Annotated in this window: 56 protein-coding genes and 1 pseudogene (2 of these 57 only partly in view); 7 read left to right on the top strand and 50 right to left on the bottom strand. The window is 68.4% G+C overall.

The features are described from left to right. Positions 1-553: the end of a NupC/NupG family nucleoside CNT transporter gene (locus VF584_26155; GenBank protein ID HEX8213680.1), read on the top strand. 1,082 nt of this gene lie to the left of the window's left edge; 553 of the gene's 1,635 nt are visible here — the last part of the coding sequence; its start codon lies beyond the left edge, outside the window; the stop codon is at positions 551-553. A gap of 219 nt (positions 554-772) precedes the next feature. On the opposite strand, the gene VF584_26150 is transcribed toward VF584_26155, so the two are convergent. Continuing rightward, positions 773-3,184, bottom strand: coding sequence for an ABC transporter permease (locus tag VF584_26150; GenBank protein ID HEX8213679.1), 2,412 nt, complete (start codon positions 3,182-3,184; stop codon positions 773-775). Between the two features lie 240 nt (positions 3,185-3,424). Here VF584_26150 and VF584_26145 point away from each other — a divergent pair, with 240 nt between their 5' ends. Both VF584_26145 and add read left to right on the top strand, forming a co-directional pair. Further along, a complete protein-coding gene (locus tag VF584_26145) occupies positions 3,425-4,153 on the top strand; it encodes a rhomboid family intramembrane serine protease (GenBank protein HEX8213678.1) in 729 nt (242 codons plus the stop codon). Between the two features lie 102 nt (positions 4,154-4,255). After that, positions 4,256-5,284 (top strand): adenosine deaminase, encoded by a 1,029-nt coding sequence (add, locus tag VF584_26140; protein HEX8213677.1) that lies wholly within the window; start codon positions 4,256-4,258, stop codon positions 5,282-5,284. Between the two features lie 769 nt (positions 5,285-6,053). Here add and recO read toward each other — a convergent pair. The 6 genes from recO to VF584_26110 all read right to left on the bottom strand — a co-directional run bounded on the left by recO (position 6,054) and on the right by VF584_26110 (position 11,665). After that, entirely contained in the window at positions 6,054-6,818 is a 765-nt protein-coding gene (gene recO, locus VF584_26135) for a DNA repair protein RecO (protein ID HEX8213676.1), read from the bottom strand. A 4-nt stretch (positions 6,819-6,822) separates the two neighbouring features. After that, positions 6,823-7,836 carry a hypothetical protein gene (locus tag VF584_26130; GenBank protein HEX8213675.1) on the bottom strand — a complete coding sequence of 338 codons (1,014 nt, stop codon included), beginning with the start codon at positions 7,834-7,836 and terminating at the stop codon, positions 6,823-6,825. Next, on the bottom strand, positions 7,833-8,366 hold the full coding sequence (locus tag VF584_26125; protein HEX8213674.1) for a bifunctional nuclease family protein: 534 nt from the start codon (positions 8,364-8,366) through the stop codon (positions 7,833-7,835). Before VF584_26125 ends, VF584_26130 begins: the two co-directional genes overlap by 4 nt. Before the next feature lie 115 nt (positions 8,367-8,481). Then, positions 8,482-9,657: a methionine adenosyltransferase gene (gene metK, locus VF584_26120; GenBank protein HEX8213673.1), complete on the bottom strand. Its 1,176-nt coding sequence runs from the start codon at positions 9,655-9,657 to the stop codon at positions 8,482-8,484. Positions 9,658-9,828: 171 nt separating this feature from the next. Further along, entirely contained in the window at positions 9,829-10,137 is a 309-nt protein-coding gene (locus VF584_26115; protein ID HEX8213672.1) for a hypothetical protein, read from the bottom strand. A 568-nt stretch (positions 10,138-10,705) separates the two neighbouring features. Beyond that, positions 10,706-11,665, bottom strand: coding sequence for a hypothetical protein (locus VF584_26110; protein ID HEX8213671.1), 960 nt, complete (start codon positions 11,663-11,665; stop codon positions 10,706-10,708). 313 nt (positions 11,666-11,978) lie between these two features. On the opposite strand from VF584_26110, the gene VF584_26105 reads away from it, so the two are divergent. Next, the gene (locus tag VF584_26105) at positions 11,979-13,400 is read left to right on the top strand and encodes a S41 family peptidase (GenBank protein ID HEX8213670.1); all 1,422 of its coding nucleotides are present in this window, start codon (positions 11,979-11,981) and stop codon (positions 13,398-13,400) included. Positions 13,401-13,606: 206 nt separating this feature from the next. On the opposite strand, the gene VF584_26100 is transcribed toward VF584_26105, so the two are convergent. From VF584_26100 to VF584_25970, 27 genes are all read right to left on the bottom strand, one after another. Beyond that, complete coding sequence (locus tag VF584_26100) at positions 13,607-14,401, bottom strand: hypothetical protein (GenBank protein ID HEX8213669.1); 795 nt, start codon at positions 14,399-14,401, stop codon at positions 13,607-13,609. Further along, positions 14,398-14,637 (bottom strand): hypothetical protein, encoded by a 240-nt coding sequence (locus tag VF584_26095; GenBank protein ID HEX8213668.1) that lies wholly within the window; start codon positions 14,635-14,637, stop codon positions 14,398-14,400. Before VF584_26095 ends, VF584_26100 begins: the two co-directional genes overlap by 4 nt. Positions 14,638-15,083: 446 nt before the next feature. Continuing rightward, on the bottom strand, positions 15,084-15,344 hold the full coding sequence (locus tag VF584_26090; protein ID HEX8213667.1) for a hypothetical protein: 261 nt from the start codon (positions 15,342-15,344) through the stop codon (positions 15,084-15,086). Positions 15,345-16,470: 1,126 nt separating this feature from the next. Next, positions 16,471-17,931: a hypothetical protein gene (locus VF584_26085; protein HEX8213666.1), complete on the bottom strand. Its 1,461-nt coding sequence runs from the start codon at positions 17,929-17,931 to the stop codon at positions 16,471-16,473. Positions 17,932-17,946: 15 nt separating this feature from the next. Further along, positions 17,947-18,546 (bottom strand): hypothetical protein, encoded by a 600-nt coding sequence (locus VF584_26080; GenBank protein HEX8213665.1) that lies wholly within the window; start codon positions 18,544-18,546, stop codon positions 17,947-17,949. An 875-nt stretch (positions 18,547-19,421) separates the two neighbouring features. Continuing rightward, positions 19,422-20,006: a class I SAM-dependent methyltransferase gene (locus VF584_26075; protein ID HEX8213664.1), complete on the bottom strand. Its 585-nt coding sequence runs from the start codon at positions 20,004-20,006 to the stop codon at positions 19,422-19,424. Positions 20,007-20,013: 7 nt separating this feature from the next. Beyond that, entirely contained in the window at positions 20,014-21,795 is a 1,782-nt protein-coding gene (gene ptsP / locus VF584_26070; protein HEX8213663.1) for a phosphoenolpyruvate--protein phosphotransferase, read from the bottom strand. A gap of 4 nt (positions 21,796-21,799) precedes the next feature. Then, positions 21,800-22,069, bottom strand: coding sequence for an HPr family phosphocarrier protein (locus VF584_26065; protein HEX8213662.1), 270 nt, complete (start codon positions 22,067-22,069; stop codon positions 21,800-21,802). 11 nt (positions 22,070-22,080) lie between these two features. Further along, complete coding sequence (locus VF584_26060; protein HEX8213661.1) at positions 22,081-22,818, bottom strand: PTS system mannose/fructose/sorbose family transporter subunit IID; 738 nt, start codon at positions 22,816-22,818, stop codon at positions 22,081-22,083. Beyond that, positions 22,815-23,474 (bottom strand): PTS sugar transporter subunit IIC, encoded by a 660-nt coding sequence (locus tag VF584_26055; GenBank protein HEX8213660.1) that lies wholly within the window; start codon positions 23,472-23,474, stop codon positions 22,815-22,817. The genes VF584_26060 and VF584_26055 overlap by 4 nt, the downstream gene beginning before the upstream one ends. Positions 23,475-23,476: 2 nt before the next feature. Beyond that, the gene (locus tag VF584_26050) at positions 23,477-23,962 is read right to left on the bottom strand and encodes a PTS sugar transporter subunit IIB (GenBank protein ID HEX8213659.1); all 486 of its coding nucleotides are present in this window, start codon (positions 23,960-23,962) and stop codon (positions 23,477-23,479) included. After that, positions 23,937-24,356 (bottom strand): hypothetical protein, encoded by a 420-nt coding sequence (locus VF584_26045; GenBank protein HEX8213658.1) that lies wholly within the window; start codon positions 24,354-24,356, stop codon positions 23,937-23,939. The genes VF584_26050 and VF584_26045 overlap by 26 nt, the downstream gene beginning before the upstream one ends. Then, positions 24,349-25,299: an HPr(Ser) kinase/phosphatase gene (gene hprK / locus VF584_26040; protein HEX8213657.1), complete on the bottom strand. Its 951-nt coding sequence runs from the start codon at positions 25,297-25,299 to the stop codon at positions 24,349-24,351. Before hprK ends, VF584_26045 begins: the two co-directional genes overlap by 8 nt. Positions 25,300-25,718: 419 nt before the next feature. Continuing rightward, the gene (locus tag VF584_26035; GenBank protein ID HEX8213656.1) at positions 25,719-26,816 is read right to left on the bottom strand and encodes a glycosyltransferase family 4 protein; all 1,098 of its coding nucleotides are present in this window, start codon (positions 26,814-26,816) and stop codon (positions 25,719-25,721) included. After that, positions 26,813-27,250 carry a transcription antitermination factor NusB gene (nusB, locus tag VF584_26030; GenBank protein ID HEX8213655.1) on the bottom strand — a complete coding sequence of 146 codons (438 nt, stop codon included), beginning with the start codon at positions 27,248-27,250 and terminating at the stop codon, positions 26,813-26,815. Before nusB ends, VF584_26035 begins: the two co-directional genes overlap by 4 nt. Continuing rightward, positions 27,243-27,725, bottom strand: a complete 483-nt coding sequence (ribH, locus tag VF584_26025; GenBank protein HEX8213654.1) for a 6,7-dimethyl-8-ribityllumazine synthase — start codon at positions 27,723-27,725, stop codon at positions 27,243-27,245. The genes nusB and ribH overlap by 8 nt, the downstream gene beginning before the upstream one ends. Continuing rightward, positions 27,722-29,023 (bottom strand): bifunctional 3,4-dihydroxy-2-butanone-4-phosphate synthase/GTP cyclohydrolase II, encoded by a 1,302-nt coding sequence (locus tag VF584_26020; protein ID HEX8213653.1) that lies wholly within the window; start codon positions 29,021-29,023, stop codon positions 27,722-27,724. The genes ribH and VF584_26020 overlap by 4 nt, the downstream gene beginning before the upstream one ends. An 83-nt stretch (positions 29,024-29,106) precedes the next feature. Continuing rightward, positions 29,107-29,769 (bottom strand): riboflavin synthase, encoded by a 663-nt coding sequence (locus VF584_26015; GenBank protein HEX8213652.1) that lies wholly within the window; start codon positions 29,767-29,769, stop codon positions 29,107-29,109. A 10-nt stretch (positions 29,770-29,779) separates the two neighbouring features. Then, positions 29,780-30,859 carry a bifunctional diaminohydroxyphosphoribosylaminopyrimidine deaminase/5-amino-6-(5-phosphoribosylamino)uracil reductase RibD gene (gene ribD, locus VF584_26010; protein ID HEX8213651.1) on the bottom strand — a complete coding sequence of 360 codons (1,080 nt, stop codon included), beginning with the start codon at positions 30,857-30,859 and terminating at the stop codon, positions 29,780-29,782. Between the two features lie 4 nt (positions 30,860-30,863). Beyond that, positions 30,864-31,922, bottom strand: a complete 1,059-nt coding sequence (locus tag VF584_26005) for a hypothetical protein (GenBank protein ID HEX8213650.1) — start codon at positions 31,920-31,922, stop codon at positions 30,864-30,866. 10 nt (positions 31,923-31,932) lie between these two features. Further along, positions 31,933-32,973: a phosphoribosylformylglycinamidine cyclo-ligase gene (purM, locus tag VF584_26000; protein ID HEX8213649.1), complete on the bottom strand. Its 1,041-nt coding sequence runs from the start codon at positions 32,971-32,973 to the stop codon at positions 31,933-31,935. Continuing rightward, the gene (locus tag VF584_25995; protein HEX8213648.1) at positions 32,966-33,892 is read right to left on the bottom strand and encodes a PfkB family carbohydrate kinase; all 927 of its coding nucleotides are present in this window, start codon (positions 33,890-33,892) and stop codon (positions 32,966-32,968) included. The genes purM and VF584_25995 overlap by 8 nt, the downstream gene beginning before the upstream one ends. Positions 33,893-34,037: 145 nt before the next feature. Then, positions 34,038-34,352 carry a zinc ribbon domain-containing protein gene (locus tag VF584_25990; protein ID HEX8213647.1) on the bottom strand — a complete coding sequence of 105 codons (315 nt, stop codon included), beginning with the start codon at positions 34,350-34,352 and terminating at the stop codon, positions 34,038-34,040. A gap of 117 nt (positions 34,353-34,469) precedes the next feature. Further along, entirely contained in the window at positions 34,470-35,138 is a 669-nt protein-coding gene (locus VF584_25985) for a DUF3226 domain-containing protein (GenBank protein HEX8213646.1), read from the bottom strand. Continuing rightward, entirely contained in the window at positions 35,138-36,232 is a 1,095-nt protein-coding gene (locus VF584_25980) for an AAA family ATPase (GenBank protein HEX8213645.1), read from the bottom strand. Before VF584_25980 ends, VF584_25985 begins: the two co-directional genes overlap by 1 nt. Before the next feature lie 11 nt (positions 36,233-36,243). After that, positions 36,244-37,929 (bottom strand): methylmalonyl-CoA mutase family protein, encoded by a 1,686-nt coding sequence (locus VF584_25975; protein HEX8213644.1) that lies wholly within the window; start codon positions 37,927-37,929, stop codon positions 36,244-36,246. 112 nt (positions 37,930-38,041) lie between these two features. Further along, positions 38,042-38,251 (bottom strand): hypothetical protein, encoded by a 210-nt coding sequence (locus VF584_25970; GenBank protein HEX8213643.1) that lies wholly within the window; start codon positions 38,249-38,251, stop codon positions 38,042-38,044. Positions 38,252-38,590: 339 nt separating this feature from the next. On the opposite strand from VF584_25970, the gene VF584_25965 reads away from it, so the two are divergent. Next, positions 38,591-39,550, top strand: a complete 960-nt coding sequence (locus VF584_25965) for a hypothetical protein (protein ID HEX8213642.1) — start codon at positions 38,591-38,593, stop codon at positions 39,548-39,550. Positions 39,551-39,569: 19 nt separating this feature from the next. On the opposite strand, the gene VF584_25960 is transcribed toward VF584_25965, so the two are convergent. The 11 genes and pseudogenes from VF584_25960 to VF584_25910 all read right to left on the bottom strand — a co-directional run bounded on the left by VF584_25960 (position 39,570) and on the right by VF584_25910 (position 50,751). Next, on the bottom strand, positions 39,570-40,406 hold the full coding sequence (locus tag VF584_25960; GenBank protein ID HEX8213641.1) for a prephenate dehydrogenase/arogenate dehydrogenase family protein: 837 nt from the start codon (positions 40,404-40,406) through the stop codon (positions 39,570-39,572). Beyond that, positions 40,403-40,690 (bottom strand): chorismate mutase, encoded by a 288-nt coding sequence (locus VF584_25955; GenBank protein ID HEX8213640.1) that lies wholly within the window; start codon positions 40,688-40,690, stop codon positions 40,403-40,405. The genes VF584_25960 and VF584_25955 overlap by 4 nt, the downstream gene beginning before the upstream one ends. Further along, the gene (gene aroF / locus VF584_25950; protein ID HEX8213639.1) at positions 40,687-41,733 is read right to left on the bottom strand and encodes a 3-deoxy-7-phosphoheptulonate synthase; all 1,047 of its coding nucleotides are present in this window, start codon (positions 41,731-41,733) and stop codon (positions 40,687-40,689) included. Before aroF ends, VF584_25955 begins: the two co-directional genes overlap by 4 nt. Before the next feature lie 548 nt (positions 41,734-42,281). Continuing rightward, complete coding sequence (locus VF584_25945; GenBank protein ID HEX8213638.1) at positions 42,282-44,777, bottom strand: zinc-dependent metalloprotease; 2,496 nt, start codon at positions 44,775-44,777, stop codon at positions 42,282-42,284. Positions 44,778-44,832: 55 nt separating this feature from the next. After that, positions 44,833-45,555 (bottom strand): DUF4184 family protein, encoded by a 723-nt coding sequence (locus VF584_25940; GenBank protein HEX8213637.1) that lies wholly within the window; start codon positions 45,553-45,555, stop codon positions 44,833-44,835. A gap of 120 nt (positions 45,556-45,675) precedes the next feature. Then, positions 45,676-46,173, bottom strand: a complete 498-nt coding sequence (locus VF584_25935; protein ID HEX8213636.1) for an acetyl-CoA carboxylase biotin carboxyl carrier protein subunit — start codon at positions 46,171-46,173, stop codon at positions 45,676-45,678. A 1-nt stretch (position 46,174) separates the two neighbouring features. Then, a complete protein-coding gene (locus VF584_25930) occupies positions 46,175-47,521 on the bottom strand; it encodes a class I SAM-dependent RNA methyltransferase (protein ID HEX8213635.1) in 1,347 nt (448 codons plus the stop codon). Then, positions 47,488-48,993, bottom strand: a complete 1,506-nt coding sequence (gene accC / locus VF584_25925) for an acetyl-CoA carboxylase biotin carboxylase subunit (protein HEX8213634.1) — start codon at positions 48,991-48,993, stop codon at positions 47,488-47,490. The genes VF584_25930 and accC overlap by 34 nt, the downstream gene beginning before the upstream one ends. 108 nt (positions 48,994-49,101) lie before the next feature. Beyond that, positions 49,102-49,461 (bottom strand): annotated as a pseudogene (locus tag VF584_25920) (RDD family protein). A gap of 96 nt (positions 49,462-49,557) precedes the next feature. Next, on the bottom strand, positions 49,558-50,211 hold the full coding sequence (locus tag VF584_25915; protein HEX8213633.1) for an RDD family protein: 654 nt from the start codon (positions 50,209-50,211) through the stop codon (positions 49,558-49,560). Between the two features lie 6 nt (positions 50,212-50,217). Beyond that, positions 50,218-50,751, bottom strand: a complete 534-nt coding sequence (locus VF584_25910; protein HEX8213632.1) for a DinB family protein — start codon at positions 50,749-50,751, stop codon at positions 50,218-50,220. A 145-nt stretch (positions 50,752-50,896) separates the two neighbouring features. Here VF584_25910 and VF584_25905 point away from each other — a divergent pair, with 145 nt between their 5' ends. Further along, a complete protein-coding gene (locus tag VF584_25905; GenBank protein HEX8213631.1) occupies positions 50,897-51,079 on the top strand; it encodes a hypothetical protein in 183 nt (60 codons plus the stop codon). A 29-nt stretch (positions 51,080-51,108) separates the two neighbouring features. Further along, entirely contained in the window at positions 51,109-52,365 is a 1,257-nt protein-coding gene (locus VF584_25900; GenBank protein ID HEX8213630.1) for a serine hydrolase, read from the top strand. Positions 52,366-53,058: 693 nt separating this feature from the next. Here the strand turns inward: VF584_25900 and VF584_25895 are convergent. The 5 genes from VF584_25895 to VF584_25875 all read right to left on the bottom strand — a co-directional run. After that, positions 53,059-53,982: an AAA family ATPase gene (locus VF584_25895; protein ID HEX8213629.1), complete on the bottom strand. Its 924-nt coding sequence runs from the start codon at positions 53,980-53,982 to the stop codon at positions 53,059-53,061. A gap of 439 nt (positions 53,983-54,421) precedes the next feature. Continuing rightward, on the bottom strand, positions 54,422-54,673 hold the full coding sequence (locus VF584_25890) for a hypothetical protein (GenBank protein ID HEX8213628.1): 252 nt from the start codon (positions 54,671-54,673) through the stop codon (positions 54,422-54,424). Positions 54,674-54,879: 206 nt separating this feature from the next. Then, entirely contained in the window at positions 54,880-55,209 is a 330-nt protein-coding gene (locus tag VF584_25885) for a hypothetical protein (GenBank protein ID HEX8213627.1), read from the bottom strand. Between the two features lie 767 nt (positions 55,210-55,976). Continuing rightward, positions 55,977-56,681 (bottom strand): hypothetical protein, encoded by a 705-nt coding sequence (locus VF584_25880; GenBank protein ID HEX8213626.1) that lies wholly within the window; start codon positions 56,679-56,681, stop codon positions 55,977-55,979. Further along, positions 56,681-57,532: the 3' portion of an acyl-CoA carboxylase subunit beta gene (locus VF584_25875; protein HEX8213625.1), read on the bottom strand. The gene runs 693 nt beyond the window's last position; 852 of the gene's 1,545 nt are visible here — the last part of the coding sequence; the start codon falls outside the window, past its right edge; its stop codon occupies positions 56,681-56,683. Before VF584_25875 ends, VF584_25880 begins: the two co-directional genes overlap by 1 nt.

The following is a 57,532-nucleotide window of genomic DNA, read 5'->3' as shown; positions in this document are numbered from 1 at the left end:
CGGCAAGCTGGGGATCGAGCTGGAAAAAATCGACGCCAACCCGATCGACGCCGCGGCGCGCGGCGCCAGCGAGGGGCTCTCGCTCGCGCTGAACGTGGGCGCCATGCTCCTGGCCTTCATCGCGCTGCTGGCCCTGATCAACGGGCTGCTGGCCTGGTTCGTCGGGCTCTTTGGCGTGCAGGGCTTCAGCATCCAGATGGTGCTGGGGTGGCTGGGCGCACCGATGGCATGGCTGATGGGGGTGCCGTGGCAGGACGCGCCGGCCATCGGCACGCTGATCGGCGAGAAGACGGCGCTCAACGAGTTCGTGGCGTACCTGCACCTGGGCTCCATGCTGCAGGAGGGCGCGAATCTCGACCCGCGCTCGGTGGTGATCGCCACCTACGCGCTGTGCGGCTTCGCCAACTTCAGCAGCATCGCCATCCAGATCGGCGGCATCGGCGGGATGGCGCCGGAGCGCCGCGGCGACCTGAGCCGGCTGGGCCTCCGCGCCATGATCGCGGGGACGCTGGCGAACTTCATGACTGCCTGCGTGGTGGGCATTCTGCTCTGACCGCGGAACGGCTGATCTCACACAGAGCCACAGAGTCAACTGAAAGAACAACGAAGGGTTCTCTGTGACCTTTTCCGTTCCCCTCTGCGTCTCTGTGTGATGCTTTTCTGTTGTTGTTCTCCTCTCCTGCGTTTCTGCGCCTCTGCGTGAGACCTTTCAGATGACGGGTACCACAAAGAGCGACGGGGGCACGGCAATCCCGTGCCTCCGTCTCTCTTTTCAGCCGCCCGCCCGCAGCGTGACGACCGGGTCCACGCGCGAGGCCCGGCGCGCGGGGAGGTACGAGGCCAGCAGCGCGACGGCGGTGAGGCCGAGCGCGACCGCGGCGTAGGTCAGCGGGTCCATGGGTCCGACGCCGAACAGGTGCGCGGAGATCACCCGGGTCAGCATCAGCGCGCCGGCGATGCCGATGCCGATGCCCGCCAGCGTCATGGTGAGCCCCTGGCGCAGGAAGAGCCGCCGGACGTCGCCGGCGCTGGCCCCCAGCGCGATGCGGGTGCCCACCTCGCGCGTCCGCTGCGCGGCGATGTAGGCGATCACGGCGTAGATGCCGACCACCCCCAGCACGAGCGCGACCGCGGCGGCGATCCCCAGCATCACCATCATGAACGACGTTCGCGCCATGGAGCCCGCGCGGATCTGCTCCAGCGTCTCCACCCGGGCGATGGGGAGCGACGGGTCGACGGCGCGGACCGCCTGCCGGAGCTCCTGCACGAGGGCGGGCGTTCCCGCACGGGGCGAGCGAACCACGAACACCATCTCGCTGCTCCCGTAGCTGGGATGCATCAGCGGCCAGTACACGATGGAGGTCACCGGCCGGTCGACCCCGTCGTCGCGCTCGTCCCCCACCACCCCGACGACCTCCTGCCAGGGCGACGCGGGGTCGTTGCGCACCCGCTTGCCGATCGCGCGCGCGGCGTCGCCCCAGTACGCCCGCGCCAGGTTGGCCGAGATCACCACGGCCTGCCGGCCCTGGTGGATGTCGTCCCAGGAGATGGGCCGGCCCGCCACGACGGGATTCCCCATCGTCTCGTGGTAGCCCGGACCCACGGCCTTGAAGCGGCGCAGCGGCGGAAGCTCCCCCGCGGGCGTCGTGACGCCCTCCACGTAGAGCGGGTTCGTGTTGTCCTCCCCGTCCATCGTCACCGAGGAGGCGAAGCCCACCGACCTGACGCCGGGGATCGCGGCCGCACGCTCCGAGATCTGCCGAAAGGTGCGGGCGACTGCCCCGGTGTCTCCGCTCACCAGCGGGAGCGGCACCTGGAAGCTCTGCACCTCGCGCGGAGCGGCGAAGCCGGGCTGCACCTGCCGCATGGCGACAAAGGTGCGGATCATCAGGCCGGACGCGATCAGCAGCATCATGGTCAGCGCCACCTCGGCCACCACCAGCCGGCTGCGCAGGCGGTTGCGGCCGGGCCCGTCGCTGGCGGCGCGGCCTCCCTCCCTCAGCCGGCTCGCGTCGTCCGTCCCGAGCCGGGCGACGGGAACGAGCCCGCAGCAGATCCCCGCCGCCAGCGAGACGGCGAGGGCGAAGAGCAGGACGACGGGGTCGATTCCGATCTCTTCCACCCGCGGCAGCTCGGCCGGCGCGATCCGGCGCAGCAGACGGGTGCCCGCGTGCGCCAGGAACAGCCCCGCCAGCCCACCTCCCAGCCCGATCACCAGGCTCTCCGACAGCAGCTGGCGCGCGACGCGCCCGCGGCCCGCGCCCAATGCGGCCCTCACCGCGAGCTCCTGCTGCCGGCCCTCCGCCCGCACCAGGAACAGGTTGGCGACGTTGGCGCAGGCGATGAGGAACACGACCGCGACGCTCCCGAGCAGGATCCACAGCGGCCGGTCCACGCCGCCGACTACATCGCGGACGAGCGGGCGCACGTCCGGCCGCAGGCCAAAGGGACGGTACTGGGCCGGGAGGAGCGGGATCATGCGCGCGACGTCGGCATTCGCCTGCTCCACCGTGACACCGGGCCTCAGCCGCGCGACCGCGGCGAAGTCGAAGGCGGACTCGTCGGCCGGATCTAGCCGCATCGGCAGCACGACGGCCGGTTGCCTGCGCAGGAAGCGGAAGCTCTCGGGCAGGACGCCGATCACCTCGGCGACGCTGCTATCGACCCGGATGGTACGCCCGACGGCCGCGGGATCGCCGCCGAGGGCCCGCCGCCAATAGCCGTGGGTGAGCACCACACGGAGCGGGCTGCCGGGCGCATCGTCCTCGCGGGTGAAGACGCGGCCCAGCGCCGGCTTCACGCCCAGCAGCGGAAGCGTCCCCGCGGTGACGGCGAGCGCCTCGACCCGCTCGGGCTCGGCGCCGCCGGTGATGGAGACCTCGTTCGCTTCCCACGCCCCCAGCGCCTCGAAGGTGCGGTTGTGATCGCGGTAGGTGAAGAACGTGCCCGGTCCCTGCCCGTATCCCTGGTGATGAACGCCCACCAGGCGCTCGGGCTCGGAGAAAGGGAGCGGCTTCAGGAGCACGCCGTTCACCACGCTGAAGATGGCAGTCGTGGCGCCCACGCCGAGGCCGAGCGTGAGGATCGACACGGTCGCGAAGCCGGGCCGCCGTAAATGCTGGCGCAGGCCGTAGAGCACGTCACGGATCAGGTCGGCGACCCAGGTACGAGCATTCAGAAACATGGAGAGTCCCGCGGGAGGGAGTTGGAGTGAGGCTGGCCCTCTCCAGGGCAACGCCCGCGCCGCCGCGACCGCTTCCCAAGACGATGCACCCCAACCGCTTGCGCGGCGAGGGCCCGCCCCCGGTGTCCACCTGCGGGATGCGGCGGTCCCAAAACCGGACAGCGATCGCGGCGCGCGGTGTGCCGGACGCTGGCGCCGCGCTTGCACCGGCCCGCCCCCGCACCCCAACCGGAGCCGCGCGTGATCCCCATCAGTGACGAAAACCCCACCGAGCTGCGCCCCATCGTCACCGTCGGGCTGATCCTGCTGAACGCGTTCGCGTGGTTCCAGCTTCAGGGCGCGGGGATGTCGCAGGCGCTGCAGGCGTCGGTGCTCCACTTCGGCACCATCCCGTGCGAGATCACGGCCCGGTGCGCGCCGGACGGGCTGACCACGGGGACGATCCTCACCGCCATGTTCATGCACGGGAGCTGGGAGCACATCCTGGGGAACATGCTCTTTCTGTGGGTCTTCGGGAACAACATCGAGGACTCCATGGGGTACCTGCGCTTCCTCGTCTTCTACCTGCTGTGCGGAGCGGTGGCGGCGGGGGCGCACATCTACTTCAACGTGGGGAGCGAGCTGCCTGCGGTGGGCGCCAGCGGCGCCATCAGCGGGGTGATGGGGGCGTACATCGTTCTCTACCCCCACGCGCGGGTGCGGACGTGGCTGCCGCCGATCTTCTTCTTCAACCTCCGCGCGATGTTCTTTCTGATGTACTGGTTCGCGCTGCAGCTCTTCATGGCGTACGTGGAGATGGGCGCGCAGGCGGGGGAGGAGGGCGGCGTGGCGGTGTGGGCGCACGTGGGTGGGTTCGTGGCGGGGGTGGTGCTCGTAAAGGTCTTCGAGAACCACACCCTCACGCGCGCCCGGCGCAACAAGGTGGTGCTGACCCGCGCGGAGGTGGCGCAGGCACGGCCCTGGATGTAGAATGTCGGTCGGGGCGCGGCAGACTGTTCGCGGGTGGTGCACGGCAACGTGGGCCACCCGTTCGCGCATCCGCCCCCCGCAACCCGCAGCCCGGCGAGGACCATGGAAGTCACCCGAGACCTGCTGCACCGCCTCCCCAAGGCGGAGCTGCACGTGCACCTGGACGGATCGCTGCGCCCCGAGACGATGCTGGAGCTCGCGGCGGAGTACAACAAGAAGATGCCCGCGCACGACGCGGACGCCCTGCGCGACTACATGCACGTGCAGGACGCGCGCAACCTGGTGGAGTACCTGGAGCGCTTCGCCATCACCCTTTCGGTGATGCAGACCGGCGACGCCCTGGAGCGCATCGCCTACGAGCTGGCCGAGGACCTGGCGGAGGAGAACGTGCGCTACGCGGAGATCCGCTACTCGCCGATCCTCAACACGCAGGAGGGCCTTCCGCTCACCGAGGCGGTGGAGGCGCCGCTGCGCGGGCTCAAGCGGGCGGAGCAGGACTTCGGCATCCGCACCGAGATCATCATCTGCGGCATCCGCAACATGGAGCCGGAGACTTCGCGCGACCTGGCGGACCTGACGGTGGCGTACAAGGATCGCGGCGTGGTGGCGTTCGACCTTGCGGGGGCGGAGTACAACTACCCGGCCAAGAAGCACAAGGACGCCTTCTACACCGTCATCAACAAGAACATGGCGGCCACCATCCACGCCGGCGAGGCGTACGGCCCGGAGAGCATCCACCAGGCGCTGCACTATTGCAACGCGCACCGCATCGGCCACGGCACGCGCCTCTTCGAGGACCCGGACCTGATGCGCTACGTGAACGACTTCCGCGTCCCCATCGAGATCTGCCTGACCTCCAACGTGCAGACGCGCGCGGTCGCCTCCTTTGAGACGCACCCGCTGCGGCAGTACTACGACGCCGGCATCGTCCTCAGCCTGAACACCGACAACCGGCTGATGAGCGCCACCACGGTGACCGAGGAATTCTGGCGCGCCCACCAGTACCTCGGCTTCACCTGGGACGAGCTGGTGGAGATCGCGCTGATGGGCTTCGACAGCTCCTTCATGCACCGCCAGGAGAAGCTGGCGATGATCGAGCAGGTGCGGGGGGAGATCGCGGGGCTGGCGTAGGAAGGCCCCCTCCCCCGCTCGTGAACTCGCGGCCCCTCCCCCAATAACTACCTGGGGGAGGGGAGTTTGCGTGCATCCGCGCGAGGAGCACAGATCTCGTAGGGGCGCGGACATCGCGGACCCTCACCCCCGCTCGTCACCTCGCAAAAACAACCTGGGGGAGGGGCGCACCCGTAGATCTCTGCGGGGTGCGTGGATCCTGGAGGGGCGCGATTTATCGCGCCCGTGCCCGCCACCACTCGGTGGCCCGCCACACCGAACCCGGTAGGGGCCGCCCCACGTGGCTACCCGTGCCCAAACGTGCTCCGCGGCCCGCCCAACGCACCACGTGGGGGCGGACCTGCGTGTACCTGCGTGTCTGCCCTCCCCTGCCCCGCCTCGACGTCAGCTTGCAAATGCTAGATGACGCCTGCTACCGCCCCGCACCGTTCTTCGGTGGCGGGGGCGTTGCGCCTCCGCCTTGATCCTTTTGGTTCTTCGCGTTGTCCTGCCCCTCCGGATGTTCGGGGTTCATGCCTCGAGCCCGCTGGTCCCCCGGAACTTGCTTCGCAACCCCTTTCTTCGGCATCCGCCCCTCCTCATTTCTGGTGGCGTGGCACTGGTCATCGATGCAGTGCAGCAAGAAAGTGGCCGTTTCGGCACTGACGATACCTGGTCTCGGATTAAAAGCAGAGGCGCAGAGAACCTCTCTCTCTGCGCCTCCGCGTCTCCGCCGTTCCCCTTTCTTTTCTTCTTTCCGTACCCTCTGTGTCTCTGTGTGAGGCGCTGTTCAGGCCGGCTCTTCCGCGGGAGGCGCGTGCTCAAGAAAGAGTTCGAGGGAGCGGAAGGGGCGATCGTGGGCGAGCTGGGCTTCGAGGAAGGCGCGGAGGAGGGCGCGGTGGGCGCCGGGGCGCGCGAGGGCGGCGGGGGGGACGTGGCCGCGCGACATGCGGGCGACGTCGGCGCGGGTGGCGGGGTCCAGGATGCGGCCCACGGGGCGGCAGCGGGTGCACGCCACGCCTCCCGCGCCCGCGTCGAAGCGCACCGGCTCGTCGTGCGGAACGGGGCGGCCACACACCACGCACGCGTCGGTCTGCGGCTCGAACCCGAGGAGGGAGACAAGCGTCCAGGCGCCGGTGAGGACGATGCGCTCCGCCTCCGCCGGGGTGCTCGCGGCGGCGGCGATGTCGTCCCAGGAGGTGGCGAGGGCGGAGTAGACGTCGGGGTGCGGGTCCTCGGTGCCGGCGCGGAGGACCAGCTCGGCGAGGAGCGACGCGCCGGCGAAGGCGCTCAGCGAGCGGCCCAGCGCCTGGCGGGAGCGCACCAGGTCCCATCCGCCCAGCGTGTGCAGGTCGCGGCCGGGGCGCAGGTAGAAGCTGGCGGTGCCTTCGGTGAAGGGCTCCAGCAGACCGCCGAAGCGGCTCTTGGGGCGCAGCGCGCCCTTGGCGATCACCGAGCGCAGGCCGAAGTCGCCGGTGTAAAGTCGCAGGACCTTGCTCGTCTCGCTGTAGGGGAAGGTCTGGAGCACCAGCGCCCCCGTGCTGACGAGCGCCACCGCGTCACGCCTCGCGCCCGCGGCGCACCGCCAGCCACGCGCCCAGGGCCAGCACCGCGGCCGTCACCGCGAGGGCCGCCCAGCGCGGGTCCACGGGGGCCGGCGCGGGCCCCCGCCAATCCAGGCCCACCGCGCTCCCCGCCCGCAACGCGGCCCCGGAGAACTGGAGGAACTGCTCGCCATCGGCGGTGAAGGGCTTGGGCGCGGCGAGCCCCGCCACCAGGACCTCGGGGGCGGGCTGCTTGACGTACAGGTTCAGCGAGTCGGTGGCATGCTCCACCGGGATGCTCGCCTCGCGCGGGCTGGGGGCGAGGCGGTAGCGGAAGATGACGTCGCGCTCCCCCGGCACCAGCGGCGCGTTGATCCACACGCGGTCGCCCACGCGAACCACGTCGCCGGGGAGCTGCTGGCCGCCCGCGCCGGGCGACGCTTCGCCGGGCGCGCCGTCGCCGGCCTCGAAGGCGGTGCTGCCCCTGGGGATGGCGATGCCAAAGAGGGGGCGCGTGGCATCGGGAACCAGGGTGCGGCGGGCGCGGTTCTGCACCCGCACCAGCTCCGCCACCTCCCATCCGCCCTCGCTCCCGGAGATCAGCACCACGTCGCGCCGCGTGACGCGCACCGAGTCGGCGGCGGCGCGCGAGCTGGTGGTGTCGTACACCTGGATCTCGTAGTTGCGGTCCCCCGCCGCGCCGTGCACCACCGGCCCGAAGTAGCGCACCCCGTCCGCGATCGCCGTGGCGAAAAAGACGGTGAAGCCCGCCGAATCCTGCACCGGCGGCAACGGGATCGAGAACGCGCCGCCGGGCCCGGAAGTCACCTTCGCCACGGGACCGCGGGTGTTGCGGGTGACGCGGTGCAGCTCCACCACGAGCCCCGCCTCCGGGGTGCCCGCGCGGGTCACGCGCCCGGCGATCACCTGCGCGTCGGCGGGCAGAGCGCAGATGAAAAGCGCCAAAACGACAGCGAGGCGGCCGGCCTTGCGGCGCGCCGCCCCACGGATGCGGTCGGAGAGGATCACGGGTTGAAGCGTCCCAGGTCTTCGGGATTGAGCTTGCGCAGGTACTCCTTGAGCTCGTCCGGCGGCAGCTTCGGCACGGGCGGCGCCATCGGGTCCGGATCGTCCCCGTCCTCCGGCGGGACGCCCTCGACCACCGTGATGGTGGGCGACCCATCGAGCAGCTCATCCCCCGCGAACAGCTCCGCGCCCGTCCGCAGTGCAATGGCGATGGAGTCGGAGGGGCGCGCATCAACCGTGAACACCTCGTCGCCGCGCTGGATCACCAGCTCGGCGTAGTAGGTGTTCTCCTCCACGCGCGTGATCAGCACCCTGGTCAGCCGCCCGCCGAGCCCGGTGATGATGGAGGGGAAGAGGTCGTGCGTGAGAGGGCGAGAGAACTTCATCCCCGCCAGCTCCATGGCGATGGCGCTCGCCTCCGCCGGCCCGATCCAGATGGGAAGCACGCGCTCCCCCTCCGACTCCTGGAGGAGCACGACGGGCGCTTTGTTGGCCTGGTCCAGGCCGAGGGACTGTACGCGGAGCTTGATCATGGATCTCGGTGAATGCTTTCGGTGCCCTGCCGGGGAAAGTGCCAAGTCCCAAGTGCTAAGTGCTAAGTGAACCGCAGTTCAGCACTTAGGACTTAGCACTTAGCACTTCCGTTCCCTACCCCTTCGCCGCCGTGCGCAGATCCTCGACCCGGTCCGTCCGCTCCCACGGGAAGAGCGTCACCGGGTTGCCGTTGCCGCCCTGCACCGAGGGGCGCCCGAAGTGGCCGTAGGCGGCGGTGGGGCGGTAGATGGCGCTGCGCAGCCCCAGCGTCTCGATGATCCCCTTGGGGGTGAAGTCGAAGACCTCCTGGAGCGCCTTCTCGATCACCTCTTCGTCGACGGTGCCGGTGCCAAAGGTGTCCACGCGCACCGAAACGGGCTGCGCGACGCCGATGGCGTAGGCGAGCTGGATCTCGCAGCGACGCGCCAGGCCGGCGGCCACGATGTGCTTGGCGGCGTAGCGCGCGGCGTACGCGGCCGAGCGGTCCACCTTCGTGGGGTCCTTGCCGCTGAAGGCGCCGCCGCCGTGCCGCCCCATGCCGCCGTACGTGTCCACGATGATCTTGCGGCCCGTGAGCCCCGCGTCGCCGTGCGGCCCTCCGATCACGAAGCGGCCGGTCGGGTTGATGTGGATCGTGCACCGCTCCGGGTCGAAGAGGTCGGCCGGGAGCATCGGGGTGATGACGTGCTCGATCACCCCCGCGCGGATCTCTTCGTTGCTCGCCTCGGGATCGTGCTGCGTGCTCACCACCACCGTGTCGACGTGCACGGGCCGGCCGTCCTCGTACGCCACCGAGACCTGCGTCTTCCCGTCCGGGCGCAGCCACATCAGCTTCCCGTTTTTGCGCACCTCCGCCAGCCGCTCGGCCAGGCGGTGGGCGAGGAGGATGGGCGTGGGCATCAGCGCGTCGTTCTCGTCCGTCGCGTAGCCGAACATCATCCCCTGGTCGCCCGCGCCGCCGGTGTCCACCCCCTGCGCGATGTCGGGCGACTGGCGGTCGATCGTCGTCATCACCGCGCAGGTGTGCGCGTCGATCCCGTAGTTCGCGTCCGTGTAGCCAATCCCCTTCAGCGTGCCGCGGACGATCCCGGGGATGTCCACGTACGTGTCGGTGGTGATCTCGCCCGCCACCACGGCGACGCCGGTGGTCACGAGCGTCTCGCAGGCCACGCGGCCCATGGGATCTTTCTCGAGGATGGCGTCGAGGACGGCGTCCGAGATCTGGTCCGCGATCTTGTCCGGATGCCCCTCGGTGACGGACTCCGATGTGAAAAGCTGGCGATGGGCCACGATGGTTGCGCTGCTAAAGGGTGGAGCGTAGCCGGGGAGCCCCCCGGGAAAGGCGGGAAGATACCCCTTCCGGCCGGAGGCGACAAGCTCCAGCGCACGGGGCACTTGAGAGGGAACAGCAGCTTCACACAGAGACACAGAGGAAACGGAGAGAACAACAAGAACAGCGGCTCACGTGGAGGCGCGGAGACGCGGAGAGAGTGTACGGGTGCCGCGGCGGAGCTCGCTGGCGTCCAAGATGTCTGGTGCTGGTCCTGAGCTCGCGATCGCCTGCCATCTCACGGACGCATCGTGCCGCGGCCAGCGGAAGGCGTGCCACACCATGAGCGACGCGAGCTCGATCTCGAGAACGACCACCATCTGGTAGAAGAGCGGTGAGCCGCGGAAGGTCAGCGCAGTGACGATCACGTGGACGACGCCCAGGACCCCGTTCACCCACCGGTTGAGCACGCGCTTCGGATCTGCGAGTCCGCGCTCCACGGGTCTGGAGTGAGCGGCCTTCGTTGAGCTGACACGAGGGTTCTTCAGGTCCAAAACTTCCACCACGGCTGACGCTGCGATCCGCTCTGGAGACCCTGATCTGACGTCCCGTTCCCGGGGTGCAATGTCGTCGCCTGCAACTCGTTTCGCACCCAATCCTCCATCTGTTCTGCAGTCATGGGCGGATTCGGATCCTGCTCTGGCGCCGGCCCAATCGCCACATCTGGCGGAACATGCTTCCGGCGGCAAAACCCTTCGACGGTTCCCCATCCGTCGCGTGCGCTGAAGCTGCTTTTCACGTACGGCCGGCCACCATCTGCCGGGTGGAATGGCTCCTCGAGATAGCTTCGCTCCGCGGCGTGGAGTTCCCGAACGGCCCCATCAGCGTTCACGTAGACGTAGGGGTACGGGTTAGCACCCGCTTCTGAAGGGTCGACCACCGCGTACTCTCTTGAGTTCATCTCAGTGCGACGGGGGAAGCGAGAGACAGACAACGGGCAAGGGAGCGGGGAGCGCGGCAATTCGGAGGCGAGTCGAAGCCCTCACGGGCTGGTGCAGAGGGGCCTCCTCAGCGGCACCCCTGCTCCACGCCCCAGTTAGTCTCCCCAGGACGGAACCGCCAGCCGCGTCCGTCCCACGTGACCAGCCCGTTCTCCAGCACCAGCTCGTCAACGCCGTCGCCGTCCGTGTCGGTGGTGCCGACCATCCGCTCGGCACCAGGCAGGTTGGCCAGTACGGTCCCGCTGTCCGAGACGATCTGGCGGGAGTACAGGCTCTTCTCGGGCACAGCACCCGCCGGGTTGTCGATCACCTCCAGATCGAAAGTGGCGTAGTGCAGCACCGACGAGTTGGGGCCGCGGAACTGGAGGATGCGTAGCCGTGAGTGCTGCGTCGCGTCGCGCAGCTGTTCTGGCGTTGCGCTGCCGCGGGTCCGCTCGAGCCACGCCCCGTGTGCCCGCTGCATCTCCGGCCGGTAGGCGTGTTCGATCGAAAGGGGTGACGCCTCCACACGCCGCGCACCCGCGGCCCGCCGCAGCGCCACACCGTCAGCCCCCCTGAGCAGGCGCCGAAGCTCGGCGATCGTGGTGTCCGGCGCCCCCAGCAGGTACGTCCACCCGGTGCGCACACACACACCTCCGATAAAGGTCTGGCGCGCCGGGACCCGTGCGAGCACCGGAATCCGCATCGCCCTTCCGCCGAGGAACGCCGTCACCGAGTCGCCGGCAGCGGCGATGGGCGCAACCACGCTGCGCCCGCGGCGGAGCGGCTGAACTCCGAGGAGCTCTGTCCGGGACTGACCCGGGGGACTCTTCAGCCACACGTGCATCATGACCAGGCCGCCCGCCGCACTAGTAGTCCGTGGCTCCGCGATCGGGTGCGCGGGCGTAAACGAGCTCCAACCCAGTGCTTCGCGCAGCCGCTGCTCCGGAACGGATGGCTGTCCGGCCGCGTCTGACGCACTCACGAGCGAAAAAATGGCGCAGAGGCCGAACGATGCGCGGCGCAGGCGGGCGAGGCGGCGTTCCATGGCTCGGTGAGTCATCGAGGGAGAAGTCTCTTCGGGAGGAGAGTGAGTTGGGCGGCTGGCGGAGTGCGGAGATCATCCTCAAGTCGCACACATATCGCCGCCGAACGACACAAGGGTCAGGGGTGAGAGGCTGGCCCGCAAGACTTTCGTCCACCCCCGAGCATGCCCGGCCCCCCCATCCCCTGCCAAGCCCACGCCCGCCCGGTGCAACCATTCTGCCCGGGTATTACACTCAGTTCACATCGTACCAGGATGACAACCCGCGGCCAAGCCGCACCGATGCCACTCGATCGGTTCATCTTTCGGAGCATCCATGACATACCGATCCAGCCGACCGCGGCTGTTACGCCCGCTCTTTGCGCTCCTGATGATGTGCGCCGCCTTTGCGGTGCAGCCGGCACTCGCCCAGGGTCCTTCTGCCTCCGCCACTCTGGACGCCACCGAGCGCCGGGCGGTGGTCGAGCAGATCGCGCGGCTCCTCCAGGAGCACTACGTCTTCCCCGACGTTGGCGCGACAAGCGGAGCGCATCTCAGGACGAGGCTCGCGGCAGGCGCGTTCGACGGCATGGCCGATCCGCAGACCTACGCCGAAGCGTTGACGAGCGAGCTGCAGAGCATCAACCGCGACAAGCACATGCGCGTCCGCCTGCGGCCGCCCCGCGATGCGAGCATGGAGCAGGCCGATCCCGGTGCCGCGGTGGCGCGGCAGCTACGGGATATGCGGGGCCGCAACTTCGGCTTCGAGCGCGTCGAGCATCTCAATGGCAACGTCGGTTACCTGGACCTGCGCTATTTCGCCCCGCCCGAGCTGGCGCGCGGACTGGCCACCGCCACGATGCAGCTCCTGTCCAACTCGGATGCCATCATCATCGACCTTCGGCGGAACGACGGCGGCAGCCCGGAGCTGGTGCAGCTGCTCTGCAGCTACTTCTTCGACACGCGGACGCATCTGAACAGCCTCTACTGGCGCCGAGGCGACCGCACGCAGGAGTTCTGGACGCTCGACGACCTGCCCGGGAGGCGGCTGCCACGCGTTCCGCTCTTCGTTCTCACGAGCAGCGGGACGTTCTCGGGAGCAGAGGAATTCAGCTACAACATGCAAACGCGCAATCGCGCCACGCTCATCGGCGAGACGACGGGCGGTGGCGCCAACCCAGGTGACGAGATGGCGGTGAACGACCGGTTCGCCATCTTCGTTCCCACCGGGCGCGCCATCAATCCCGTCACCGGCACGAGCTGGGAAGGCGTCGGCGTGAAGCCGGATGTGGCGGTGGATGCATCGGCGGCGCTCGACAGCGCGCTGGTGAGGGCCCGCGCCGCCGCGCGCGTGTACGCCAATGCCGAGATCGCCAGGGAAACCACCACCCGCGAACTCATGACGCGCCGGCTAGCCGAGGCGAGAACCCTGATCGGGCGCCGCGAGCTCTCGGCAGCCGAGAAGATGGCCGGCGAGGCGCTCTCGACGGCCCTCGCCGAAAGTGCGGCCGACGAAAGGATCATCAACCTGCTGGGCTACCGCGAGCTGCGGGCGGGAGAGAAGGCGCTCGCGATTGCCATCTTCAAAGCCAACGTCGCGGCGTTTCCAGCCTCCGCCAACACGCACGATAGCCTTGGCGAGGCATACATGGAGAACGGCGATCGTGAGCTCGCGATCCGGAGCTACCGCCGATCACTCGAGCACGACCCCAGCAACGCGAACGCGCGCGCGATGCTGGAGAGGCTGGGGAGTCGCTAGCCGGACGCCTGTCGGCCTCCGGCACTGGGGGGTTCAGCGGTGGCAGCAACCGGGACCCACCCGCCCTAGCGACCGAGTATGTACAAGAGCATCAGCACCGCGCCAAGCGTAGCGAAGGTGAGGCACCGAGCCAGGTTGTGCCTGGCATCCGTCCGCACCATGAGGCCACTCGTCAGTACCGCGCCACTCAGGAACCCGGTAGTGAGCTAGGGCCCGTCCCCCATGATTGCAAGCGCCAGTATGCCCACGACGATCACCATGAGGAGTAAGCCAAGGCCGCGACTGAATCGATTTAAGGAGTTCACCTGGGGATCCACAGGGCGACTCAACCATGTGAGATACGGCTTGTGAACAGAGGGCATCAGCCCTCCGGCTGCAGGGCCAAGGCCGAGACGCATCCGGTCCGCGGCGACGGTGAGCGCGATGGGTTCAAACCGGCCACACGAGCGTGAACCATAGAATTCGGAGTCTATGCAACCAGCGGCAATCGACTGCTTGGTAAAGTAGCAGTGCCGCGGAGGGACGATGTGGTAGCTTTGACTCGAACTATAGTCGAGAAGGACAATCACAGTCGCGTCGTACACGATCAGGTGGGGGCTGGACGCGCTGAATTGAGCGAACCCGTTCGTGCTGTGGAATTGGCTGACGCCGTCGAATGGCTCATCAAGCAGAATGCAAACGTGCTCTGCGCCTTGGTGATGCTCTCCCAAGTAGGCAACACGGAATGACCTCCCAAATGCCGAGTGGATCTGAGTGGTAGCCGCGATGTCGATTTCGGCCATGCAGGGGGGCAAGCTGCAGGAGTGTGGAGAGAACCACTGGACCGGCCGTCCAACGACCAAGTTCAGGTGCGTGCAGCCTGACGATTCTTGCCTCAGAAACAATGCCTTGCCACACATCGCCTGCAACAATTTGTGCGGCAGCGTGCGTTCGGCAACCGAAGCGGCAACGCCCGCGCGCGAACGACAACAGCACCACAGGAAAGCTTTGAGCAGAATCACTCCAGGTGCGGCAGTTCCCAGGGTTCAAGCAGGACGCGGACACTCCGTGAAGCGCCGGGAGTCCGTTCGATCAAGCCGAGTTCTGCCAGCTTCACCACCATCTGGTGCACAGTCGGTGCGCTCACTTTGAAGTACCGCTGCATGTCGATTTCAGCGGGTGGCTGGCCGTTGATCTTCGTGTAGTAGTAGATGAAGGCCAGGTACTGACCCTGCTTCGGCGTGAACGGCACTCTCATTCGATACTCCACTCGTGCGGAAGCTGAAGTAGCGGCCGAAACGACACAAGGACCAGCGACCCGCCGTTCGACTTGTCGTCGTGGCACGGAGCGGTCGCAGGGAGATGTCACGTATAAAGGTGGTGCGCGCGGCGGTCGCCACGCTCCGGTCCCAGAAATCCCCCCGATGGCCAGCGCGCAAGACTTCCGTTCGGCCAAAAGAATGCCCGGCTCCGAACCTAGAAAAGCTATTCCATTCCCTGCGACGATTCGGTTGCGCTAACTACTAGGCTGCACGACAGCCGGTGGAATCACCAGCGGCTGCCGCGATGCTTGCCCAGCGGCCTAACGCCGACATTCATCCGCGGCTCCGCTGGAGCGAAGCGGAGGCGAAGACGTCGGCTGCAATGTCTTGTTCGGGCTCAAGCAATCCGCGACCGAGCGACAGATGACGTTGTTTAGAGCGCTCATTCCTTCTTCCATGCCCGACCAGCAAGGAGACCACAACCAATAACGTTGGTTGAAAAGATGGCTATTAGCCAAGAGCTAATCGCAATCTTCTCCTTGATACAGGCGGCCCGCTCCAACGTCGCTGCTGACGCCGTCGCGCCGTGAAAGGGCTCAACCTCATACTTCTGAGACACACCGGCGTTGATTCGACCATACGTCGACACCGCCATCATCGCGGCGTTGATGAGAAGCAAGAGAATACAAGTTGTCCTCAGCATCAAATCCTCCACTCGCCACGTGTACTGTGTGATCGGGAGCGAACCGAGTTGTTATCGTTCCAACACTTCCGACGCGGACGAATAAGATGAGTGTCCACAGACGCCTAACGCCAAGGGTCAGGGGTGCGGGGCCGTCGCGCAAGACTTTCGGTCGGCTGAAAGTATGCAAGGCCACGCATCCCCTGCAGCCGATTGTTAGGCCGCGGAGTGGCCACGCGACCCTCCTCAACAGTGGTTTACAATCTGCAAGGCGGGAAACCGCTGGATCCGCTCGATCGCCATCGAGATCGCGTGGGGCTGGCTGCGGTACCAGCCGCAGAACGAGCTCAGCCAATGGTACGAACGACGATTCGGACATGGCGGCACACGGCTGCGCAAGATTGGCATCGTCGCGCTGGCGAGGAAGCTCCTCGTCGAGTTCTGGAAGTATCTGGAGACCGGCACGCCGCCGGCGGGCGCCATCCTGAAGGTGGGCACGCTCAGGGCTTCGTGAGCAGGTAGGAGGGGCTGCGCGGCAGGAAACAGAACACCGCACGTGCGGGTGCGAGGGCCCGTGGCCGCTGCCGGGTCGGCTCGATGGGCCGACCGTTTGTTAGATGGGGTACCTCGCTCCGCGCTTCCCGGGACTCGACTAAGGGCGACTACGCGCATGAGGTGATCGGCCTCTGAGCCGACACGATAGAAGGTGGACCGAGGGCACCCAAGCCCCGGCCGACTAAAGGAAGCGCCTCGCAACGTGGCGTGCAAAGTAGGCTGAGCGGGGCAGATCGCAGGCGAACTGCCCCTGGGCTTCAGTGCTCGGAATCGAGAGTCTTGACAACGGCGGCCTCATAGAAGGCGTCGGACGGCGAGCCTTGGCACTGAACCAGACGAGCGCCGCCATCGTGGTTTCGCCGCCGGGCCGCGGAGTTTGGTGCGAACCGGCGTGGCGCGCCGCCTGGTCTTAGTCGTGCAGCCCCTCGCGAGAGACAGCGCCGTACGTGCGGTCGCCGGAGTGGACCGCGACCTACTGCGCGCCGGGGACTCACGACAAGGGAGGTATCAGCTGGTGACGCCTCGCATTGAAGCCTGTCGTCACGCCGAGTGCGCCGCTGCCGCGCCGAACTCGCTTTGAACGTTCACCACCTTAAACGTTCGCCTGCGTGTCAGCGAACTTATTGTTCCCTTCAATGCGCCTCTGTGACGGATGCCATTTGATCGCCCGCTCAAACACTACAAGCGCAAAGAAGGCAGCGCCTCCCATAGCGATCGCCGGAATGAACGCAATCTTACCCAGCATCGGGAATGTACTCACGAGAACGAGTAGCGCGAGGTACATAGGAATTGCCCCCGTAGAGTCCCGATGCAGCTTGGGCGACAAGAGCGGCAGCCCCGCAACCGCCAGCAGCACACCAATCAATGCAAATGATGCCGAGAGTAGGTCGACGAGATCTGGAACTAATGCCGCACTAACAATGGCCAACAGTGCAACTGCGATGGTCATCACCTGTGCATTCGCTTTTAGCGTGCGGCTACGTTGCGGTTCAGGAATAGCATCCGACCTCCATGTTCTCCAGAGTACTAGATGCGTGAAAGCAAGGGCTACGATGTTGAGGTAGCTATCCACGGACGACAAAATCGCTAGCAGCACGCCGCAAAGCACCAGGAAACGCACAAACCAGGAATCAACGATATTTTGGATCAGCAGTGGTACGATAGCGCCCGGATCTTCTCCAGACAAAAATGGAAACGCAAGGGGATTATCTCGGATCAGCAAGCCCGCCGCTGTCATGGCAGTATAGAAGAAGAAGAGGAGGCCAGCTGTACTCCACAGCACCACTTTGTATTTCGATTCGTCGACCAGGCGAAGTCGCTGCCAAAGATCCGCCCTGACAACAAAGGAGGGAATTAGTGTCAGCGCTCCGACGATCGGATACGCGAGGCTGTAGGTACCCGAAAAGCCTTCCGATAGTGGGTCAAAGGTAATTGGGCCATGTGCATTGGCTTGGCGCCAGACGCACAGCGGCACAATAACGGCGACGAGGAGCGCGACGATGCCCTGAATCAGGTCGTTGAGCAGCACCCCGCGCAATCCGTGAAATACTGTGTAACACATGGTACCCGCAAGTCCAATAACAAGTACTACAATCGCAGATTCAAGACCGTTAAAGGCTTGAAGATAAAATGCGATTGCCAGCAACTGCGCACCGAGAACGCCTGTGAAAACGAACCCAGTGAGGACGTAAAACGCGACCAGAGAAGCAGGACCGTATGTCCTCTCAATGATTGGGTCCAAGCCGAAGAGCCCAGACCGTAGATCGGTAACTTTGCTCGCGCGGTGAAGTCCCCATGATAGAAGCGGTAGTCCCACGACATAGGCAAAACCAAGCGCAAAACCCGAAACGCCCCCTTCGAATCCGACCTGAACGATTCCAAACACCATGAAGCCACCCGCAAGCGAAGCGAAAATACTAATCACCGCATTCCCGGGAGAGAGGCTCACGCCTCTACTATAGGACAGCCAATCCGTTTTGCCACGCAGGAGAAGTGACTTGGAAACAGTCACTGCCAAGGCGATAGCTAGCGCTAACTGCAGACTTGGATCCACGATTGGTCTCTCCGATTAGGTGGCGATCACGTTTCCCGATATGGCGTAAAGCAAAATTAGTAAGGCCGGTTTAGGAACGAGCGAAATCGCAATCAGAGTATCGGGTACTAGGGGAGCATCATCTCGGCGGGCAACATAGAAGAAAGCTGCTAGTGCGATCCGGATCATTAAATAGAAACCCATCGCCAAGAAAAGAATTCCCGTTTGGCTGTTACCTAGCGATTCCTGAGCTACTTTTAGCGACAACCAGAGCAGTTCAGCGATAGCAGCACAGGCGTGATATCCGGTTAATGCGACACAGAACCGACGAGTAGTATCCAAGGAAAGTACAACTGCAAACCCCAGTAGTGATACAGCCGGGACATAACACATCAGCAAAGCTAAATCAGCAAGCTCCATGGCGAATGGTTGTGCAGGAGGGAACACAAACATGAAGCACACCCAATCTATAAAGAACAATAAGAGAAGTCCGACTGTCCGGTACCATAAGTCGGCCCGGATAAGTTGATGAACGGTTGCTGCGGCACCGGCAGAGGACGGAACTTGCACGACAACAAAGTTCCTGAAAAGAGTCCCCAACAACACCGAATACAGAGTGATAATGACGAAAGCCATCCGGGCGACTCCTAAAGACGGTGGGATATACCCGCTACGAACTTCCCCTGGACTGACGAATCAACAGTGAAGGCGAATGTAGCGAGGATTAGGGTAGACTTCCTCCTAAGGCGCTCCATCTTCACTTCCAACGAATAGCGAGGGAATGTATACTTACGGCGGAAGCGACATTGAAAATCGAGAAAATAGATGCGATGCTCCGCCCTAGCACGTGCAATTTCACCCGGAGAGATCACGTGAGGATATGGGAACTTCGGTGACCGTACGATTGCCTCTATTAAGATTTGGGTGACTTGAGCGGCCCCAATCGTGAGTTCGGAGATGCTTAGATAGTCAACCGGGCGTACAGTATAGGAAGGCGAACATCGCTCGACAACTGCCACTAAAACATCATCGGAAATGTGCGCGGACACCACACGTCTCTCCGACGGATGAACATAGGAGAGAATTCGGTCGATCTCCTGCGCACTCACATGGCTCTCGGATTGGAGCATGGGCTGCATTTGTAGAAGAGCACTCACAGTCTAGCCTCAGCCTCACGGTGAAAGCGGCACCATCGCGAAAGCGCTTCCTAGTGTAGCATCATTAGAGGCTTAAACGCAAGACAGAGCGTTGACTTGGGCGGCGGGGGATGTCTCATTATGACTGTTATTCGCTGCACTCCGGAACCTCACCCACTCCTCCCACCAGCCCTTCCGGGGGCGAATCGGATAAACGACCGGTCAACCAGTGAACATCGTGAACGCGCCACGCGCGGTATGTCCTGTCCTGCCGCATACCCAGGATACCATGCCCTGCCTGACGCCGCAGCGTTTGAGCGGTCTTGTGGCCGGGGGGATCTGCTTTTCTGTGCCTCTGTGAAACCTCCGCCGTTGCTACGGCTTCGTCCACACGAGCGAATAGCGCCAGAGGAGGTGGCGGCGGAGGCGGGCGCCAGGGAGGATGCCGGCGGCGATGCGGCGCATGCCGGCGTACGTCTCGGGCGGGGGCCAGAGGGTGGGGGACGGGTGCTCCCAGTAGCGGCGGGTCAGGCGGTGGATGGCGGATCCGGCGGTGCTCGCGAGGAGCCAGGGGAGGTCGGCGGGCAGATCGGGGCGCGGGAGGCCGATGATGGCGAGCGTGCCGCCGGGGCGGAGCAGGTCGCGCATGCGGTAGAGCGCCGCGTCGGCATCCATGTGGTGCAGCGTGGCGACGGAGGCGATGAAGTCGAACGAGGCGGGCTGGAAGGGGAAGGTCAGGAAGTCGCCGAGGAGGTACTCGATGTCAGGGCCGGCTTGCCGCGCGAGGGCGATGCTGTCCGCGTCAACGTCGATGGCGGTGACCTGGGGGACGAGGGCGCGCAGCTGGCGGGCGAGGGTGCCTTCGCCGCAGCCTACGTCGAGGGCGTGCCGGGCGCCGGGCGGGATCGCGTCGAGGATCAGCCGGTGGTAGTGGATGTTGTGGTTCCACGGCTCGGCCACGGCACGCTCAGGCGGGAGGCGACAGGCTCCAGGGGCCGGCGAACTTGGTGAGGTCGATCGCCTTGCGCAGCTCGGCGGTCAGCGCCTCCACCACCTCCTCCGGCGTGGCGGCGGTCAGGGCGAGGGCCACGGCGCGCGCGGCGTCCTCCTGCTTCACCGAGCGGATGACCTTCTTGATCTCGGCGAGCGCGGCGGGGCCCACGCTCAGCGAGGTCACTCCCATCCCGATCAGCATGAAGGCGCCGAGCGGGGTCGCCGCAAGCTCGCCGCAGACGCTGACGTGGATGTCGGCGGCGCGGCCGGCGCGCGCCACCTGGTCCAGCAGGCGGACGACGCCGGGGTGGAACGGATTGTAGCGCCGCGCCAGGCGGCTGTTGCCGCGGTCCACGGCCAGCGTGTACTGCACCAGGTCGTTGGTGCCCACCGAGAAGAAATCCACGTGCCGCGCCAGCTCCGGCGCGGACACGGCGGCGGCCGGCGTTTCGATCATCGCGCCGAGCTGGAACGACTGCGGGGCGTCGTGGCCCTCCGCGATCAGCTCGGCGGCGCACTCGTCGATCAGGGCACGGGTGGCGGTGATCTCCTCGATGTCGTTGATCAGCGGGAGCATGATGCGCACGTCGCCGAACGGCAGGGTGCGCAGCAGGGCGCGGAGCTGCGTCTTGAAGATCGCCGGCTCGTCCAGGCACACGCGGATGGCGCGCCATCCCAGGAACGGGTTCTCCTCCGGCGCCATGTGCAGGAACGCCGGGAACTTGTCGCCTCCCAGGTCGAAGGTGCGGATCACCACGGGGAGACCCGGGAATGCCTCCACCACCTGGCGGTACGCGCGGTACTGCTCGTCCTCGCCCGGCGCGGTGCCCCGCCCCACCACCAGGAACTCCGTGCGGTACAGGCCCACGCCCTCGGCGCCGTGGGTGCGCGCGCTTTCCGCCTCGCCGGGGAGGTCGATGTTGGAGAGGAGCACCACCCGCGCCCCGTCGCGCGTCTCGGCCGGGAGGTGGGCGAGGAGAACGAGCTCCTGCTCCCACTCGCGCACCTGGAAGTCGCGCTCGCGGTACGCGCGCTTGTCCTCCTCGGTGGGCGATACGATGACGCGGCCCGTGCGGCCGTCCAGGATGATCTCGTCGCCGTCCTTGACCTGCTCGCTCAGGTCGCCGAGCGCCACGACACAGGGGATGTCGAGCGAGCGCGCGAGGATGGACGAGTGCGAGGTGCGCGTGCCGCGGTCGGTGGCGAGGCCCACGACGTGGCGGCGGTCGAGCTGCACGGTGATCGACGGAGTCAGCTCGCGGGCGATCAGGATCACATTGCCCTGCTCGCGCGCGCCCATCTCCGGGTCCGGCAGGTTCATCAGCCGGCGCTGGACGCGCGTCTGCACGTCGGCCAGGTCGTTGAGCCGGTCCAGCACCATGGGGTGCGAGGTGTGCGACATCGCGCTCTCCCACTCCAGCACCCGCCACTCGAAGGCGCGCTCCGCCGTCAGGTGGCTCTCGCGGATGTACGAGATCGTCCCCTGCACCAGGTCCGCGTCCTCCAGCATCAGCACCTGCGGCTCGAAGATCTGGGCCTCCACGGGCCCCATCGACTCCGCCGTACGCGCCTGCAGCTCGCGGATGCGCTCGCGCGCGAAATCGCACGCCTCGCGGAAGCGCTCCACCTCGTGCTCCACCTGGTCGGGCGGGACGGTGGCGCCGTGCTGCACGCGCGGCACCTCCCAGCGCAGCACGCGCGCGCGGGCGATGACGATGCCGGGGGCGGACGGGATCCCGTCGCGGACGAGCGTCACGGCGTCAGTCCTCTCCAAACCGGTCGTGGACGAGCCCCGCGAGGGCGGCGACCGCCGCCTCGGCATCGTCGCCGCGGGCGCGGATGTGCACCACCGAGCCGCACTCGGCGGCCAGCATCATCACCCCCATGATGCTCTTGCCGCTGACCTCCACGTCGTCCTTGCGGATCCAAACCTCCGCGCCGAAGCGGTTGGCCAGCTTCACGAACTCCGCCGCCGGACGGGCGTGGAGGCCGTACCTGTTCACGATGGTGACTTCCTGTGCGTGTTCCATCCGGTCAGCCGTCAGGGTGTGCGCGCGAGGAGGATCCCCGCGAGGGTCACTGCCAGGAGCGCCGCCGCGATGGCGGTGCGCACGTGCTTGCGCAGGAGGAGGCCGGCCGCCACCGCCGCCGCGCCCAGCGCCAGCTCGCCGGGGCCGCGGGCGGCGCCCCCCGCCAGCACCACCGCCGCGAAGCCGGCCAGCGCGGCTCCCGCATCCGCCCCGCGCTCGCCCAGGCGCTGCAGGGGCGACTCGCGGAGGGCCTTCGCCACCATCAGCCCGTCGCGCAGGCCGACGCGCAGCCCCCACGCGCGCAGCCACAGGTGGAGGGCGTTGTGGGCCAGCAGGAACGTCAGAGCGCCCATCCACCACGCCGCCCCCGCCGCCACCAGCGCGATGCCGAGCAAGGCGCAGGCGGGGCGCCACACGGCCCAGACCAGCCGGTCGCCCATCGTGCCCAGCGAGCCGCGCAGGGCGCTCTTGACGCGCGTCTGGAGCTCGGGGGGCACCCCATCCGCCTCCAGGCGCGCGATGACGCCGGCGGCGACGGTGGCCAGGTACGGATGGCTGTTGAAGAGCTCCGCGTGGCGGCCGGTGGCGGCCGCGAGCGCCCGCGGGTCGGCGCCGTGCACGTCGCGCAGTGCGGGTGCCAGCACGAACGCCATTCCCGTGCCGATCAGCGTCTGGTAGTTCCACGATCCCTGCACCGCGAACGAGCGCAGCAGCATCCGCCGCCGGGTCCCCGCCCCGATCGCGCTCATCGCGCCACCAGGAACACCGCTCCGGCCGCCGCACCCGCCGCGAACCACGCCAGCCGCTGCGTGCCAAAGAGCCGGAACGACGACGCCACCGCCGCCGCCGCCGCGATCCCCACCGCCAGCCGCCCCCACCCCTGCGGGAAGCCCGCCAGCGGAATGGCCTGCGCCAGGAACGACAGCAGCACCAGCCCCACCGCCGTCACCGCGGCGCCCCGCGCGAAGTCCACCGCGATGGCCGCCATGTGCCGCCGCCCCACCGCAGCCGGCTCCAGCGGCGTTCCGTCCGGGACCGCGACACGGACGTTGAATTCGCGCAGCCGGCTGACCGTCCACGAGCCCGCCCACTCCCACGCCAGCGCGAAGAGGATGACGGCCAGCAGGAGCCCCTCGCCGCCCCCGCCCGCCACGTACACGCCCGCCGCCGCCACCGCCGCGGGCGCCGCCTCCGGGTAGCGCGCCGCGCCCACGGGAAGGACGGCGACGTGCAGCGCCTCCAGCACCATCCCCAGCATCGCACCCGCGGCCGCGTCGCCCGCGATCCACCCCGCCAGCACGCACGCCACGATGGGGCGCGAGACCATGAACTGACCCACGGAGGTGCCATCCAGCGCGAGCACGCCGCCCAGCAGCGCCAGCACCAGCCCCTCCGCGAGTCCCATCGTCACCCCTGCGCGTCCAGGTCTTTCAAATGCACCCGGTGCGAACCCGGCAGGTCGCGCGCGGACACCGCCACCCCGCCCGCCTCCATCTCGCGCAGGCTCGCCACCTCGTCCGCCGTCAGGTGCAGGTACGGGAGCACCCGCGTGCGCCCCTCGGCGTGGTGGATGCCGCCCAGGTTGACCTCCTCGCCGCGCAGCAGCCCGCTGTCCGCCAGCCGGCGCGCGGTGGCCACGTCGCGCACCAGGACGATGGTGCGCTTGGGACCGCCGCGCCACAGCTCGAACGCCTCCAGCGCCTGCGAAGACGAGACGAACTGCGCCTCCATCTCCGGCGGCATCCCCAGGCAGTACAGCTCCTGCTCCCAGGCGGATTCGGCGATGGCGTCGTCCACCACGACGATGCGGTCGGCGTGGAGGGGGCCGCCCCACCCCACCACCACCTGGCCGTGGATCAGCCGCTCGTCAACGCGAAACAGCACGATCGGCATGCGCCGCGCCTTCCCGGTGGGCGCCCGACACGCCCGTACGCCCCTTTTCCACCAGCCGCTCCACCAGCTCGCCCACGGGCATGGTGCGGTGGAAGACGAAGTCCAGCAGGATGGGGAGGTTCACCCCGGTGATGATCCCGGTGTCCGGCCGCTCCATCGCGATGCGGCGCGCGGCGAAGGCGCACGAGCCGCTCCCCAGGTCCGTGAAGACGAGCGCCGGCCCCTCGCCCATCGCCTCGCGCAGGCTCGCGGCGAGCGACTCCGGCCCGCAGCCGTCGTTGCTCACCGGTACGAGCGCGTCCTCGTCGGCGCCCGCGATCTGGCGGACGCACGCCACCATCCCCGCTGCGAGCGACGCGTGGCCCACCACCACGCCGCGCACGGGCTCACTCATAGTCTTCCTCCAGGTACTCCGGCAACCCCGCCATGTGGCGCTGCAGCCGTCGGTTGAAGAGCTCGGCGGTGTTGATTCCCGAGTATTTCAGAAGGTGGTTCATCGCCACCACTTCGCAGACAACGGTGATGTTCTTTCCCGGCACCAGCGGGATCTTGATGAGCGGCACGTCCACGCCCAGGATGTCCTGCACGCTCATGTCCAGCCCGGTGCGGTCGTACGCCGCGTTCTGGTCCCACACCTCGAGCTGCACCACGACTTCCACCCGCTTCTGCAGGCGGATGGCGCGCACCCCGAACAGCCTGCGGATGTCGATGATCCCGACTCCGCGGATCTCCATGTGGTGCCGCTGCAGCTCGTGCCCGCGCCCGATGAGCACCTCATGCCCGCGCCGCGACACCATCACCAGGTCGTCCGCCACCAGCCGGTGCCCGCGCTCCACCAGGTCCAGCACCGCCTCGCTCTTGCCGATGCCGCTGGCCCCCATGAAGAGGAGCCCCACTCCGTACACGTCCGCCAGCGAGCCGTGCAGCGTGGTGGTGGGGGCGAAGCGCTCTTCCAGGAACGGCTTGATGCGCGTGTAGAAGTCCGACGTCTTGAGCGCCGTGCGGATCACCGGCGTCCCCACGCGGTTGGCGATCTCCAGCAGCGGCTCCGGCGGCTCCTGCGACTTGGTGACGAAGACGACGGGGATGTCGAACGCCAGGAACGCCTCGATGGCGGCCCTCCTCCGCTCGTCGTCCAGCGACTCCAGGAACGAGATCTCGGTCTCCCCCAGCACCTGGATGCGGTCGGAGGGGAAGCGCTCGGAGTAGCCGGTGAGGACGAGTCCCGGGCTGCTGATCTCGGGGGTGTGGAGGGGGCGCATGAGCCCGCGCTCGTCGGTCAGCAGCTCCAGCGCGAGCGACTCCCGTTTGCTGCTCAGCAGGTCGTCTATGGTCAAAGACGCGCTCCGCGGCGGTTTGTTCGGCGTTTGCGACAGGATACAGCGCGGCGGCCCCGGGCACCATGGGCGTTGGGGGCATCCGCAGGAATCGGGCGAGGGGGGAATGGGGAATGGGGAATGGGGAATGGGGAATGGGCGAGGCGCGAGCGACGGCGCAGGGGCGGGCACGGGCAGCCACGTGGGGCGGCCCCAACCCGGTTCGGGTTTCAAGGCGGGCGCGGAGGTGGGGGCGAGGGTGGGCAGACACGCAGGTCGGCCCCTACCAATTCGCGTATGAGGGGCGAAGGTCGAGGTGGGGGAGAGGGTAGGTGCGATGAATCGCGCCCACCGGATCCGCGCGCTGCAAGCGCAGTTCTCCCCCTCCCCCGCCCTGCGCCCCCGCAGGCGGGGGAGGGGGCCGGGGGGAGGGGGCGCTGTTATCGGGTGAGGGCCTCCCTCAGATGCCCTTCCGTCCGCTCCGCCGCGCGGTCCCACGTAAACCCCTGCGCGAACTCCAGCGCCCCCGCGCCGAGCCGCGCCACCTCCGCGGGGTCTCGCACCAGGCGCGCGAGGGCGGCGGCGAGCGCGCCGATGTCGCCGTGCGGGTAGAGGAGGCCTGTGCGCCCGTGCACCACCGATTCGCGCAGCCCGGGCGAGTCGCTGGCGACCGAGGGGGTGCCGCAGGCGGCGGCCTCCATGTTGGTGATCCCCCACCCCTCCTTGGGCGAGGCCAGGACGTTGGCCCAGCAGCTCCGCAGCAGCTCGCGCTTCCGCTCCTCCGTCACGAAGCCGGCGAACTCCACCCGGTCCGCCAGCCCCAGCCGCTCCACCTCCGAGCGCAGGCGGGGCTCGTCGTCGCCGCGGCCGGCGATCACCAGGCGGGCCAGGGGGACGCGCGCCACCGCCTGAATCGCGTGGTCGATCCGCTTGTAGCGCTTGAGGCGGCCCACGTACAGGAACGTCGGCCGCAGCGTGCGTCCCACTGCCGGGTCCGGCGAGAAGAAGCGCACGTCCACGCCGTTGTGGATGATGCGCATCGTGTCGCGCGGCAGGCCGCGGGCGGCGAGGTCGTCGGCGGTGCTCTCGGAGACGGCCTGCACCGGGACGCCGCGGTAGACGCGGGCGATGGGGCGCTCCATCAGCCAGGTGGCCGCCGCGAAGGGGACCGATGCCTCGCGGAACGCCGTGGAGCCGAACAGGTGGTGGACGAGGAGGACGAGCGGGCGGCGCACCCACAGAGGCGTGTAGAGCGGCACCTTGTTGAGGTCCTCCACCACCACGTCCCATCCCTCGCGGGCGAGGTGGCGCAGGTAGTAGGGGCGCGCCGCCAGGGTGTACGAGTGCCGCCCGCCCACGCGGTGCACGTCGATCCCGTCGATGGTCTCGCGAGCGGGCGCGCCGCCGTACCCGGACGCGAGAAGCGACACGCGGTGACCACGTGCCGCCAGGCGTCCAAAGATCTCGTGGAGGTGCACCTCGGCCCCGCCGGCCTGCGGGTTGGTGCGGTCCTGCCAGTTGAGCACCAGCAGCTTCACCGGGGGGCGCTCCCCTCCTCCGGGGCCACGCGGCGCATCACCGCGTCCAGCACGCCGTTCACGAAGCGCGGGCTCTCGTGTGTCCCGTACTTCTCCGCCAGCATCACCATCTCGCGGATGGTGATGCGCGGCGCCACGTCGTCCACGAAGAGCATCTCCGCCACGCCCAGGCGCAGGATGTTGCGGTCGATCACGGAGAGGCGCCCCATCCGCCAGTTGGTGAGCGACTCCTCCACCAGCCCGTCCACCCGGCGGAGATTGGACGACACGAGCCGCACCAGCACCTCCGCGTACGGCCGGTTCTGGGCCGACACGTTGAGGGTGGAGAAGAGCTCCACCAGCACGCGCATCATCTCCTCGGGTATGGCGCCGCGGGCCTCCCAGGCGTACAGCGCCTGGAGCGCCCAGCCGCGTGCGCGGCTGCGGTTACGCACCGGCGTCCTCCGCGTCCAGGCGGGCGAAGAGGTCCGCCATCTCGATGGCCGCCGCCGCCGCGTCCCACCCCTTGTTCCCCGCCTTGGTGCCGGCCCGCTCGATCGCCTGCTCGATGGTGTCGGTGGTCAGCACGCCGTTGATCACCGGCATGCGGTGCTGCTGCGCGACGGCGCCGGTGCCGCTGGCCGCGTGCCCCGCCACGTAGTCGAAGTGGGGGGTGGCGCCGCGGATGACGCAGCCGAGGGCGATCAGGGCGTCGAACCGCCCCGTGCGCGCCAGCCGGTCCAGCGCGGAGGGGATCTCCCACGCGCCGGGGACCCACGCCACCTCGATGTCGTCGTCCGACGCGCCGTGCCTCACCAGGCAGTCGCGGGCGCCGGCCAGCAGCGGGCGCGTGATCAGCTCGTTGAAGCGGGCCACGACGATCCCGAACCGCCGCCCATCACCCCTGAGGTGCCCCTGATGCTCTTTCATGCCGGCTGTTCGTCCTGGCCGAGGATTGGTGGCTCCTCGCCCTCGTCGGGCGGGAGCTTCTCGCCCTCATCGGGCGGGAGCTCCCCGTCCTCCGTCGGCGGGAAGAGGTGGCCCATCTTGTCGCGCTTGGTGTTCAGGTAGTCCGCGTTGTGCGGGTTCGGCTTCACCTCCAGCGGCACCTGCTCCGCAACGGAGAGGCCGTAGCCGTCCAGCCCCACGATCTTCTTGGGGTTGTTGGTCAGGAAGCGCACCGACGTCAGCCCCACGTCCAGCAGGATCTGCGCGCCGATCCCGTAGTCGCGCAGGTCCGGGCGGAAGCCGAGCGCCTCGTTGGCCTCCACCGTGTCCAGCCCCTGGTCCTGCAGGTTGTAGGCGCGCAGCTTGTTCACCAGCCCGATCCCCCGCCCTTCCTGGCGCAGGTACACGATCACGCCGTGCCCCTCGCCGCTGATCTGCTGCATGGCTGCGTCCAGCTGCTCGCCGCAGTCGCAGCGCAGCGAGTGGAAGACGTCGCCGGTGAGGCACTCGGAGTGCATCCTCACCAGCGTCCCCGCCCTTCCCTCCACCTCGCCCTTGATCATGGCGACGTGCTCGTGCTGGTCCACGTCGTTGCGGTATGCGATCATCCGCCACTCACCCGAGGGCGTGGGGATGGTGGCCTCGGCGGCGCGGTGCACCAGCCGCTCGCGCTTCAGCCGGTACGCCACGATCTGCGCGACGGTGATGAACTTCATCCCGTGCCGTGCCGCGAACTCCTCCAGCTCGGGACGGCGCGCCATGCTGCCGTCCTCGTTCATGATCTCGCAGATCACCCCGCCCGGCGGGAGTCCCGCAAGCCGCGCCAAATCCACCGAAGCCTCGGTCTGCCCCACGCGCCGCAGCACGCCGCCGGCGCGGGCGCGCAGCGGAAAGACGTGTCCCGGGCGCCGCAGGTCGCTGGGCACGCTCGCCGGGTCCATGCACACCTGGATGGTCTTGGCGCGGTCGCTGGCGCTGATCCCCGTCGTCACCCCGAACTTGTGGGCCGCATCCACCGACACGGTGAAGGCCGTGGTGAGCGCCTCCGTGTTGTTGTCGGTCATCTGGCGGAGATCCAGCTCGTCCGCCCTTTCCGCCGTCAGCGCCAGGCAGATGAGGCCGCGCGCATGGGTGGCCATGAAGTTGATGATCTCGGGCGTCACCATCGTGGCCGCGCATACGAGGTCGCCCTCGTTCTCGCGGTCCTCGTCGTCCGCCACGATGACCATCTTGCCGTCGCGTATGTCCTGAATCGCGTCCTCGACGCGGGAAAAGCTCATTCGGATGCCTTGGAAAAACGGAAGTGCTAAGTGCTGGGTGCTAAGTGCTAAGCAACAGCGGTTTGCAGGTCAGGACTTAGCACTTAGGACTTAGCACTTTCCCCTTCGTAACCCCATGCGCGCCGCACGTTCGCCGCGGCCGCATCGCCGCCGGCGGGCGCGCCCAGCAGATGCCGTACGTACTTGCCGATCGTGTCGCCCTCCAGGTTCACCGCGTCGCCCACGCGCAGGTCGGCGAGGCTGGTGTGGTCCCAGGTGTGGGGGATGATCGACACCTGGCACACGCCCGGCGCGGGGACCTCGTTCACGGTCAGCGAGATGCCGTTGAGCGTGATGGAGCCGTGCAGCACCGTGACCGCCGCGACGGCCTCCGGAAGGGAGAAGTCGATCAGCACCAGCTCCCCGCGATGCTCGATGGAGGCGACGCGGCCGACGCCGTCCACGTGGCCCTGCACGATGTGGCCGCCCAGCCTCGCACCCAGCGCCATCGCACGCTCCAGGTTCACCCGGCGCCCGCGCGTGAAGCCGCCCAGCGTGGTGCGTCCGAGCGTCGTGCCCACGGCCTCCACGGTGAAGCCGCCGGGGCGGATCTCGGTGGCGGTCAGGCACACGCCGTCCACCGCGATGCTGTCGCCCAGCCGCATCCCCTCCAGAACCGTGCGGCAGGCGACGTGGAAGATGCGCCCGCCGCGGTCCTCGCGCACGTCGGCCAGGGTGCCGATCTCTTCGATGATGCCGGTGAACATCTTCCCCGTTTCAGCGGGCGAGTGTGATCAGCGTGTCCGCGCCGAAGCTCCGCGTGTCCAGCCGGCGCCAGCGGTGCGCGTCGACGATGGCGGCGTTCTCCAGCCCCGCGAACGCGCCGAGTCCGTTCGGGCCCAGGAAGAGCGGCGCGTAGAACAGGTATAGCCGGTCCACCACGCCCGCGCGCAGCATCTCGCTCGCCAGCGTCGCGCCGCCCTCCACGAACAGCGAGCCGATGCCCGCCTCGCGCAGCGCGCGCAACCCGTCGTGCACGTTGCCGGCGCGGAGCACCCGCACGCCCCGCGTCTCCAGTGCCGCGGCGTGCTCCGCGGGCGGCACGGTGCCGGCGACGACCATCACCGGCACCTCGCGCGCCGTCGTGACGAGCGCGCTCTCCAGCGGCAGGCGCAGGCCACGATCGAATACCACGCGCACCGGCGGCACCCGCGGCTCCAGCGCGCCGCGCACGGTGAGCTTCGGATCGTCCGCGAGCGCCGTGCCCGATCCCACGGCCACCGCGTCGAAGCCGGCGCGCAGGCGGTGCACCTCCGAGCGCGCTTCCTCTCCCGTGATCCACACCGAGCTTCCCGCGTGGTCCGCGATGCGGCCGTCCAGCGTCAGCGCCAGCTTCAGCGCCACGAACGGCCGCTCCGCGCCCGCCGGCGAATGCGCGTGGAAGAAGACGGCGTTCTGGTCCCGCGCCTCCTCCGCCAGTACCCCGCCGAGCACCTCCACCCCCGCTGCGCGCAGCACCTCGCCCCCGCCCGCCGCCTTTGGATTGGGATCCGACGCGGCGAAGACGACGCGGCGGACGCCTGCGGCGAGCAGGGCATCGGTGCAGGGCGGCGTCTTGCCGTGGTGGCTGCACGGCTCCAGCGTCACGAAAGCGGTGGCGCTCCGGGCCGCCTCGCCGGCGGCCCGGAGCGCCTCGACCTCCGCGTGGGGACGGCCGTACTCCGTGTGCCATCCCTCGCCCACCAGCTCGCCGTCGCGCACGATGACGGCGCCTACCAGCGGGTTCGGCGCCACGCGTCCCCATCCGCGCCCCGCCAGCTCCAGGGCCCGCGCCATCCAGCGGGCGTCGTCGCTCATCCGCTCAGAGCGACAGCCGCGCGCCGAGGCTGCCAAAGAACGTCCCCTGCTTCGGATCGAAGTCGCTCTGCGCGGGAAATCCGGCGATCGGGTCCTCCCCCTGCATCCACCCCGCTTCGGCCACGATGGAGCCGACCAGGAGGGTGAACGACCCGTTCAGGAAGGCGGACCAGCGGTCGTTGTCCACCGCGACGTCCTGGAAGCGGTAGATGGTCCGCGTTCCCGCGGCATCCATCGGCGACACTGGAGCGCGGAATCCGAAGTCGGCTTCGGTGTCGAACCGGTCGTACCCGACCCCCGCCGTCAGTCCGAGGCCCAACAGGCGTTTGCTGACCGCGCCACGCGCGCTGACGTTCGAGAGGCCGAAGTCCACCTCGCCGAGATCGCCGTCTCCCGTGCAGGTGGTGCTGTACTGCCAGGTGACGGTAGGAAGCTCGTCGCCCTCGCACACGTCGCCGAACTTCACGTCGCCCATCTTCCTGTACATCACCGACACCGAGACGCCGGGGGTGATGAACGACTCGCGCAGGAGCCCCACCCGCGCCCCCGCGCCCCACGAGAACGGGTTCTTTTCAAGACCTTCGACGCCGGCCAGCGACACGGGGAGCACCGTCGCGCTCCCCAGCAGGTCGATGGAACCGAAGCCGCCCACCATCGGCGCCAGGCTGACGCCGGGGAAGACACTGATCGACAGGTTGCCGCCGATCGCGGGTGCCGGGACGCTGAACTCGTCCAGCGCCGCAGCTCCCGTCGCCGAGCTCTCGCCGCGGATGTCCGGGAGGCGCGCCAGAACCACGTTCAGCCGCACCCCCGCGCTGACACGCGGCAGGAGCCCGAGCCGCACGCCGCCAGTGCTGGCGGTGCCCAGCGTCGGGTTGCCGCCCGCCATCAGCATGCCGATCTGCGGCTGCGCCGCGTCCACCGCCTGCGCCACCGATGCGCAGCGGCTCTGCAGCTCCGGCTCGCCGCTGAAATTGCCGCAGACGACGTCGATGTCGTTCTGAGCCGCCAGTGCCGGCGCGGCAAAGGCCACCGCCAGGGCGGCCGCGAGGGTGCGCTTCATCGTACCTCCATCACTCCAGTATCACGTTGCGTTCGCCGGGGACGATCTCCCCCGCGATCCAGGCCGTCTCGCCCGCCGCATTCAGCGCGCCGACTACCGCGTCGGCGTCCTCCGCTTCCGCGACGGCCACCATCCCGATCCCCATGTTGAAGGCGCGGAACATCTCCGCCCGCTCCACCCCGCCCTCACGCTGCAGCACGCGGAACGCCGCCGGCACCTCCCAAGACGAGGTGCGGATGTGCGCCGCCGTCCCCGCAGGCAGGATGCGCGGTACGTTGTCCGTGAGCCCGCCGCCCGTGATGTGCGCCAGTCCCCGCAGCACTCCGCGCTCCAGCAGCGGAGTCAGCGGCCGCAGGTAGGAGCGGTGCACGCGCAGCAGGACGTCGGCCACGCTCCCGTCTTCATCCGGAAACGCGTCGTCCGGCGACAACCCCATGCGGTCGAACAGGATGCGCCTCGCCAGCGAATAGCCGTTGGTATGCAGCCCATCGGACGCGAGCGCCACCACCACGTCGCCCGGACGGATCGCGCGGCCGTCCAGCACGCGGTCCTCCTCCACCACGCCCACGATGGTCCCGGCCAGGTCGTACTCGCCGGGGGAGTACATGTCCGGCATCTCCGCCGTCTCGCCGCCCAGCAGCGCGCACCCGTTCTCGCGGCACCCGCGCGCGACCCCGGAGACGAGCTCCTCAACCACGCCGGGCTCCAATCGCCCGACCCCCACGTAGTCGAGGAAGAAAAGCGGCCGTGCCCCCTGCACCAGGATGTCGTTGACGCAGTGGTTGACGAGGTCCTCGCCCACCGTGCCGTGGCGTCCGGTTGTGAAGGCGACCTTGAGCTTCGTCCCCACCCCGTCCGTGCTGGCCACCAGCACCGGCCGCCGCACGTCCGCCGGCACCCGAAAGAGGCCGCCGAACGACCCCAGCTCCGAGAGCGTGTCCGCCGTGGCGGTGGAGCGCACGAGCGCCGCCACCCCCTTCATGGCGTGCGCCGCCGCGTCGATGTCGACGCCGGCGGCGCGGTACGACAGCCCCGGGGCGGTGTCAGACACCCGCGGGCACCGGGAGGTCGAACACCGTCATGTCGCGGAAGGACCGCGCGCGCTCCTCGATCTCGTCCATGGTGAGATCCTTGAAGCGCTCCACCGAGAACTTCTCCACCGCGAACGAGCCCAGCACCGAGCCGTAGATCACCGCGCGGCGCAGGTCCGCGTCGTCCAGCGTGGTGCCGCATCGCGCCAGGTGCCCCATGAAGCCGCCCGCGAAGGCGTCGCCGGCGCCGGTGGGGTCGAACACCTCTTCCAGCGGGTAGCCCGGGGCGAAGAAGACGCCGTTCGGGGTGAAGAGGATCGCCCCGTGCTCGCCCTTTTTGATGATCAGGTAGCGCGGCCCGCGGTCCATGATCCACTTGGCCGCCCGCGCCAGGTTGAAGTCGCCGGAGAGCTGCCGCGCCTCGCCGTCGTTCACCAGCAGCAGGTCGACGCGCTTGAGCAGGTCCAGCAGGCGGTCGCGCTTGATGTCGATCCACAGGTTCATGGTGTCGCACGCCACGAAGCGCGGGCGCCGCACCTGGTCCAGCACGTTGATCTGCAGCTCGGGGTCGATGTTCCCCAGGAACACCAGCTCCGTGTCGCGGAACCCCTCGGGGATCTTGGGCGCGAAGTCGGCGAACACCCCCAGCCGCGTCTCCAGCGTCTCGCGCGAGCTGAGGTCGAACGTGTACACACCCGACCAGCGGAAGCTCTCGCCCTGGGCGTGCTCCACCCCGGCGAGGTCCACCCCGCGCTCCTCCAGGAAGCGGAGCGCGTCCACCGGGTAGTCGTCGCCGACGACCCCCACCAGCTGCACGGGGGAAAAGAGCGACGACGCGGCCGAGAAGAAGGTGGCCGAGCCGCCCAGCGCGTCTTCCGCGCGGCCGAAGGGCGTCTCCACGGTGTCCAGTGCGACGCTTCCTACGACGAGAAGGGACATGGGCTCAGGGGTCCGGTTGGGTTTCGTTGGAGCGGCGCGCCTGCGCGGCCGCTTCGGTTCTGTTGTCTACGGGCGTGGCGCGATGGGCGCGCACGGGCGCCGGGCGCGGCGCTCCGCACCCGGCCCGGCGCCACGCGGGCTTCGCCTACTCGCTCTTGGGCGCGGGCTTGGACTCGGCCGCCGGCTTCGACTCGCTGCCGCCCTTGGATTCGCCGCCCTTGGACTCCCCGCCCGAGGACGAGCCGCCCTTGTCCGCGTCCGCCGCCTTCTTGTAGCTCTCGCCGCGGTAATCCGTGATGTAGAAGCCGCTCCCCTTGAAGAGGAGCCCCGCCCCGCCGGAAAGCCGCCGCTCGGCCGCCGTTCCGCACTCCGGGCAGTCGGCCACCGGCTCGTCGGACATCTTCTGGAACTTCTCGAAGTCGTTGCCGCACTGCGGGCAGCGATAATCGTACGTTGGCATATGCCGCTATCGACCTGCTCGGATGGACGGACCCCGTTGCGGAGCCCCGGCAAAACGCGCGTAAGGTAAACCGTCGCACCCTGCCCGGCAACCGAAGCCAGCCACCAGTGAAGCGTTTCAGCCCGCGCTATCGACCTCAGCCTCATCCACCATCAGCCGCCGCAGCCACGCGACGAAGCTCTGAGCCGCGGGGGCATGTGCGTCGAGGTCCCCCTTTCCGATCGCCTGCCCCATCGGCGAGCCGGGCTGTTCCTGCCACGCCAGCCAAGTGTGCATGTGCGCCTTCGACCGGCGGCCCGCGGGGAAGCGCCGATCCTGCTCCGGAATCGCGTCCACCGCTTCGCCGGCTCGTTTCCAGAGCACGTCATCTCGCGGTACAAGCGCCGAAGCGAAGTCCTCCAGCGCCCCGGGAGCGCCGTTGTCGGGCATGATCCACGCGCCGAACAGCGGACGGTGAGGAGGGGCGGGTACGATCATACCACCAAGAAGCAATCGCTCGGGGATCTCCGCGTACCCATATTCGCTGAGTGTACGGCGAATCGAATCCCATCGAGCCTGCGCGTTCCCGTTCGCGTCCACCACGATGCCAAATCGCTCTGCGCCTGGTGCTTTCAACCGAGTAAAGAATGTGTCGAGAATCTCATTTACCCCGTTCTTCGGCTCCACCTTGCAGATTCCCTGGGGCACCTCATGCGCCGCGCACAAACTATTAGCCACCGCGCTGTCGTCCTTGCCCTCCACCCAGAGCAAGTTCGTCGTGCGGGTGACACCTGTACGCGAGGACATCAGCGGACTTCAACCTGCTGATCCGCAGCGACAGCGACCTCTTCTTCGGTGTAGCGCTCGGCGTAGATCTCGCCGCTCGTCTCGCGTTCTAGGCGGTAGAGCAGTCCCTCGTCACTGCTCTGATTCGCTGCTGCCTGAAATCCAACAACGGCGTCCCAACTGTGAGTGGTCGCGAACACCTGCAGGTCAAGCTGCCGGGCGAAGGCAAAGACCATCTTCCAAACGGCTTCTTGAACCGTGTGATGAAGCCCGTTCTCGATTTCGTCAACAAGCAACACGCCATCCCGCGCCTGCACACATGCCAGAGCAAGGGCGAATACCCGGTTTGTCCCATCGCCCATACTCGAGAGCGGCACCGCTCGGCGTGTTCCCGCGAGTTGCATCGCAACCGACCTCCCCGCGTTCGTTGACTCACCGATGAGGTAAATTCGCTCCAGTTCTGGCAAAATTGTACGGAGTGCTTCTTCGACGTCTGACGCGTGCCCAGATGCCGCGGCTTCATCCCACATACGGTTCACGCTCGCTGCGTCGAGACCCTGCACGGGAACCAACGCTGTGCTACGCCGCGTTCCTGGCACGGGCACGCTGAAGCCACGCAGCATTCGACCCACTGTCAGCGTATTTCCCGCGCTGCCCTTAGCAACTCGCAGAAGTGGCGAGTCAAACTCAAGGTAAATCTCAAGATCCGCCGACTCCTCCAAAAACTCGGGTGTAGCCCACGGCAATTCAATCGTGAGGGGGTTGCCCTCTCTCGTCGTCGGACCTAGACGGATTGGGTGACACATGCTGCCCGTGAAATTGCCATGAAATAGAGATCGGGCCCCTTCAACAGCGGCATAAACCTGTTCAGCATTCACGTCGGCGCCCTGCACTGTCGAAAAGCGCGGACGAAATCCCGCTCGGTCGCGAAGCGTTCGGAGGAGCACCGACACAGGGGATTGCGTCCCGTAAAGCTGAACAGCTTCCAGCAGTGACGTCTTGCCGGTGTTATTAAGCCCTACAAATAGATTCACCCGCTCTAACTGAGGCAGTCGGAGGTGGCGAATTGCCCGATATCCTTCCACCTCGAAGCTGCGAAGGTGAGCGTGTTCCATCCGCGGCGTGCTCATGCCGGCCTGTGCACGCCCCACTCGGCGCGCAGCGCGTCGCTGATCTCGCCGAGGGTGACCATGGCTTTGACGGCGTCGATGATGTGGGGCATCAAGTTGTCGGTGCCGCGGGCGGCGGCGCGGATGGCTTCCAGGCGCGCGCGTACCTCGCCGTCGTCGCGCGACGACTTGAGCTCGGCGAGCTGGCGCTGCTGGCCGTGTTCCAGGGCGGTGAAGTCGGGTTGGGCCAGGTCCACCGGATCGCCCTCGGCGGCCTGGAAGCGGTTGACGCCCACGATGACGCGGTCGCCGCGCTCCACGGCGATCTGGTGCTCGTAGGCGGCGCGGTGAATCTCCTCCTGCATGTAGTCGATGGCGGAGGCCGCGCCGCCCATCTCCTCGATCTTGTCCAGGTACTCGCGCGCCTTCGCCTCCACGGCGTCGGTCATCGACTCCACGAAGTACGAGCCGGCGAGCGGGTCCACCGTGTCCGCGGCGCCGCTCTCGAAGGCGAGCACCTGCTGCGTACGCAGCGCCAGCGTGGCGGCCTGCGCAGTGGGGAGGGAGAGCGCCTCGTCGTATCCGTTGGTGTGCAGCGACTGCGTGCCGCCCAGCAGCGCGGCGAGTGCCTGCACCGTTACGCGCACCACGTTGTTGAGCGGCTGCTGCGCCTGCAGCGTCACTCCGCCCGTCTGCGTGTGGAAGCGGAGCTTTGCCGCCTCGTCGGAAGCGCCGAAGCGCTCGCGCATCAGCCGCGCCCACAGGCGGCGGGCGGCGCGGAACTTGGCGACTTCCTCGAACAGGTCATTGTGCGAGGCGAAGAAGAAGGAGAGGCGCGGCGCGAAGCTGTTGACGTCCAGCCCCGCCGCCTGCGCGCGGCGCACGTACTCCAGGCCGTCCGCGAAGGTGAAGGCGATCTCCTGCGCGGCGGTCGAGCCCGCCTCGCGGATGTGGTAGCCGCTGATGGAGATGGTGTTCCACTTCGGCACCTCCGCGTTGCAGAACGCAAAGATGTCCGTGATCAGGCGCAGCGACGGCTCCACGGGAAAGACGTAGGTGCCGCGCGCGATGTACTCCTTGAGGATGTCGTTCTGAATCGTCCCCGAAATTTTGTTGCGCGGGATGCCGCGCTCGTCCGCCACCGCGATGTAGAAGGCGAGGAGGATGGATGCCGTGGCGTTGATCGTCATCGAGGTCGAAACGCGGTCCAGCGGGATGTCCGCCAGCAGCTTGCGCATGTCGGCCAGCGAGTCGATCGCCACGCCCACGCGGCCGACTTCGCCGGCGGCCATCGAGTGGTCGGAGTCGTACCCCATCTGCGTGGGGAGGTCGAAGGCGGTGGAGAGCCCCGTCTGCCCCGCTGCCAGGAGGAGCTTGAAGCGCTCGTTGGTCTCCTCCGCCGTCCCGAAGCCGGCGTACTGGCGCATCGTCCAGAAGCGCCCGCGGTACATGGTCGGCTGGATGCCGCGGGTGAAGGGGAACTCACCCGGATAGCCGAGGTCGCGGTCGTAGTCGAGCCCGGCGGTGTCCTCGGGGGTGTAGAGGCGGTCCACCTCCACACCGCTGGTCGATTCGAAGCGCTCGCGGCGCTCGGCGTGCCTGGCGAGCGCGGGGGTGACGGCGCGCTCCGTCCACGACGCCTTGCCGCCGTCCGGGGTCCCGGAGTCTTCGCCCAGGTTGGTGACCGCCAGTGTATCGCTCATCTCGGGAAGCCGCGTAGGTCTCGAACGCCGCGGGCACCGCGCCCGCCTCAGGATCTGCACGGGCAAAGATAACGCCCACAGGCGGATATGCTACCCGTGGGCGTCGTCGTCGCTACAGACCGTCCAGGAGGCCGAAGAGGAACTCGAGGATGCTGCCGATCACCTCGAACACGGCTCCCGCCGCATCGCCGCCCGCCTCGATCAGCGAGACCGCGCCCTCGAACGCACCTCCCGCGGCGTCTGGGATCGCGGCGATCGGGTCGCCCAGCTCCAATCCCCCGCCGGCGTCCGCACCGCTGAGGTCGATGTGAGGATGTCCCACCCGCCCCCGCCGTGCGACTGCTGAGTCGCCGCGGCCGGGAGCTGCGACTTCCAGATGGCGCGAAGCTAGTGCGATCGCCGCGCCGATTCTGAAGGGTGTCGGTGGCACGTCATACGGAGAGAATACGGTGAGGCGGGCGCCGGTTCCATTCGAGGAGATGGGAATGGATTCTGCCGCCGATGCCGAAGCGCAGGACTCGTCCCGATTGGACCCCCTTCGGTTGACCGGTCCGCCACGGGGTCGCATCATAGCGGCACCCGAGAACGTCCGCACAAACATGTATGCGAGTGGGCCGTTCCGACTCCGCACGCACCCGATCCCCACGAACCCGCTCACCCAATGCCCACCCTGGTCCGTACCCTCTTCGTGGCGGTCGCTCTCCTGGGCGTACCCGCCGCAGCGCAGGCGCCGCAGGTGGTCCGCCGCACCCCGGGCGATTCGGTGGCCAACACTTACCGCGTGTACGCCGCTACCGGAACGCCTCGCGCGCTGCTCGTGCTTCTGCCGGGGTTGGGCGACGACGTGAATGCCTTCGAGCCGTCGTCGCCCTCCACCCCGTCCACCCTCCCGGCCCGGCTCGCGAGCCGCGGAGTCGTCACCATCACGGCGCTCCCGCACCCCGAGACGCTATTCGAGACGGACGCCATGGTGGTGCGCCTGGACTCCATGGTCGCGGAGGTGCTCCAGCGCTACCGCATCCCGCGGGAGCGCGTGGCGATCGGCGGGTTCTCGGCGGGAGGGACCGGCGCTGTGCGGTACGCGCAGCACTGCGCCCAGGACAGGTGCCGCGGGGCGAGCCGCGTGGCCGCCGTGTTCGCCGTCGATCCGCCCCTCGACTGGGAGCGCGTGTACCGCAGCTCGGACGTCATCCTCCGCCGCAACGCCCCGCGCAGCAACATCCAGGAAGAGCGGATGCTGGTGAACACGATTCGCCGCGCCATGGGCGGCACCCCGGACCAGAGGCGGTCCGCGTACCTGCGGCACTCGCCGGTGATCGCATCGGCCGTGGACGGCGGGAATGCGCGGCACCTGGCCTCCACGGCGGTGCGCATCTACACCGAGCCCGACGTGCACTGGTGGATGCAGGAGCGCAACCTGGACTTCCACGGGATGAACTCCGTGGACCACGCGGCGCTCATAAACCTCCTCAGAGTGCGCGGGAACACGCGCGCCGAGCTGATCACCACCACGGGAAAAGGCTTTCGTCCCGACGGCCGGCGCCACCCGCACTCCTGGTCCATCGTGGACGAGGAGGAGCTGATCCGGTGGCTGGCACCGCTCCTGGCGCTGGCCCCCTGATCCGCGACCCATCGTGCTCCTACCGCTCGTCCTCGCGAAACCAGCGGTTCCCTTCCTCGAAGAAGCTCCTGAGCCGCTCGGCGTCCCCCGCGTCGAGCGCATCCCGCAACCCAGCCAGCCGCTCCTGCATCGCACCGACCGACGCGGACAGGTGGCGCGCGTTGTCCGCCGCGATCGCCGCCCACATCTCCGGCGAGCTCCCCGCCAGGCGCGTCATGTCCCGCGCGCCGGGCCCGAGATCGCCGCGCCCTAATCGCTCGTGCGCCAGCAGCGAGCCGAGCGCGGTGGCGAGCGCCTGCGGAAGGTGGCTGACGGCGGCCATGCGCCGGTCGTGCTCCGCCGCATCCATAACCTCCGTGTGCGCGCCGAGTGAAGTCCAGAGCGCGCGTGCCCGTTCGAGCGCTTCGAGTGTCGTGCGCGTGGTGGGTGTGAGGAAGACCCGCGCACCCCGGAACAGCCCCGTCCGCGACGCGCTCCACCCGGAGCGGTGGTCCCCCGCGAGCGGGTGCGAGCCGACGAACTGCTCGCCGAGCGCTACCTCTTCGGCGGCGCGGGCGATCGATTCCTTGGTGCTCCCCACATCCGTCAACAGCGCGGTGGAGAGCACGCGGAGCTTTCGCAGCACGTCCGCCGCGGCGGTGACGGGGACGGCGACCATGACGAGATCGACGGCCTCGGTGCCCTCCAGCCTCGACCCAAGCACCTCGTGGATGCCGCCATCGCGCAGCGCGTCGCGCACCGTGGCCGGATCGCGGTCGTAGCCGAGCACGCGCACCCCGCGCTCGACCAAATCGCGCGCCACGGACCCGCCGATGAGCCCAAGGCCAATGACCGCGGCCGAACGAACGCCGGTCATCCCTGCTCCAGCTGCGCCCGGCGCGACATGCCGATCAGGTGCCAGAAGAGGTAGCGCGTGTCCTCGTCGGGGAGCCCGGCTTCGCGCGCCAGCTCGCCGGCGCGACGGACGACGAACGCCTCGCGGCGCGGGTCGAGGGTGGGGAGGCCGAGCACCTTCTTGGCCGCTCCGATGAGCCCCGCTAGCGCCACCCGCTCCGCGATCTGCGCCACGATGGCGCGGTCGACGCGCTCGATCTCGCTGCGCAGCCGGTCGAGCTCGGCCGCGGCCTGCTCCTCGGTCACGCGCCCACCTCCACGGGCAGGGGCAGCTCCCGCCCGGATGCCTCCGCGAAGCGCTGCAGGTCCGTCATCAGCCGCGCGAAGGCGTCATGGGTAAGTGACTGATCGCCATCGGAGAGCGCCGTCTCGGGCGAGGGGTGAACCTCCACGATCAGCCCGTCCGCGCCCGCGGCGATCGCGGCGAAGGCGAGCGGCGCGACCAGGTCGGCGCGGCCGCCCGCGTGGCTCGGGTCCACCAGCACGGGCAGGTGCGTCTCGCGCTTGAGCACGGGGATGGCGGCGACGTCCAGCGTGTTGCGCGTGGACGGCTCAAAGGTGCGGATGCCGCGCTCGCACAGAATGACGTCGCGGTTCCCCTGCGCCATCACGTACTCGGCCGCCATCAGCAGCTCCTCCACCGTGGCGGAAAGGCCGCGCTTGAGGAGCACGGGGCGCTGCACGCGGCCAACCTCGGAGAGGAGCGCGAAGTTCTGCATGTTGCGCGCGCCGATCTGCAGGACGTCCGCGTGCTCGGCCACCATCTCCACCTGGCGCGTGTCCATCACCTCGGTGACCACCGGAAGTCCCGTCTCGGCGCGCACCTCCACGAGCATGCGCAGCGCCGCCTCGCCGAGCCCCTGGAAGGCGTACGGCGAGCTGCGCGGCTTGAACGCGCCCCCGCGCAGCATCGTCGCCCCGGCATCGCGGACGGCGCGCGCGGTGGCGTGGAGCATGTCGCGCCCCTCCACCGAGCAGGGCCCGGCGATCACGGCCAGCCTGCGCCCCCCCACCGCCGCGTCCGCGTGCTCGCCGATGCGCACCACCGTCGGCGCCGCCGCGAACTCGCTGGACACGAGCTTGTACTTCTTGAGCACGGGCGTCACCGACTCCACGCCCGGCATGCTCAGCAGCGCGGCCCCCTGCAGCAGCGACTCGTCGCCGATGCAGCCGATGATGGTGCGCTGCTCGCCGCGCGAGACGTGGGTGCGCAGCCCCAGCTCCTCGATGCGCTCGCGGATGTGGTCCAGCTCTGCATCGGTGACGTTGGGGCGGGTGACGATGATCATGGTGTCCTTTGCGGGATGAATGGGTGCCGGCCCAAAACGAAAAAGGCCCCCGATCTCTCGGGAGCCTCTCAGCGCTTCGGTCGGACGGTGGCTGCGTTCAGCCGCGCACGACGAGAGCCGGTCTCCCCAGTAGGAGGCCGGCGTAATAGTACGAGCGGGCGGCGGCGAAGTGCGTCATGGGTTGGAATATGATGCGGGGGGTGGGTGGGCACAAGGGGCCCTCACCCCCGCTCGTTCCTCGCTGCCCCCTCTCCCGATAACAGGAGAGGCTGCGCCTCTGTTATCGAGAGAGGGGGCGTGGGTCGGCGCGGATGCGCCCGTGCCCGGCGCCGCTCCGACCTCCGCCCGCCGCCGCCCCGACGCCTTCCCCCCACGCCGACTTCCGCCCCGTACACCCGCCCTGGTAGGGGCCGCCCCACGTGGCTGCCCGTGCCCGCCCCCGCGAGGCCTCCGTGCCGCCCCGCACCAACGCACGCAAACCGCCCCTCCCCCAGGTAGTTTTTGGGGGAGGGGCAGCGAGGTGACGAGCGGGGAGGGGGCCCGTCCCCTCACGGGCTCCCGATCGGCGTCCCCGGCGGCAGCGGCAAGGGCTGCGTGGGCTCGGTGGGCGGCGCGGTGCGCTCCAGGTAGCGGCGGATCTCGCGGGCGGCGTGCTCGTCGTGGGCGCGCTGGGCCACGTCGGCGGCGCGGCGGGCGCGGAGGCGGTCGGCCAGGCGCGCCAGGTGAAGCTCGGCCGATGCGCGCGCCTGCGGCACCGCCATCCGGTCGGACGCGAGCGCGATCAGCCGGTCGAGCACCGCACGTTGGGCCACGCGCCGCAGGGCGGCATCGCGCGGGTTCGATGATGCCGGCGCGCCCCAGGTGCCGTCCACCAGCCGCCCGATCACCTCGTCCAGCGACGGCGCCGCGGGGTTGCGGGCGTGGAACGAAACCAGCCGCGCCGCGCGCTCGCGGTGCAGCACCCCGTTGACGATGCTCGTCGCGAGCCCCTGCGCCGCCGTCAGCGGATCGAACGCGCCCCCGGCCGGCGACGCGAACGACTGCGCGTTCCCCGAGTACCCGAACGGAGGCGGCGGGATCAGCGCCGCGACGCGCTCCGGAATCGCCAGCTCCTCCGGCTGCATCGCGCGGACGAGGAGATCCAGCGCGCGCCGCTGCTCCGCCGGGTCGTGGATGGTGGCCGGCACCTGCGCATCGCCGGCCAACGCAAAGGTGTACTCCAGGCCGCCGATCGCCTTGATGGCGGCCTCAAGCGCGTAGCGGTGGTGCAGGTAGACGGGCGCCAGCCGCTGGCTCAGGAGGTACATCGGCTCGCCGGGGCGGATGGCGGCGGTGTTGAAGCGGTCCATGAGGAAGCGCCGCACCTCCATCGTCCGCTGCAGCTCCGCGATGCGGTCGGGACCGTTGGCCCAGCGGGTGACCCCGGGCATCATCCCCGCCTCGTCCGCGTCGCGGTCACCCATGAAGCGCAGGCCGCGCCGCATCCCCTCCGCCATAATGTCGCGCAGCCCGCGCGCCTCCGCCTCAGACGTGGCGAACGGCGTGTAGGCGTAGCGGATGGCGAGCGAGTCGTACGCACCCGGCCCGGCGCGGTACGCGCGCGACAGGTCGATGCGGCCGTTGCGCAGCTCGATCAGCGGCCCCGGATAGTCCATCACCGACGCGCGCCCGTAGGTGGAGGCGGTGAAGTTGTGCGCCAGCCCCAGCGTGTGCCCGATCTCGTGCGCCACGTGCTGCCTGCGCCGCGCCATCGCGAACGCCTCTCCATCGTCCCCGCCCAGGGTCGCAACCCAGTCGCCCACCGGTTCCACCACCGTCGGCAGGGTGCCGGCGAAGATGTTGTAGTCGGTCAGCGAGCGGTACGAGTCCATGCGTACGGCGGCCTTGATGATCTCGCCGGTGCGCGGGTCGGTGAAGGAGGGGCCGATGGAGAAGCCCGGATCGGTGCGGTGCACCCACTGCACCACCGAGTAGCGCGCGTCCATCGGGTCCGCGCCCTCGGGGAGGTCCAGCACCTGGAAGGCGTTGATGAACCCGGCGGCCTCGAACACCCGGTTCCACCAGCTCGCGCCCTCGCGGAACGCGGTGCGGTACGGCTCGGGGATGCCGGGATCGAGGTAGTACACGATCGGCCGCACCGCCTCCGACCTCGCGGCGGACGGATCCTTTTTCTCCAGCCGCCACCTCGTGATCCACCGCTGCTGGAAGGCGCGGTCGAGGGGCTGGCTGAAGTCGAAGAAGGTGAGCGGGAAGAAGCCGATGCGCGGGTCGAAGGCGCGCGGACGGTAGCCGGGCGGTGGGAGCTCCACGAACGAGTGGTGCTGCCGCAGCGAGAGCGAACGCCCGTCGGGCGTGTGGCGGACGATCTCGGGCCCCGGGTTGTCGCTGGCCCAGGTGAGGAGCGACTCGACCTCGGTGTTCGTCGGGAAGGACTTCGTGCGCGGCAGATAGATCGTGCTGCGCTCGCGGTCCGCCCTGAACTCGCCCTGCCCCGCGCGACGGATCTGCCCCGCCACCCCGAACGCGTCCTGGAGGAAGAAGTCGGTCGCATCGATCAGGATGCGCCCGCCCTCCTCCGCCACCACGGCGAACGCGCCGCGCACCGAGGTGGGAAACGACTCCGCCACCGCCCTCTGCTCCGCATCACTCCCGCCGACCGCTCGGAAGCCGGTGTTCTGCTCCACCAGGAGGAGCTTCGGCCCGTGCCTCTCGAAGCGCACTACCACGCCGTCACCGATCGTCCCGCGGTCCAGCCCCAGCGCGTTCGACCCGATCCCCGTCGCGAGCGAGTTGAGGTAGAGGAAGTCCTCCCCCACGCGCCGCACCTCCAGCATCAGCTTCCCCGTCTTCGCGTCCGTGTACAGGGGGAAGTAGCCGTCCTGGCGCGCCATCCCCGCCACGCGCTGCGCAAACGAGCGCTGGGTGGGCTCGCCGGGAGCGGGTCCCGTGGCCGGGCGTGCGGCGGGAGACGCGCACGCGGCGAGAGCGCACGCCGCGGCGACGGCGGCGCACCGGAGCGCGGGTACGAAGATGGATGCGTTCATGCGGACCAGGCGGAGGAGAAGGCGAACGGAGTATGCGGGGAAGATAATGCGCGGATCACCTGGGGAAAGCACCGCCCCGCCGGGTCGCCGCGCCATAAACCACGGCGGCCGCGGCGAGCCCCGCCATTCCGCCCACTGCGGCGTACCCAAGCGCCACTACCGGGGAGGCGTGCAGACGCCGCGCGCCGTTCAGCACCGCGGTGAGCGCGGCGAACGCCACGATGGCGCCGGCCACACGCAGCGCGGTGGTCCGCTCGCCCGGCGCGTAACGCCGCGCCTCGGCCGGGTGGCTTCGCACCCACGCGCGCACCCAGCACGCGATCGCCACCGCGCCCGCCAGCGTGGAAAGGTGCTGCAGCACGTGGTACACGGGCACGCCGGCCACCATCTCCCGCAGCAGGGGCGAATCGACGGCCAGATCCGCGCTGCCGTGGGTGACGGAGTCCCACAGCACGTGCGTCGCGGCGCCCACCAGCACCGCCGCGGCCGACGCGATCCACCCGTGGCGCGGTGCGGGCGAGCGCAGCCCGGCGGGGAGGTGCCGCATGGCCGCCGGGCGCACCAGCGCGCGGAACACGGCGCACGCCGCCAGCCCTACCGGCACGCAGAAGAGGAGCAGCCCGAGCGGCGTGTGCCCGAAGCGGCCGTACACGCGCAGCCGCAGGATGTACTCGAAGTCCGGCGCCATCGTACCCAGCACCAGCGCGTCCAGCGGCAGCCGTGGCGCCAAACGCCGCACCAGCCACGCGGCCGCGGGATGCGAAACGGTCAGCGGCAACGATCCTCCCGTCTCAAGCCTCACACAGAGAACACGGAGGGGAAAAACAAGCCACAGAGGAAACTCTCTTTCTGCCCTTGCTTTTCCCCTCTGCGGCTCCGTGTGAGACGTAGCTTCTTCTTACTCGAGAACGATGAGGGTCGCGCCCTTGTCCACGGTCTGCCGCTCCTGGACGAGGATCCGGGCGACGACACCGTCGGCGGGCGCCTTAAGCTCATTCTCCATCTTCATCGCCTCCACGATGATGACGCCCTGCCCCGCCTTCACCGCCTGACCCACCTCCACCTCGATCTTGACCACCATGCCGGGCATCGGCGCCACGATCTCCTTGCTCGCCTCGTCCTCGGTCGCGCCGGTCATCTCGCGGATGGCGCGGGTGCGCTCGTCCACCGCGTCGGCGGCGAAGCGGCGGCCGCCCATCGTGATCTGCCAGCGCGCCTTGCGGTCGCCCGGGTGCGCGGTCAGGGTGTGCGAGCGCCCGCCCGCGATGAGGCTGCGCACCGGCGTGCCGGGGAGGTGCGCGAGCTGCGCGTGCACGGGAGTGCCGTCCACCACGGGCGTCGCGCCGGTGAGGTCCACCTCCAGCGTGCGGTCGCCGATCGTCACGAAGTAGCGCATGTCAGCTCGGGTCAGCGTTGGACCGCAGCTCCGCCACGCTCTCCACGTGCGCGGTCTGCGGGAAAAGGTCGAACGAGCGGATCCCCACCAGCGTGTACGCGGGCGACAGCCGCTTCAGGTCGCGCGCCAGCGTCGCCGGGTTGCACGAGACGTAGAGGATGCGCCCCGCGCGCGCCGCCAGCAGCGCATCCGCCACCTCCGCCGCGACGCCCGCGCGCGGCGGGTTGAGGATGACCAGGTCGGCGGGGAGGTGCTGGCGGATCAGCTCCTCGACGGGCCCCTCCACGAACTCGGCGCCGGGCGGGGCGGCCGCGATCGCCGCCTCCACCGCCTGCGGGTCCAGCTCGATGCCTACGACGCGTGCGCCGTCGCGGGCGAAGCGGCGGGCGTGGAGCCCCACGCCGCAGTACGCATCCACCACGCGCAGCCCGGCGACGTCGCCCGCGCGCTCAAGCACGTGCGCCTCCAGCAGCGCGGCGGCCTCGCGGTTCACCTGCAGGAAGGCGGTGCCGCTCAGCTCCACCGTCTCGTCGCCCCACGTCTCCGGCAGCCCCGGCGAGCCCGCGATCAGCTCCGGCGACGCCTCGCGCGGCCGGTGCCAGACGGCGACGAGGCCGGGGACGCGCTCCATCAGCTCGTCGGGCCGGCCTTGGGTGAAGCCGCCCTCCACCAGCAGCGACACCTCGCCGGACGCCGTGGCGCGCAGCGTGAGCCGCAGCCGCTCGCCGGAGGGAAGAAGGCGCGCGTCGGGGCCCCAGTTGGCGCGGATCGCGTCCCATACGCGCGCGATCGGCTCCTCGGGGAGGAGGCACGAGCCGGCGATGTCCACCACCTCGTCCGGCTCGCCGAGCGCGTGGAAGCCGGCCTCCACCCGCCCGCTCTCCCGCCGCCGCAACGCGAAGGAGACGCGGTTTCGGTAGCGGAACTCGCGCGGCGAGGGCACCACCTCCGGCGGCTCCACCGGCACCCCGCCGATGCGCGTGAGGGCGTCCGCGACGATGCGGGCCTTGGCGCGGAGCTGCGCATCGTACGGCATGTGCTCCAGCGTGCACCCGCCGCAGCGCGCGTAGTGCGGGCAGGGCGCCTCGCGCCGCTCCGGCGAGGGCTCCAGCACGCGCAGGAGGCGGCCGCGCGCCCAGCGGTCGCGCTTCTCGGTAAGCGCCACCTCGGCCAGGTCGCCGGGGGCGGTGCGGTGGACGAAGACGACGCGCCCGTCCGGAAGCCGCCCCACCCCTTCCCCGCCCGCCGCGATGGAGTCGATGCGTACCCGCACCGGCCGCGGCGGCTCGCGGCGCGCGACCGGACGCCTGCCCTTCAACCCCGTCTCCAGCCCGCGCGGCTCTTCCACGCGCTCCCGCCGCCCGTGGAGGTGGACGCCTGCGGGCGCGGCACCGAGCGCTGGTTGCGGCGCTCCTCCTCCAGCAGCGCGGCGGCGAGCGCGGCGGCGCGGATCAGCTCCTCGTCCGTGCTCTCGCCCAGCAGCTCGGCCTCGTGCTTCTCCAGGTACTTGATGTCCAGCCGCCCGGCGCGGAAGTCCGGCTCGTCCATCACGCGCAGGTGGAAGGGGACGCTGGTGTCGACGCCCTCCAGCCTCAGCTCGAGCAGCGCCCGCTTCATCCGGTCGATCGCCTCGATCCTCGTGGGCGCGTGCACGATCAGCTTGGCGAGCATGGGATCGTAAAAGAGCCCCACCTCCACCCCCGTCGCGATCCCGCCGTCCCAGCGCACGCCGGGCCCGGAGGGGAGCGTCAGGTTCCCGATCCGCCCGGTGGAGGGGAGGAAGTTGTTGGCCGGGTCCTCGGAGGTGATGCGGCACTCGATGGCGTGCCCGTTCCAGGTGATGTCGTCCTGGGTGAAGGGGAGCGCCTCGCCCGCAGCCACGCGGATCTGCCACTGCACCAGGTCCACCCCCGTCACCAGCTCGGTTACGGGGTGCTCCACCTGGATGCGCGTGTTCATCTCCAGGAAGTAGAACTCTCCGTTCTGGTAGAGGCACTCCACCGTGCCGGCGCCCTCGTAGCTCACCGCGCGCGCCGCCGCGACGGCCATCTCGCCCATCGCGCGGCGCTCGTCGGGCGTGAGGACGGCGCTGGGGGCTTCCTCGATCAGCTTCTGGTGGCGGCGCTGGATGGAGCACTCGCGCTCGCCCAGGTGCAGCGTGTTGCCGTGGCGGTCGGCCAGCAGCTGGATCTCGATGTGGCGCGGCCCCTCCAGGAACTTCTCCACGTAGACCGACCGGTCGCCGAACGCGGACTGCGCCTCGTTGCCGGCCGCCTCGAAGGCGCGCTCGATCTCGTCCTCGCTGGCCACGATGCGCATCCCCTTCCCGCCCCCGCCCGCCGCGGCCTTGAGGAGCACCGGGTAGCCGATCTCCCCCGCCACCGTGCGCGCCTCCGCCGCATCTCGCAGCGCCTCCTTGGTGCCGGGGACGACGGGGACGCCGGCGTCGATCATCCGCGAGCGCGCCGCCGTCTTGTCGCCCATCGCGGTGACCGCCTCGGGCGAGGGGCCGATGAAGACGAGCCCCGCGTCGCGCACGGCCTGGATGAAGGGCGCGCGCTCGCTGAGGAAGCCGTAGCCGGGGTGGATCGCCTCCGCGCCGCACGCCTTCGCCACCTCGATCAGCACGTCCGCGCGCAGGTAGCTCTGCGCGGAGGGAGGCGGGCCGATCAGGTACGCTTCGTCGGCGGCGAGCACGTGAGGGGCGAGGCGGTCGGCCTCGGAATAGACCGCCACGGCCTCGATGCCCAGCTCGTGCGCGGCGCGGATCACGCGCAGTGCGATCTCACCGCGGTTGGCTACCAGGATCTTCTTGAACACGCGTTCCGGAGGTGCTCGGTTCGGCCCCGCGCGCGCAGGGCGTTTCGTGGTGCGCTACAGCGCGGCAAGGTACACTCCGCCGGCCCCTTTCGCGAGCCGGCGCGCGGCTCACCGCTGCACCACGCAGGTGCGCGCGATCACGTCGTGGAGCGCCTGCTGCCGCCGCGAGAAGATCGCCACCAGGTAGCCGATCCCCATCAACGGGTACGATCCAACCTCCGCCGCGTACCGGATGGTTGCGCGGACGAAGGAGATCCTGCGCCCCTCGAGGTCGGCCACGCGCAGCCCCAGCACCAGCTTCCCCACCGTGCCCTGCCAGGGAGAGGAGTGGAGCACCGCCTTGTACGCCCACCACGCCAGCGCGCCGACGTAGAGCTGCCCTCGATCCCCGCCGGACGCGCCGCCGACCTGGGGCACCTCCCCCGGCGCCACCGCGGCGAGCTGCACCAGAACGAAGACGACCCAGAGAAGGGTGAAGTCGGATGAGCATCGCGCTCGCGCGGAGCGAGAAGCCGGCGTAGCGCATGGCGGGCTCGCGGGGGAGAGTGGCGGTTCCGCCGGACGTCATCGGTAGAGGACCAGCGTTCCCGAGATCTTGTCGTGCAGCGCCTGCTTGCGCGAAGAGAGTCCCGCCATCACGTATCCGATCCCGACCGTCCAGCCGGACACGAACTCGGCGAGGCAGCGCCCCATCGCGTGGTCGAAGGTGATGCGTCGCCCCTGCAGGTCGGTGACCTGGATCCCCACCGCGCGCTTGCCGATCGTCGCCTGCCATCCGGACGCGTGGAACGCGGCCCGGTAGGCCGAGTGCACGCACACGGTCAGGGCGAGCGACGCCAGGTTAACCCCGAGATCCGCCACCGGGTCGCCCGTTCTATCCTCGATGAGAAGGCTTCGGAGGGTTCTGAGCGGGATCAAGAGGACGATGGTGTCGATGAGGATGGCGGCGAAGCGAATCCAGAACCCGGCGAACCGCCTCACCGTCGCCGTCTTCGCGAGCGGCGCCTGGTAGCCCGGCGGCCGCGGCAAGCTGGAGAGCGCGAGCCCCGGAAGGTCGCGGATCTCGATCCACTGCGGCGCGCCCGGATACCAGGCCCAGTCGCTCAGCGAGAACCGCCCCTCCCCCACCAGGTTCCTCACCTGGGCTATCGTATACGGCCCGCTGCGGTCGCCGCCGCGGCCGATATAGATCTCCTGAGGAGTGGCCGGGGTGTCCATGGATGCTCAGGCGAGGGAGTAGCGGGTGCGGAGGATCTCCAGGTGGTGCGCCACGTGCCCCGCGATGATGTACGCCAGCGCCCGGGCCGTGATCGGGGCCCCACTGGCTGTCCCCGCACGGGCGGCCGCCTCGCCGTCGAAGCCGCGCAGCAGGAGCAGGCTGGCGCGGCGCACCGTCTCCCACTCCTCCACCAGCGAGGGGAGCGGGCGCGCGTCGAAGCCGGCGGTAGCCACGAAGCTGTTCTCGTCGAACCCCGGCAGCGGCGTCGTGTCGCCCCGCGCGATGCGGAGCGCGCGGTACGCCATGATGCGCTCCGTGTCCGCCAGGTGCCCGGCGACTTCCTTGACGCTCCACTTCCCCGGCGCGTAGCGGAACAGCGCCTCCTCCTCCGAAAGGCCGCGTAGAAGGCCCGAGACCTCCTGGATCTGCGCCTCCAGCCGCCTCAGCAGGTCGCCCTTCGACGCGAGGGCGACGTAACCGGCGTAAAAGGGCGCGAATTCGCCTTCAGCGGGGGGCGAAAAGGTGGCGATGATCTCCAAGGACGGGCTCCGAACAGGGTGGGATGGAGGCGCTGCGCCGTTGAAACTACGAATGCCCGCCCTGTGCTGCCAGGCGGGCGCGCAAGCACGGGAGTTGCGCGGGCCGGCGCGCATCCCACGACGCACTCCGAACCCGGGCACCGCCATGAAGAACGACTACCAGGATCCGCCCGTCAACACGAAGCGCGGACGTGCGAGCACCTGGATCGCGCTCCTCCTGATCGCGCTGGTGCTGGGCTTCATCATCTGGTTCTCCATCGAGAACTGGGGCCCCGGCGATGCCCGCCACGAAGCGTTCGCACGTCCAGCCGCTGGGGTGATGGCGTGATGCGCACACATCGCGTACAGGGCTCTTCCGTGCCATCTATCCGCAGGCTCTCGCTCCTCGTCCTCCTCCTGGCCGGCGTGCCGGAGGGAGCCGCCCTCGCGCAGCGCCCCGCCGCGCAGCCGCGCAACGCCTACTACCCCGGCCCCGGCGACGACTGGCAGCGGCGCACGCCCGCGCAGGCAGGGCTGGATTCGGCGCGGCTCCAGGAGGCGGTGCGCTTCGCCATCGCCAGCGAGTCGAAGGCGCCGCGCGACCTGGAGCTCGCCCACTACCAGACCTTTGGACGCGAGCCGTTCGGGGAGGCGGTGGGGCCCTTTCAGCCGCGCGGCGACCCTACGGGGATGATCGTCCGCAACGGCTACATCGTGGCCGAGTGGGGCGATCCGTATCGCGTGGACATGACCTTCAGCGTCACCAAGAGCTTCCTCTCCACCGTGGTGGGGGTGGCGTTCGACCGCGGGCTGATCCGCGACCTGCGCGCACCCGTGTGGCGCTCCATGGCCCCGGTGATGGTGATCCCGCCCGGCGGCGGCGCGCGCCACGATGCCGGCTTGGGCGCCGGGACGCCGCTGCGCCCCTTCGACACGCCGCACAACCGCCGCATCACCTGGGACGACCTCCTGCGCCAGACGAGCGACTGGGAGGGAACGCTCTGGGGCAAGCCAGAGTGGGCGGACCGGCCGAGCCAGACGCCGTCCGAGTGGCTCACGCGGCCGCGCAAGGACCCGGGCACCGCCTACGAGTACAACGACGTGCGGGTGAACGTCCTGGCGCTCGCCGCGCTCAACGTCCTGCGCCGTCCGCTGCCACAGGTGCTTCGCGAAGAGGTGATGGACCCCATCGGCGCGTCGCCGTCGTGGCGCTGGACCGGCTACGAGAACTCGTGGGTGCTGATGGACGGCGAGGCGGTGCAGTCGGTGAGCGGCGGCGGGCACTGGGGCGGCGGGATGTTCATCAGCGCGCGAGACATGGCGCGCTTCGGCTACTTGACGCTGCGCCGCGGCCGCTGGCGCGACCGCCAGATCCTCTCCGAGGAGTGGGTGCGGATGGCGCTCACCCCCACCGCCCCGGAGCCGGGCTACGGCTTCATGAACTGGTTCCTGAACACCGACCGCAAGCGCCTGCCCAGCGCCCCCGCGTCGGCGTTCATGCACCTGGGCAACGGCACCAACGTGGTCTACGTGGACCCCGAAAACGACCTCGTCATCGTCGCCCGCTGGATCGAGCAGAACGCCATCGACGGCCTCGTCCAGCGCGTGCTACGTGCCCAGACCGCCACACGTTGAAGGCAGAGGTAAACCCAACCCGGAGCAGCGTCGCCATACGAGTCTGCTATCGACGCGCCTTTGTGAGACCGCCCGCAGTTCTCGCACGAACGAGGCAAGGCTCCAGGCGATCCCCTGCTCTAGCCTCAAACACGCGCTTACCATTCGGACACTTAGCGCGATGTCGCGGTAGTAACCAGTCGGCCTCCGACTTACCACTCCGCGGACCTACTCGTCGATAGGTTTTACTGGTGACTGATCAATTACGACCTCAGCCGAGCGCACATGTTCGTCTAGAGGAAGTTGCGCCGGTTCACGTCCGTGTATCGCTTCTGAACGGAGCCGATATCCGATCGTGGCTTCCACAATGTTGCTCTTCAACCGTTCTGTCGTCACTGATCGCTGCACCGGTAGGTCAAGGCACCTGGCGATTCTCTCCAGATCCACTTTAGCGACATTCAACTCCTCGAGAAATGACATTCCAGCATCCCGAGACCGTGTAGCACGCAATCTCCGGACAACGTCCTCTGGGAGCATCTCACTCCGACGCGGCTTTACTGCAGAGCCTTTTCCTCTCCGCCGTTTTACTCGTATCTCAAGTGTCGCCGTTCCGTTCAACAAGTCCTGCAGTTCGGCGTCAGTCAGCGCAGATACGCGTTTGAGCAATTGCCGAAGTACGTCGCTTAGCGACTGCGAGTCAGTATTCATTGCAGTTCAGAGTTGGAGTGCAGCGACAAACTCATCCACAAAGTCTTCTATTCCTTTTACCACGTCTTGATGCCCCGCGGAGGAATAGGGATTGAGGACGACAGGAATCGCGTCCTGAGGCGCATCCGAAAACATAGTTTTATTCTCTCGGATGTATGCTTCGAATACAGGTACACCTAGGTTTTTGGTCTGTGTCATGAACGCGCGTGACGCTGCTATCGGTTGCTGATTGTAAATCTGTATCATCGTAAAGACAACCCCCAAAATCGCCGGATTGATAGGCACAGCCGCCTCGTCAGGATCCAACTGCACATATTCGTTAAAGTCAGCGACAAGCTGATCGACATTGCGACGGAGATAGTCAATTCCTAGTGTGGAAAGGTAATCTGGCTTAGCGGGAATGAGTATCGAATCGCTCGCGACGATTGCAGTTTTGGTGACCACATTGAAGTTGGGCGGACAGTCGATAAGGACAAGGTCATACCTGTCAGCTGAGAGCTGGGATAATCCTTCCTTCAGGCGGTTATGCACGCGTAAGTAGTTGATCTTGTTCTGCTTCAACGTTCCGCCTCCGAGTTCGGTAGCCAACTCCAGATCTACATTGATGAGTCCCAAATGCGATGCTATCAGATGCAGGTTACCTTTTCCGACGAGGCGATTCTTCACCTTTTGAGGCACAACGATTAGCTCAGGCAGGGCCCGCACCTCCTTCTTCCCGAAAGAATCAAACCAACTCTTCACCGTTAGCGCATCTGCGAGTTCAGCCTGCCATGCCTCTGGGCTGACAAAGGAGAAGGTGAGACTTGCCTGAGGGTCCATGTCGATCATCAATACGTTGTAGCCGCGCCACGCGAGCTCCGCGCCGAGGTTCGCGGTCGTCGTGGTCTTGCCTACACCACCTTTGTAGTTGATCACCGCAACGACTTTCATTGGACCTCAATTGTTAGGATGCTAGAGCTTTGAGGGCGGACTCCCCGCCCGAACGCACTTATGAGTCATCTTACGATGAAGAACGGACGTTGTCGAGAGACAGCGATGGACGACATCGGGAGCTCGTTGAGTGAAATCGATCCGAACACAGGCGTATGTCGATCCTTTTCCAAAGTCCGTATATACGAATGCATGTGACACAATTTTTAGGTCGGGATCTTCGCTGCTCCTCGTACCTACAATCAGCACGTAACCTCGCGCGGCATGCTACCTCGGCTCTGTGGGTAGGACGCCCGCTGGATCGAGCAGAACGCCATCGACGGCGTCATCCAGCGCGTCCTCGCCGCCAGCACCGCGCGGTAGCCACCGACGAAAGAGAGGGCGCGAGATCTCTCCGCGCCCTCTTATTCATCCAGGCACCCGCCTCCGAGCTTCTTCTCTACTCACCCGGCCGGCGATAGACCACCCGATCGTCCACCTCCGTCCGGTTCCCGGCGAGATCGGCGGCCCCGAAAACGAGATCGTTCACGCCGGTGACCAGCGGGATCGTGAGCCTCGTCCCGTACGCCCGCTGCCCCGCGAGCGCGGTGCTCTGCTCGGCGCCGCCGTTGACGCTGAAGAAGATCCGCGCGAGCCCCGCGTTGTCCGCCGCACTGATCTCCACCACCACCTCCGCGCGCTCCGATCGCACGGTGTCCGCTATCGCCGCGACATCCAGCGTCGGCGCATCCACATCCGGCCCCGCCGGAGAATCCCCCGACCCGCCGCACCCCATCGCGATGATTAGGGTAGCAGCCGAGACAATGGCTCCTCCTGTACGTCGGTGCAGCATAGTTCCGGGAACCGGGTGAAGTGCGTTTTCGCCATGGCTGTATTTGAAGGCGCGCGGCGTACCCATCAGCGCGCCACGCGGTACTCCGCCGGCGTCTCGTGCACTGCGAGGGCGTCCGCCTCATCGACTACCGGAAAGGGGCGGTTGAGCATCCGATAGTATTCCTCCGCTACCTCAGGCTCAAACCGGTTGAGCTCCCGTCTGGCCAAGCCGCACGCCACGTTGAACGGCTCATCGTGGTAGATCATCGGTTCCCCCGGCAGATCGATCGCGTCAAGGTCCTCGCGCAGCGCAGTGACCCGGGCTGCCGCATCCGCAGGCGAAAGCCCATGAAACTGGATCAAGCAGTCCTGAGTGACCTCCCAAAATGCCTCGATCTCATCGCGTGGGATCATGAAGACTCCAGGGGACAGAGTTTAGCACAGCCTGCGCATCCGGGGTATGGAAGCTGATTTGATCCATTTCCTCGTACGCGGCGCGGCGCACGTAGTTCCGGGATACGGGCCCCACGACCACATCATACATCCCGTCCGAGGAATCTACGCGCCCATGGGTTCTCGCGCCCGCCCGGCAATGATGTACGAAGCTCCAGAAGTCCTCCGCGCCAGCGTGTCCACGCACGAAGAACAAGCACTCCAGAGATGCAAGCATGTCCCGGTCCAACTCGGTCCATATCACCACCGCACCTTCTCCAAAGCGCCGGGTCAGTGCGACAGTCCAGTGTACCGCCTGTGCCAGGTCGGCTGTGGCATAGAAACCAGCTCCGAAGTCACTCCCCGTACGCCCTCGATCCACGCGGACCCCGTCTCGCGCGATCTCGGACCAATGCTTAACCAGTGTGCCGTGGTAGAGCGTCAGTGGGCCGTTGCGCCACGCTGGAGGCTCATGTTTGCGTTGGGCGTGCACAGGCGATGGAGTCGGTGTTCGTTCCAGCGTTCCGCGCGCTGGAGAGCGAACGCCATGCCGCTTCAACGAGTTCTGGCACATCCGTCCCGAAGGGAGCTACACCGCTCCCATAGGTATTCGATGGGAGCACTTCAGCAGCAGCTGGATCTTGGTGATGCGGCTGTCCGAGATCGTAGAAGAGACGACCTGTCGTGGTCCCATGAAAAGCGGAGACACCAGGACAAGCTCCCGGTGTCTCCGCTTTCCTGCGTGACGCCTATCGAGCGAGGAGGGCCTTCAAGCTCTCCAGCGCCGCGCCCCACGACGCCTTCAACGCCGCCGCCTCTTCTTCGGACGCAATGCCGCGGTGGTCCACGCTGACGCTGCTCTTGGCGTCGCTCTTGGACTCGAAGCGCACGTCGATGGGCATGTCGGCCCAGCGGGCGCGGAGCGATTTGCCGGGGGTGGTGCCGCGGATGGTGACGGGGTGGTCGCCCAGCCAGCGGCGGCGCGTGTCGTCGTCCGTCCAGGCGGCGAAGAGGGTGTCGAGGGGGACGTTGACCGTTTTGCTGGCGTACGCGCGGTAGCCGTCGGCCGGACGGCCCGCCTTTGCGACGCGCTCCGCGGCGGGGTGCGACTGGTGCGCGACCGCGGCCAGCAGCAGGTCGCGAACGGCCGGGTTCTCCAGCACGGCGGGCGAGGCGACCTTGACGTGCCGCCCCATCTTCCCCGTCCCCTCCAGCAGCCCCGCCGGGTCCGGCAGGTCGGCGCCGACGAGCTGGAGGTTGATGCGCGAGGTGTGCGGGATCACCGCCACCACCATGTTGCCCATGCGCGGGCCGGTGCCGAAGATGATGTTCTTCCACCCCGGATGCACCTTGACCACGGCGTCCGGCAGCACGGCGCGCACGAGCTCGCAGGCGCGCAGGGCGAGATCGCGCACCTCGGGCGAGTACCCGGCCAGCAGCTGGTCGATCGTCATCAGAGCGGGATGTTGCCGTGCTTGCGCGGCGGGTTGCTGTCGCGCTTGTTCTGCAGCATGTCGAAGGCGCTGATCACCCGCGCGCGCGTCTCGCGCGGGTCGATCACGTCGTCCACGTAGCCGCGGGCGGCGGCGGCGAACGGGTTGGCGAAGCGCTCCGCGTACTCCTGCTGCCGGGCGTCGGCGGCGGCGGCCGGGTCCTCGGCGGTGCCGATCTCGCGGCGGTACAGGATCTCCACTGCGCCCTTGGCCCCCATCACCGCGATCTCGGCGGTGGGCCAGGCGTAGTTGATGTCGCCGCGGATGTGCTTGGAGCTCATCACGTCGTACGCGCCGCCGTACGCCTTGCGGGTGATGATGGTGACCTTGGGGACCGTCGCCTCGCAGAAGGCGTAGAGGAGCTTGGCGCCGTGGCGAATGATGCCGCCGTGCTCCTGCGTGACGCCCGGGAGGAAGCCCGGCACGTCCTCGAAGGTCAGGATGGGGATGTTGAAGCAGTCGCAGAAGCGGACGAAGCGCGCCGCCTTCACCGACGCGTCGATGTCCAGCACCCCCGCCAGCACCGCCGGCTGGTTTGCCACGATGCCGATGGAGTGGCCGCCCGCGTGCGCGAAGCCGCAGAGGATGTTCCCCGCGTAGTCCGCGTGCACCTCGTAGAACTCGCCGTCGTCCACCACGCGGCGGATGACGTCGTGCATGTCGTACGGCTTGTTCGGGTTCTCCGGCACCACGTCCAGCAGCTCCTCGTCGGCCCGGTCGAAGGGGTCGTCGGTGGCCCTGCGCGGCGCGTCGTCCTGGTTGTTCTGCGGGATGAACTCGAAGAGGTGGCGGATCTTGTGGAGGCACTCCAC

Source organism: Longimicrobium sp. (assembly GCA_036389135.1).
Taxonomy (GTDB): Bacteria; Gemmatimonadota; Gemmatimonadetes; order Longimicrobiales; family Longimicrobiaceae; genus Longimicrobium.
This window is presented reverse-complemented; position numbering and strand designations above follow the sequence as displayed.

Excerpts from the sequence above, each read along its gene's own strand:
- VF584_26020 (HEX8213653.1), bottom strand. The coding sequence starts at position 29,023 with ATGAGCTTTTCCCGCGTCGAGGACGCGATTCAGGACATACGCGACGGC.
- VF584_26045 (HEX8213658.1), bottom strand. The coding sequence starts at position 24,356 with ATGAGTGAGCCCGTGCGCGGCGTGGTGGTGGGCCACGCGTCGCTCGCA.
- VF584_25965 (HEX8213642.1), top strand. The coding sequence starts at position 38,591 with ATGCCCACCCTGGTCCGTACCCTCTTCGTGGCGGTCGCTCTCCTGGGC.
- VF584_26105 (HEX8213670.1), top strand. The coding sequence starts at position 11,979 with ATGACATACCGATCCAGCCGACCGCGGCTGTTACGCCCGCTCTTTGCG.
- ribD (HEX8213651.1), bottom strand. The coding sequence starts at position 30,859 with ATGAGCGACGACGCCCGCTGGATGGCGCGGGCCCTGGAGCTGGCGGGG.
- ribH (HEX8213654.1), bottom strand. The coding sequence starts at position 27,725 with ATGAAAGAGCATCAGGGGCACCTCAGGGGTGATGGGCGGCGGTTCGGG.
- VF584_25975 (HEX8213644.1), bottom strand. The coding sequence starts at position 37,929 with ATGAGCGATACACTGGCGGTCACCAACCTGGGCGAAGACTCCGGGACC.
- VF584_26055 (HEX8213660.1), bottom strand. The coding sequence starts at position 23,474 with ATGGGACTCGCGGAGGGGCTGGTGCTGGCGCTGCTGGGCGGCGTGCTC.
- VF584_26060 (HEX8213661.1), bottom strand. The coding sequence starts at position 22,818 with ATGAGCGCGATCGGGGCGGGGACCCGGCGGCGGATGCTGCTGCGCTCG.
- VF584_26050 (HEX8213659.1), bottom strand. The coding sequence starts at position 23,962 with ATGCCGATCGTGCTGTTTCGCGTTGACGAGCGGCTGATCCACGGCCAG.
- VF584_25945 (HEX8213638.1), bottom strand. The coding sequence starts at position 44,777 with ATGAACGCATCCATCTTCGTACCCGCGCTCCGGTGCGCCGCCGTCGCC.
- aroF (HEX8213639.1), bottom strand. The coding sequence starts at position 41,733 with ATGATCATCGTCACCCGCCCCAACGTCACCGATGCAGAGCTGGACCAC.
- VF584_25985 (HEX8213646.1), bottom strand. The coding sequence starts at position 35,138 with ATGTCCTCGCGTACAGGTGTCACCCGCACGACGAACTTGCTCTGGGTG.
- VF584_25995 (HEX8213648.1), bottom strand. The coding sequence starts at position 33,892 with ATGTCCCTTCTCGTCGTAGGAAGCGTCGCACTGGACACCGTGGAGACG.
- VF584_25905 (HEX8213631.1), top strand. The coding sequence starts at position 50,897 with ATGAAGAACGACTACCAGGATCCGCCCGTCAACACGAAGCGCGGACGT.
- VF584_26090 (HEX8213667.1), bottom strand. The coding sequence starts at position 15,344 with ATGCTGAGGACAACTTGTATTCTCTTGCTTCTCATCAACGCCGCGATG.
- VF584_26125 (HEX8213674.1), bottom strand. The coding sequence starts at position 8,366 with ATGATCAAGCTCCGCGTACAGTCCCTCGGCCTGGACCAGGCCAACAAA.
- VF584_26150 (HEX8213679.1), bottom strand. The coding sequence starts at position 3,184 with ATGTTTCTGAATGCTCGTACCTGGGTCGCCGACCTGATCCGTGACGTG.
- VF584_25960 (HEX8213641.1), bottom strand. The coding sequence starts at position 40,406 with ATGACCGGCGTTCGTTCGGCCGCGGTCATTGGCCTTGGGCTCATCGGC.
- VF584_26015 (HEX8213652.1), bottom strand. The coding sequence starts at position 29,769 with ATGTTCACCGGCATCATCGAAGAGATCGGCACCCTGGCCGACGTGCGC.
- VF584_25980 (HEX8213645.1), bottom strand. The coding sequence starts at position 36,232 with ATGGAACACGCTCACCTTCGCAGCTTCGAGGTGGAAGGATATCGGGCA.
- VF584_26005 (HEX8213650.1), bottom strand. The coding sequence starts at position 31,922 with ATGAAGCGCACCCTCGCGGCCGCCCTGGCGGTGGCCTTTGCCGCGCCG.
- VF584_26110 (HEX8213671.1), bottom strand. The coding sequence starts at position 11,665 with ATGGAACGCCGCCTCGCCCGCCTGCGCCGCGCATCGTTCGGCCTCTGC.
- VF584_25915 (HEX8213633.1), bottom strand. The coding sequence starts at position 50,211 with ATGGACACCCCGGCCACTCCTCAGGAGATCTATATCGGCCGCGGCGGC.
- VF584_26065 (HEX8213662.1), bottom strand. The coding sequence starts at position 22,069 with ATGGAACACGCACAGGAAGTCACCATCGTGAACAGGTACGGCCTCCAC.
- VF584_25935 (HEX8213636.1), bottom strand. The coding sequence starts at position 46,173 with ATGCGCTACTTCGTGACGATCGGCGACCGCACGCTGGAGGTGGACCTC.
- VF584_26080 (HEX8213665.1), bottom strand. The coding sequence starts at position 18,546 with ATGGCTTTCGTCATTATCACTCTGTATTCGGTGTTGTTGGGGACTCTT.
- add (HEX8213677.1), top strand. The coding sequence starts at position 4,256 with ATGGAAGTCACCCGAGACCTGCTGCACCGCCTCCCCAAGGCGGAGCTG.
- VF584_26095 (HEX8213668.1), bottom strand. The coding sequence starts at position 14,637 with ATGAGAGTGCCGTTCACGCCGAAGCAGGGTCAGTACCTGGCCTTCATC.
- VF584_25885 (HEX8213627.1), bottom strand. The coding sequence starts at position 55,209 with ATGATCCCACGCGATGAGATCGAGGCATTTTGGGAGGTCACTCAGGAC.
- VF584_25990 (HEX8213647.1), bottom strand. The coding sequence starts at position 34,352 with ATGCCAACGTACGATTATCGCTGCCCGCAGTGCGGCAACGACTTCGAG.
- VF584_25895 (HEX8213629.1), bottom strand. The coding sequence starts at position 53,982 with ATGAAAGTCGTTGCGGTGATCAACTACAAAGGTGGTGTAGGCAAGACC.
- VF584_25880 (HEX8213626.1), bottom strand. The coding sequence starts at position 56,681 with ATGACGATCGACCAGCTGCTGGCCGGGTACTCGCCCGAGGTGCGCGAT.